Source organism: Vibrio sp. Vb1755 (genome assembly GCF_033338635.1).
In the GTDB taxonomy this organism is placed as follows: Bacteria; Pseudomonadota; Gammaproteobacteria; order Enterobacterales; family Vibrionaceae; genus Vibrio; species Vibrio alginolyticus.
Window position 1 is genome coordinate 1 of the sequence record NZ_JAWOTA010000029.1, and the last position, 55,027, is coordinate 55,027.

Annotated in this window: 47 protein-coding genes; 23 read left to right on the forward strand and 24 right to left on the reverse strand. The window is 45.4% G+C overall.

The window, feature by feature from the left end:
• Both R7E00_RS19120 and R7E00_RS19125 read left to right on the forward strand, forming a co-directional pair.
• A partial coding sequence (locus R7E00_RS19120) for a M9 family metallopeptidase (protein WP_318124460.1) occupies window positions 1–1,959 on the forward strand: 1,959 nt, incomplete at its 5' end.
• 282 nt (window positions 1,960–2,241) lie between these two features.
• Window positions 2,242–2,472, forward strand: coding sequence for a PAS factor family protein (locus R7E00_RS19125; RefSeq protein ID WP_005375384.1), 231 nt, complete (start codon window positions 2,242–2,244; stop codon window positions 2,470–2,472).
• A gap of 77 nt (window positions 2,473–2,549) precedes the next feature.
• Here the strand turns inward: R7E00_RS19125 and R7E00_RS19130 are convergent, their stop codons facing one another.
• Together R7E00_RS19130 and R7E00_RS19135 are read right to left on the reverse strand one after the other, a co-directional pair.
• Window positions 2,550–2,927, reverse strand: a complete 378-nt coding sequence (locus R7E00_RS19130; RefSeq protein WP_206970781.1) for a carboxymuconolactone decarboxylase family protein — start codon at window positions 2,925–2,927, stop codon at window positions 2,550–2,552.
• A gap of 58 nt (window positions 2,928–2,985) precedes the next feature.
• Window positions 2,986–3,342: a MerR family transcriptional regulator gene (locus R7E00_RS19135; protein ID WP_005375386.1), complete on the reverse strand. Its 357-nt coding sequence runs from the start codon at window positions 3,340–3,342 to the stop codon at window positions 2,986–2,988.
• 520 nt (window positions 3,343–3,862) lie between these two features.
• Between R7E00_RS19135 and R7E00_RS19140 the strand changes: the two genes are divergently transcribed.
• Window positions 3,863–5,212: an alpha-amylase family protein gene (locus R7E00_RS19140; protein WP_206970782.1), complete on the forward strand. Its 1,350-nt coding sequence runs from the start codon at window positions 3,863–3,865 to the stop codon at window positions 5,210–5,212.
• A gap of 108 nt (window positions 5,213–5,320) precedes the next feature.
• On the opposite strand, the gene R7E00_RS19145 is transcribed toward R7E00_RS19140, so the two are convergent.
• Window positions 5,321–5,614 (reverse strand): ArsR/SmtB family transcription factor, encoded by a 294-nt coding sequence (locus R7E00_RS19145; RefSeq protein ID WP_005375388.1) that lies wholly within the window; start codon window positions 5,612–5,614, stop codon window positions 5,321–5,323.
• 245 nt (window positions 5,615–5,859) lie between these two features.
• Here R7E00_RS19145 and R7E00_RS19150 point away from each other — a divergent pair, with 245 nt between their 5' ends.
• On the forward strand, window positions 5,860–6,153 hold the full coding sequence (locus R7E00_RS19150; RefSeq protein WP_005375389.1) for a hypothetical protein: 294 nt from the start codon (window positions 5,860–5,862) through the stop codon (window positions 6,151–6,153).
• Between the two features lie 92 nt (window positions 6,154–6,245).
• Here the strand turns inward: R7E00_RS19150 and R7E00_RS19155 are convergent, their stop codons facing one another.
• The 3 genes from R7E00_RS19155 to R7E00_RS19165 all read right to left on the reverse strand — a co-directional run bounded on the left by R7E00_RS19155 (window position 6,246) and on the right by R7E00_RS19165 (window position 9,416).
• The gene (locus R7E00_RS19155) at window positions 6,246–8,210 is read right to left on the reverse strand and encodes a monovalent cation:proton antiporter-2 (CPA2) family protein (protein WP_005375390.1); all 1,965 of its coding nucleotides are present in this window, start codon (window positions 8,208–8,210) and stop codon (window positions 6,246–6,248) included.
• On the reverse strand, window positions 8,207–8,824 hold the full coding sequence (locus R7E00_RS19160) for an NAD(P)H-dependent oxidoreductase (protein WP_005375391.1): 618 nt from the start codon (window positions 8,822–8,824) through the stop codon (window positions 8,207–8,209). Before R7E00_RS19160 ends, R7E00_RS19155 begins: the two co-directional genes overlap by 4 nt.
• Before the next feature lie 166 nt (window positions 8,825–8,990).
• Window positions 8,991–9,416, reverse strand: a complete 426-nt coding sequence (locus R7E00_RS19165) for a universal stress protein (RefSeq protein WP_225491757.1) — start codon at window positions 9,414–9,416, stop codon at window positions 8,991–8,993.
• Window positions 9,417–9,861: 445 nt separating this feature from the next.
• Between R7E00_RS19165 and R7E00_RS19170 the strand changes: the two genes are divergently transcribed.
• The 7 genes from R7E00_RS19170 to R7E00_RS19200 all read left to right on the forward strand — a co-directional run bounded on the left by R7E00_RS19170 (window position 9,862) and on the right by R7E00_RS19200 (window position 21,678).
• Window positions 9,862–11,433: an ATP-binding cassette domain-containing protein gene (locus R7E00_RS19170; protein WP_262605986.1), complete on the forward strand. Its 1,572-nt coding sequence runs from the start codon at window positions 9,862–9,864 to the stop codon at window positions 11,431–11,433.
• A 206-nt stretch (window positions 11,434–11,639) separates the two neighbouring features.
• Window positions 11,640–13,799 (forward strand): prolyl oligopeptidase family serine peptidase, encoded by a 2,160-nt coding sequence (locus tag R7E00_RS19175; protein ID WP_262605987.1) that lies wholly within the window; start codon window positions 11,640–11,642, stop codon window positions 13,797–13,799.
• A 527-nt stretch (window positions 13,800–14,326) separates the two neighbouring features.
• Complete coding sequence (locus R7E00_RS19180; protein ID WP_017821525.1) at window positions 14,327–15,118, forward strand: hypothetical protein; 792 nt, start codon at window positions 14,327–14,329, stop codon at window positions 15,116–15,118.
• A 90-nt stretch (window positions 15,119–15,208) separates the two neighbouring features.
• Window positions 15,209–16,351, forward strand: a complete 1,143-nt coding sequence (vmeP, locus tag R7E00_RS19185) for an efflux RND transporter periplasmic adaptor subunit VmeP (RefSeq protein ID WP_017635246.1) — start codon at window positions 15,209–15,211, stop codon at window positions 16,349–16,351.
• Window positions 16,352–16,361: 10 nt separating this feature from the next.
• A complete protein-coding gene (gene vmeQ, locus R7E00_RS19190; protein ID WP_225477775.1) occupies window positions 16,362–19,502 on the forward strand; it encodes an efflux RND transporter permease subunit VmeQ in 3,141 nt (1,046 codons plus the stop codon).
• A gap of 116 nt (window positions 19,503–19,618) precedes the next feature.
• Entirely contained in the window at window positions 19,619–20,704 is a 1,086-nt protein-coding gene (locus tag R7E00_RS19195) for an OmpP1/FadL family transporter (RefSeq protein ID WP_206970786.1), read from the forward strand.
• Between the two features lie 176 nt (window positions 20,705–20,880).
• A complete protein-coding gene (locus R7E00_RS19200) occupies window positions 20,881–21,678 on the forward strand; it encodes a hypothetical protein (protein ID WP_005385112.1) in 798 nt (265 codons plus the stop codon).
• Window positions 21,679–21,725: 47 nt separating this feature from the next.
• Here the strand turns inward: R7E00_RS19200 and speG are convergent, their stop codons facing one another.
• Complete coding sequence (speG, locus tag R7E00_RS19205; protein WP_005375417.1) at window positions 21,726–22,265, reverse strand: spermidine N1-acetyltransferase; 540 nt, start codon at window positions 22,263–22,265, stop codon at window positions 21,726–21,728.
• Window positions 22,266–22,511: 246 nt separating this feature from the next.
• On the opposite strand from speG, the gene R7E00_RS19210 reads away from it, so the two are divergent.
• Entirely contained in the window at window positions 22,512–22,664 is a 153-nt protein-coding gene (locus R7E00_RS19210; RefSeq protein WP_005375418.1) for a hypothetical protein, read from the forward strand.
• A gap of 111 nt (window positions 22,665–22,775) precedes the next feature.
• Here R7E00_RS19210 and R7E00_RS19215 read toward each other — a convergent pair whose 3' ends face one another.
• From R7E00_RS19215 to R7E00_RS19245, 7 genes are all read right to left on the reverse strand, one after another.
• Window positions 22,776–23,825, reverse strand: coding sequence for a sensor domain-containing diguanylate cyclase (locus R7E00_RS19215; RefSeq protein ID WP_054574440.1), 1,050 nt, complete (start codon window positions 23,823–23,825; stop codon window positions 22,776–22,778).
• Between the two features lie 282 nt (window positions 23,826–24,107).
• Window positions 24,108–24,959 (reverse strand): carbenicillin-hydrolyzing class A beta-lactamase CARB-42, encoded by an 852-nt coding sequence (locus R7E00_RS19220; protein ID WP_005375420.1) that lies wholly within the window; start codon window positions 24,957–24,959, stop codon window positions 24,108–24,110.
• 324 nt (window positions 24,960–25,283) lie between these two features.
• Complete coding sequence (gene copI / locus R7E00_RS19225) at window positions 25,284–25,835, reverse strand: copper-resistant cuproprotein CopI (protein ID WP_054574439.1); 552 nt, start codon at window positions 25,833–25,835, stop codon at window positions 25,284–25,286.
• Between the two features lie 76 nt (window positions 25,836–25,911).
• Window positions 25,912–29,121 carry an efflux RND transporter permease subunit gene (locus R7E00_RS19230; RefSeq protein WP_262605989.1) on the reverse strand — a complete coding sequence of 1,070 codons (3,210 nt, stop codon included), beginning with the start codon at window positions 29,119–29,121 and terminating at the stop codon, window positions 25,912–25,914.
• A gap of 2 nt (window positions 29,122–29,123) precedes the next feature.
• Complete coding sequence (locus tag R7E00_RS19235) at window positions 29,124–30,845, reverse strand: efflux RND transporter periplasmic adaptor subunit (RefSeq protein ID WP_262605990.1); 1,722 nt, start codon at window positions 30,843–30,845, stop codon at window positions 29,124–29,126.
• A 146-nt stretch (window positions 30,846–30,991) separates the two neighbouring features.
• On the reverse strand, window positions 30,992–32,383 hold the full coding sequence (locus tag R7E00_RS19240; RefSeq protein WP_104029242.1) for a TolC family protein: 1,392 nt from the start codon (window positions 32,381–32,383) through the stop codon (window positions 30,992–30,994).
• Window positions 32,384–32,518: 135 nt separating this feature from the next.
• Window positions 32,519–32,941, reverse strand: coding sequence for a hypothetical protein (locus R7E00_RS19245; protein WP_170890022.1), 423 nt, complete (start codon window positions 32,939–32,941; stop codon window positions 32,519–32,521).
• 315 nt (window positions 32,942–33,256) lie between these two features.
• On the opposite strand from R7E00_RS19245, the gene fdhF reads away from it, so the two are divergent.
• Window positions 33,257–37,495: a formate dehydrogenase subunit alpha gene (fdhF, locus tag R7E00_RS19250; RefSeq protein WP_262605991.1), complete on the forward strand. Its 4,239-nt coding sequence runs from the start codon at window positions 33,257–33,259 to the stop codon at window positions 37,493–37,495.
• Window positions 37,496–37,893: 398 nt separating this feature from the next.
• A complete protein-coding gene (locus R7E00_RS19255; protein ID WP_005375433.1) occupies window positions 37,894–38,265 on the forward strand; it encodes a hypothetical protein in 372 nt (123 codons plus the stop codon).
• Window positions 38,266–38,374: 109 nt separating this feature from the next.
• Here the strand turns inward: R7E00_RS19255 and R7E00_RS19260 are convergent, their stop codons facing one another.
• The 4 genes from R7E00_RS19260 to R7E00_RS19275 all read right to left on the reverse strand — a co-directional run bounded on the left by R7E00_RS19260 (window position 38,375) and on the right by R7E00_RS19275 (window position 42,352).
• Entirely contained in the window at window positions 38,375–39,472 is a 1,098-nt protein-coding gene (locus tag R7E00_RS19260) for an ABC transporter permease (RefSeq protein WP_262606058.1), read from the reverse strand.
• The gene (locus R7E00_RS19265) at window positions 39,472–40,398 is read right to left on the reverse strand and encodes an ABC transporter ATP-binding protein (RefSeq protein WP_054574432.1); all 927 of its coding nucleotides are present in this window, start codon (window positions 40,396–40,398) and stop codon (window positions 39,472–39,474) included. The genes R7E00_RS19260 and R7E00_RS19265 overlap by 1 nt, the downstream gene beginning before the upstream one ends.
• 4 nt (window positions 40,399–40,402) lie before the next feature.
• Window positions 40,403–41,353, reverse strand: a complete 951-nt coding sequence (locus R7E00_RS19270) for an HlyD family secretion protein (protein ID WP_262605992.1) — start codon at window positions 41,351–41,353, stop codon at window positions 40,403–40,405.
• A 207-nt stretch (window positions 41,354–41,560) separates the two neighbouring features.
• Complete coding sequence (locus R7E00_RS19275) at window positions 41,561–42,352, reverse strand: PhzF family phenazine biosynthesis protein (RefSeq protein ID WP_262605993.1); 792 nt, start codon at window positions 42,350–42,352, stop codon at window positions 41,561–41,563.
• Window positions 42,353–42,539: 187 nt separating this feature from the next.
• Between R7E00_RS19275 and R7E00_RS19280 the strand changes: the two genes are divergently transcribed.
• Window positions 42,540–43,073, forward strand: a complete 534-nt coding sequence (locus R7E00_RS19280; RefSeq protein WP_017635230.1) for a YbhB/YbcL family Raf kinase inhibitor-like protein — start codon at window positions 42,540–42,542, stop codon at window positions 43,071–43,073.
• A gap of 19 nt (window positions 43,074–43,092) precedes the next feature.
• Window positions 43,093–43,872, forward strand: coding sequence for an AraC family transcriptional regulator (locus R7E00_RS19285; protein WP_047101663.1), 780 nt, complete (start codon window positions 43,093–43,095; stop codon window positions 43,870–43,872).
• Between the two features lie 36 nt (window positions 43,873–43,908).
• Here R7E00_RS19285 and arsB read toward each other — a convergent pair whose 3' ends face one another.
• Both arsB and R7E00_RS19295 read right to left on the reverse strand, forming a co-directional pair.
• A complete protein-coding gene (gene arsB, locus R7E00_RS19290) occupies window positions 43,909–44,964 on the reverse strand; it encodes an ACR3 family arsenite efflux transporter (RefSeq protein ID WP_005385145.1) in 1,056 nt (351 codons plus the stop codon).
• 85 nt (window positions 44,965–45,049) lie between these two features.
• Window positions 45,050–45,391 carry an ArsR/SmtB family transcription factor gene (locus R7E00_RS19295; protein WP_005375451.1) on the reverse strand — a complete coding sequence of 114 codons (342 nt, stop codon included), beginning with the start codon at window positions 45,389–45,391 and terminating at the stop codon, window positions 45,050–45,052.
• Between the two features lie 270 nt (window positions 45,392–45,661).
• On the opposite strand from R7E00_RS19295, the gene R7E00_RS19300 reads away from it, so the two are divergent.
• Entirely contained in the window at window positions 45,662–46,246 is a 585-nt protein-coding gene (locus tag R7E00_RS19300; protein ID WP_017635228.1) for an NAD(P)H-dependent oxidoreductase, read from the forward strand.
• Window positions 46,247–46,413: 167 nt separating this feature from the next.
• Complete coding sequence (locus tag R7E00_RS19305; protein WP_005375456.1) at window positions 46,414–46,779, forward strand: winged helix-turn-helix transcriptional regulator; 366 nt, start codon at window positions 46,414–46,416, stop codon at window positions 46,777–46,779.
• 195 nt (window positions 46,780–46,974) lie between these two features.
• On the opposite strand, the gene R7E00_RS19310 is transcribed toward R7E00_RS19305, so the two are convergent.
• Both R7E00_RS19310 and R7E00_RS19315 read right to left on the reverse strand, forming a co-directional pair.
• Window positions 46,975–47,658, reverse strand: coding sequence for a hypothetical protein (locus R7E00_RS19310; protein WP_017821619.1), 684 nt, complete (start codon window positions 47,656–47,658; stop codon window positions 46,975–46,977).
• A gap of 512 nt (window positions 47,659–48,170) precedes the next feature.
• Complete coding sequence (locus R7E00_RS19315) at window positions 48,171–48,710, reverse strand: redoxin domain-containing protein (protein WP_005385152.1); 540 nt, start codon at window positions 48,708–48,710, stop codon at window positions 48,171–48,173.
• Between the two features lie 565 nt (window positions 48,711–49,275).
• Between R7E00_RS19315 and R7E00_RS19320 the strand changes: the two genes are divergently transcribed.
• Window positions 49,276–51,033 carry an SgrR family transcriptional regulator gene (locus tag R7E00_RS19320; protein ID WP_017635839.1) on the forward strand — a complete coding sequence of 586 codons (1,758 nt, stop codon included), beginning with the start codon at window positions 49,276–49,278 and terminating at the stop codon, window positions 51,031–51,033.
• Between the two features lie 9 nt (window positions 51,034–51,042).
• On the opposite strand, the gene R7E00_RS19325 is transcribed toward R7E00_RS19320, so the two are convergent.
• Window positions 51,043–51,918, reverse strand: a complete 876-nt coding sequence (locus R7E00_RS19325; RefSeq protein ID WP_017635840.1) for a LysR family transcriptional regulator — start codon at window positions 51,916–51,918, stop codon at window positions 51,043–51,045.
• Between the two features lie 154 nt (window positions 51,919–52,072).
• Here R7E00_RS19325 and R7E00_RS19330 point away from each other — a divergent pair, with 154 nt between their 5' ends.
• The 3 genes from R7E00_RS19330 to R7E00_RS19340 all read left to right on the forward strand — a co-directional run bounded on the left by R7E00_RS19330 (window position 52,073) and on the right by R7E00_RS19340 (window position 53,985).
• Window positions 52,073–53,041 (forward strand): aldo/keto reductase, encoded by a 969-nt coding sequence (locus R7E00_RS19330; protein ID WP_158155339.1) that lies wholly within the window; start codon window positions 52,073–52,075, stop codon window positions 53,039–53,041.
• A 9-nt stretch (window positions 53,042–53,050) separates the two neighbouring features.
• Window positions 53,051–53,437, forward strand: a complete 387-nt coding sequence (locus R7E00_RS19335) for a GlcG/HbpS family heme-binding protein (RefSeq protein ID WP_042521512.1) — start codon at window positions 53,051–53,053, stop codon at window positions 53,435–53,437.
• A 167-nt stretch (window positions 53,438–53,604) separates the two neighbouring features.
• Window positions 53,605–53,985 carry a hypothetical protein gene (locus tag R7E00_RS19340; protein WP_005375467.1) on the forward strand — a complete coding sequence of 127 codons (381 nt, stop codon included), beginning with the start codon at window positions 53,605–53,607 and terminating at the stop codon, window positions 53,983–53,985.
• A gap of 109 nt (window positions 53,986–54,094) precedes the next feature.
• On the opposite strand, the gene R7E00_RS19345 is transcribed toward R7E00_RS19340, so the two are convergent.
• Window positions 54,095–54,427 carry a helix-turn-helix transcriptional regulator gene (locus tag R7E00_RS19345; protein ID WP_005375470.1) on the reverse strand — a complete coding sequence of 111 codons (333 nt, stop codon included), beginning with the start codon at window positions 54,425–54,427 and terminating at the stop codon, window positions 54,095–54,097.
• Window positions 54,428–54,568: 141 nt separating this feature from the next.
• On the opposite strand from R7E00_RS19345, the gene R7E00_RS19350 reads away from it, so the two are divergent.
• Window positions 54,569–54,880, forward strand: coding sequence for a hypothetical protein (locus R7E00_RS19350; RefSeq protein WP_005375472.1), 312 nt, complete (start codon window positions 54,569–54,571; stop codon window positions 54,878–54,880).
• The last annotated feature ends 147 nt before the right edge of the window (window positions 54,881–55,027 follow it).

The window sequence follows — 55,027 nt, forward strand, 5'->3', positions numbered from 1 at the left end:
CTGACTTTGATGGTTGATAACGTTAAGCAGTTGCCGCTGACCATGGATAGCATGATGGCCGCGTTGATGCACTTTAATCGTGAAACCGCGCAGGACACGCAATGGGTCGATGGTTTAAACAACTTGTTCCGCTCTATGGCAGGCCATGCGGCGAACGATGCGTTCTACCGATACATGGCAAACAATACACACCATATTGATACGTTGGTGAAATTCGCATCTGATAATGCTTGGGCATTAGATACGGATGCAAGCTTTATCGTTTTCAATGCATTACGTGAAACTGGTCGTTTGCTCGCGAGCCCAGATCAGGAGACCAAACGCAAAGCATTGGCAGTAATGCAACAGGTGATGCAGCGTTATCCACTGGGTAGTGAGCATGACAAACTATGGCTTGCTGCCGTTGAAATGATGAGCTACTACGCACCAGAAGGCCTAAATGGTCTGAATATTGAGCAAGCCAAGCAAGATTTAGCTGCACGTGTAATGCCAAATCGTTTTGAATGTCAGGGACCTGCCATTATTCGCTCTGAGGATCTGACCGATGCTCAAGCAGCGAAAGCGTGTGAAGTGCTAGCGGCAAAAGAAGCCGACTTCCATCGAGTTGCGAATACGGGTAATCAACCTGTCGCTGATGATTTGAATGATCGTGTTGAAGTGGCGGTATTCGCGAGTAACACTAGTTACGTTGATTACTCTTCATTCCTATTTGGTAATACAACGGACAACGGTGGTCAGTACCTAGAAGGTGACCCTTCAAAAGCGGACAATACTGCGCGTTTCGTCGCTTATCGCTACGCGAATGGTGAAGATCTCTCTATCTTGAACCTAGAACATGAATACACGCACTATTTAGATGCACGATTTAACCAATACGGTTCGTTCAGCGATAACTTGGCTCATGGTCATATTGTTTGGTGGCTAGAAGGTTTTGCTGAATACATGCATTACAAGCAAGGTTACCAAGCTGCGATTGAGCTGATTGCAGATGGTAAACTGAGCCTTTCCACTGTGTTTGATACCACGTACTCTCACGATACCAATCGTATCTATCGTTGGGGTTATCTAGCTGTTCGATTCATGTTAGAAAATCATCCACAAGACGTCGAAAGCTTGTTGGCATTGTCGCGCTCTGGCCAGTTCGAACAATGGGCACAGCAGGTGACGTCTTTAGGTCAACAATACGATGCTGAGTTTGAACGTTGGTTGGACACATTAAAAGTGGAACCTGAGCAACCTGATACAGACCCAGAAGAGCCAACAGAACCAACAAGCCCTGAAGCACAAGTGACTGAATTGACGGCGAACCAAAGCCTTCAGCTCAGTGGCGAAGCATACAGCGAAAAACTGTTCTACGTTGATGTTCCAGCCAACACCGTTAACTTCAATGTATCTATTGAGGGGGCGGGTGATGCGGATCTTTACATGAGCTACAACAAAGTCGCGCATTACTATGATTTCGAAATGAGTCAATATGCTGATGGCAGCAATGAAGAGATTGTGTTTGAACCAGAGCAAGATGGTTACGTTAAAGCGGGTCGTTACTACATCAGCTTAACTGGACGTGATAGCTATGACTCAGTGAATCTTGTGGCTGCGTTAGAAGTGGAAGCGCAAACACCGCCAACCCAAGTGCAAGATGATTTAGCACCTGTGGTATTAGAGTCTGGTGAAGCCAAAATGCTTACCGTTCACAAGCAGCGTTATGCGGCAGTTTATGTGCCTGAAGGTGTTGAAGAGGTTCGTGTATGGCTAACGGCTCACTCTCAAACTGGTAATGTCGATCTATACGCGAGTAGGGAGCATTGGCCTACAGTAGAGCAGCACGAGTATGCGTCCAACTATGCAGGCAGCAATGAATACCTTGCGATTCCTGTTACTGAAGCAGGGTACGTGCACTTCGCTCTTCAGGCTCCAGAGCAAGGCGATGACGTTGAAATGCTAGTGCACTTCAACTAAACAGGTTCGATTAACTAAAGTCGAGATAAAACGTCGCTGATACAGCGACGTTTTTGTTTATATCGGACACGATTATAAACAAACAGCGGCGAATGCTAGTTAATCGGCTGATCTATCGAGTTATCAGTTGCCCTTTTTCTAAACGGCTTTAGGTTTGTATTGCAATTTACCGCGCACATAAACTTTTTTAGCGACGCGTTCTGTGACCTAGCTTCTGATTTGTGCTTCCCAAATGGATACAATATATATGCACCCCGTGCAATAAAGTGAAAAGGGAAAGACATGAAAACGCTTATTTATGAAACGTTGATTAGCCTTGCTAACCAAGAACCAGAACAACATGCAAGAATCCGACAAAATCTCTATGAACAGTTGGATCTGCCGTTCGATAAGCAGCTGGCTTTGTATTCTTGTGCCCTTGGTCCTGCAAGTTCAGGCAAGTTGGAGAGCAGTCAAGGCATTAACAACGCGGTAGATTGCGCGGTTAAACTGCTTGAAACTCCTGAGCGCTAATTCACTCGTTGTTTTAATCACGGCCCGAACCCCAAGGGCCGTTTTTAATTGCGGTTAAATTGATTTCAACGTCGTTATTACTCTGCTCTTTCCGCTAGCACTTCTTTGAATGCAAACATGCCGTTTAATGCCGCGGGAAAACCTGCGTAGACGGACATCTGCAAAATGATCTCTTTAATCTCATCCTCGCTACAGCCTACATTCAGCGCTGCATTTAAGTGCACTTTTAGTTGCGGCGCGCAATCCCCCATTGCCGTTAGCGCGGCGACGGTTGCGATTTCTCTCGATTTTAGGTCTAAGCCCGGGCGAGCATAAATATCGCCAAACGGATACTCAATGGTGTACTGAGCTAAATCTGGACAAATATCTTGTAAGGTTTCGATGACATTATGACCAGCGTCGCCATCAATTTGAGAGAGTAGTTCTAATCCTTTGTTAAAGCGTGATTGTTCCATCGGTATGTTCCTAGTGAATAAACGTAAACACACCTTAATCGTTAGAGTTAACTCTAAGTCAACGAACTTTTCCGCTTTTATACAAGGCAATTTTTTCTTCTAGAGCCGATAAGTGCTTTTTCTGTTGCTCAATGTGGCGTTTGAGGTTTTCTTGGTGTTGTTCTAACAGGGCTTGACGTTGTGGTACAGATTGAGAGCCGACTTCCCTTAATTTGGCATACTCTAGAATCTCTTCAAGTGGCATTGCAGTTTCTTTTAAACGCTTAACAAAGCTTATCCAGTTTAGATCTTTCGAACTATACATTCGATGTCCACTCGCGTTTCTATGGACATGTTTAAGTAAACCGATTTTTTCATAGTATCGAAGTGTATGAGCAGATAGCCCGACGAGGTCAGAAAATTCTTTGATATTCATTATTATCCTCCAAGGTAGAGCATACCCCATAGAGATAAGCTAAGTTTCGCATTTTGAAGTCATTTCGGGACAGATACAAACAGAAATCTTTAGTCTTTTAACGCTAGGTATGGTGATTTACTGGATTTTTGAAACGCGCCAAACGTGATCCATCTGCCAGTTTCGTTTTATTAACAATTGATTACTCAACGGGTTGGCTTGGCTATTTTTATCCTTTGGGCCTATTTTAGGGCGTACATAGGTCTTATGTTCTATCTTTTTAAATTTAAGTTTTTGTTAATCAAAACAATGCCTTAGTTTTGTTTTGGTCTGTTCGGGTTGTATGTCGTGTGCCCGTTATTCACTCAGAACGATTTATCGCTGTGCAATGGATGAGTCGCTACGCCTTCGATTTCAGCCTTGAGTTAGTGCTAAAAGGGTGAGTGCCTCTGATGAATAGCTTTTATAATTTCGATTATTGAATTCACTCACAAAAAAATGCAAACAAGTAATCGTGAGTGGAAACGAGCAGGAGAACAACATGAGTGGCTCACAGGAAACACAATCATTCGGTGCAAACGTTATCTTACATGCGTTTGATTGGAAGTATGCTGACATTGCCCAACGAGCAAAAGAAATCCGCGAGCTTGGTTATGGCTCTGTGTTGGTTTCGCCACCAATGAAAAGCGCACACGATGAGCGCTGGTGGCAGCGTTATCAACCACAAGATTATCGTGTTATCGATAATGCTTTGGGTGATACCAAAGATTTTATTCATATGGTTCGTGAACTGGAGCAAGTTGGTGTGTGGGTTTATGCCGACGTAGTGTTTAACCATATGGCAAATGAGGCCCACCTTCGCAGAGACCTTCAGTACCCAAGACAAGAGGTCTTGGAGGAATACCAGAACAACAAACAGAAATATCAGTCGCTAGCGTTGTTTGGCGATCTATCTCAACCACTTTTTGATGAAGAGGACTTTGTTGAAGCATTCGGCATCAAAGACTGGAAAGATAAGTGGCAGGTTCAAAACGGACGTATCACAGGTGGACCAACCGATCCTGGCTTGCCAACTCTTCGTGTTTGTGACCATGTCGTTGAGCAGCAGCGAGCGTACCTAAAGGCGCTGAAAGCTATTGGTGTGAAAGGTTTTCGTATTGACGCTGCGAAACACATGACGTTAGAGCATCTTAAGCGTGTTTGGACAGACGACATCACGCGGGATGTGCATATATTTGGTGAAATTATTACCGATGGCGGTGCGACGGAAGAAGAGTATCAGCTGTTTCTTGAGCCGTATCTACAGGAAACTCGCCTAGGTGCGTACGATTTCCCTTTGTTCTCAACCATGTTTAAGGCGTTTGCTAAAAAGGGCAGCTTCAAGTCTCTGATTGATCCCTATTGTTTTGGTCAGGCTTTGTCCCCCGGTCGTGCGATTACATTTGCTATCACACATGATATTCCTAACAATGATGTCTTTCTTGATCTCATCATGGACGAGGAAAACGAATGGTTAGCTTATGCCTATATTCTAGGCCGAGATGGCGGTGTGCCGTTGATTTATACCGACTTAAACACCAGCGGTATTAAAGGTAAAAATGGTCAGCCAAGGTGGCAAGGTGCATGGAGCGACCCGAGAATGACAAAAATGATCCAGTTCCATAATATGACGCATGGCGAGCCGATGAGTGTTCTTGAAGGTAACGATGACATGCTCGTACTTAAGCGAGGTGACAAAGGTATTGTGGTGCTTAATAAATCACAGCGTCAACAGTCTTTGACATTAAAAACGGATGGCAATTGGGTTGATTTGATGACAGAACAAATCATTCCAACTGACGGTAAGTTAATCGTACCATCTAAGTCGTCGATGTTACTTGTCGCGAACTAGAAGATGTACACACCGAGCTTAGCAACTTCGGTGTGTATGTTTTTCATCGTCATTCACGTTCTGCTGAAGTTCAATAGAAACTCAAACTCTCTCGTTTTTGCTAGAAATTTATGAGCACTCGTTAACGCAACATTCTGCTTTTAAAAAACCAATTACGTCATCTAAGCACTGATACTCTGCAACACAAAAAAGGGTTCTACCCTCGCGGCGCTGGGTGAGAAGACCAGCTGAAGCAAGGCTCGAGATATGATGAGAGAGAGTGGATGCTGGAATGCCAAGCTTTTCTTGTACGCCGCCTACCGCGATACCTTTGTATCCCGCTTTGACGACTTCTTTGTAAATACTTAAACGAGTCGGATGCCCTAACTCTTTTAGTGCTTTAGCAACGGCTTCAAGCTCCATACTGACCTCTAAAGAATGACCACAGTAATTTTGTTTCGATAATAGGGAAAGTCTCGGTAAATGCCAACTATTACGATCTCAGAACAGTTTAAATCAGATGAGATTCATACTGGCTCATGCCTTCATGACAACAATTGTCTGTTCTAATGAGACAGATCAATCTTCATTATTATTTCACGCCACGTTCAAAATCCCTCGTCTACACTCAATGTTGAGTTGTCAGTTGGCAGACCAAGGAGGCGGCCATGATTGCGGTTCATAGAGATTATTGTTTGTCTAACAGTTCGGAGTTACATGCCCACGTTAAAGTCAACCCTGTTGGTAAATTAGAAGTTGAGATTGTTGAACTTCAAGAGCGCCACACCACAGAGTTTGATGATTTGTCTTTTGAGAGTCGTGGGTGTGAAACTCGAATCTGTGGTAAAGAAGACACAACTCCGTGGCAGTTCAATCTTGCAGTTACTGATGCGTTAGAGCTTTCTCATTTAGTGGAAGAAGCAAACGAAGAGTATGAGATTTTAATGAATGATCTTATGTAATATCGAGAAGATCATTTTATTCTGCACGGCGTGTGGCTCTGTACTGAAAAAATAAAAACCTCCCAAGCGGGAGGTTTTTAATATGGAGTGCGTTATCGTTGGATAGGCTCTTCTCTTGGTGGTGTTAGCTCTTGGACGTTATCTTCATTAAAGTCATCGGCGTAACCTTTAGGTGGCGGTGTCCAACCACGTTCTGACCGCGATAGTTTGTCATGACGATCTTTTTGCATCTCTTCCGCCATTTTCTCCTCTAACTGAATAAACAGTTGTCGGAAATTGTTGTCATAGCGTTCACCTTCAGAATCATCTTCCCAAGCTTTGTAAAGTATTTCTGACTTACGTGCTTCAACACGCTTATATGTCGCCTTCTGTTGTTCAACAAAGAAGGGGTGAATGCCAAGGGCTTTCATTGTGTGACCGCCCATCTCCAATGCAGAATGGTAGGTCTCTGATTCAATAATATCAGCCCCCGCTTGACGCAAAAGATAGCCATGTCCACGGTCAAAGGCACGTGCAATCACTGTTACTTTTGGGTACGTGTGCTTAACGTACTTCACCAGTTCTACACTCGATTCTTGGTTATCAATCGCCACAACCAACGCAGCGGCGTGCTCAATGCCGGCTGTATGTAGCATATCTGGTCGAGTCGCGTCGCCAAAATAGGCGCGAGTGCCAATCTGGCGCATGTTATCGACTTGGTCAGATTGATGGTCAAGTACCACGGTAGTCACGCCGTTTGATACCAATAGGCGATTCACTATTTGTCCAAAGCGGCCGATGCCGGCGATGATCACCGTGCCTGTTTCCTCAATCGTATCGCTTTCGCGTTCATTTGACTGGCTTTCAAAGCGCGGCAGAATCACTCTATCAAACAGAATAAACAAACCTGGTGTCAGGAACATCGAAATCGCAACCACTAACGCAAGAGTTTGTGAAAGTTCAAATGGGATGACGTGGTTTTGCACTGAAAAGCTTAGAAGTACAAAGCCGAATTCACCTGCTTGAGCCAAGCTTAGGGTAAACAGCCAGCGGTTGCTGCCTTTCACCCTAAATATCAGTGCAAGAATAAACAGCACCAAGGCTTTCAAAACCATCACGCCAATGGTCAATGCCATGACCAACCAGAAATCACCAAAAAGGACCGAGAAGTTGATCCCTGCGCCAACGGTAATAAAGAACAGACCTAACAATAGGCCTTTAAATGGTTCGATATTGGATTCTAACTCGTGGCGGAATTCACTGTTCGCCAATACAACGCCAGCCAAGAAGGTTCCTAAGGCAGGAGATAAGCCCACTAAACTCATCAGTGCAGCGATACCAATGACAAGCATGAGTGCAGTTGCGGTAAAGATTTCTCGCAAACCAGAGCTAGCCACATAATTGAGCAGCGGTCGACTTAAAAAGTGTCCACCAACGACGACGATTGCTATCGATGCTGTGATTACGATGCCGTATGCCCAGCCTGGCAACCCCGCAACGAGGCTTAATTCTTCATGGTGCGCTGCGGCTGTTTGTGCTGCGGACTGTGCCTGTTCAATTAATTCAGGTAAGGCCAATAGGGGAATGAACGCCAACATTGGTATCACTGCAATATCTTGAAAAAGCAACACGGAGAAAGCGTTTTGTCCACCTTCCGTCTTCGTTAATCCTTTTTCGCTAAAAGTTTGCAAAACAATCGCAGTAGAAGAGAGGGCGAAGATCAAACCTATGGCTAAGGCTATGGTCCAAGGCTGGTCAAAGTATAAGGCAATACCCATAATCGCCGCGACGGTACCGCCGACTTGCAGACCTCCTAAGCCCATTAAGCGATTGCGCATCGCCCACAACATTTTGGGTTCGAGCTCTAAGCCAACGAGAAACAGCATCATCACCACGCCAAACTCGGCAAAGTGCTGGATTGTTGTTGTTTCTTCACCGACTAAACCGATAATTGGGCCAATAACCACACCTGCGATGAGATAGCCTAAAACGGACCCAAGTCCCAAACGCTTAGCAAGTGGGACTGCAATTACAGCAGCAATCAAATATACGAAGGCTTGTAAGAATATCCCTGTCATGAAGCCTCCTTAATGAGCTCTGGCAATGCGCTGTTAAGCTTGATTAATGACGCCGCAGCTTCAACATCCAACCTATCTTCGACTAAAGCTGTTAGCAGGCTCTTGTACCGCTCAACATGACGAGGGATTCGCCCTTCTTCATCTGCTGTACGTGCGCCAAACATCGCGAGAGGGGCAATGTAGTTCATGCCGGTCAGTGCGGACATTTGTTCAATAGGCGCAAGCAGTTGACGAATCGTAAAGTGGTTGTAGCCCTCTGCCTTATAAGCTTCTTCTTTGCCCCCTGCAGACAGCACACAAAGCATGGTCTTGCCTTGCAGTGCTGTGCCATCTGTACCGTAAGCAAAGCCATATTCCAAAACCAGATCTTGCCACTCTTTTAAAATCGCAGGCGTTGAATACCAATATAGTGGGAATTGGAAAATCACCACGTCATGCTCACGTAAGCGTTGCTGCTCACGGTCGATATTAATATCGAAACGAGGGTATTCGCCATAGAGATCAACACATGTCACGCCTTCAATTTTTTGAGCTTCTTTGAAAAGTGGAGTATTCACTTCTGAACGATGCTGGGAAGGATGAGCAAAGAGAATGAGTACTTTTTTATTTGCCATAGGGATCCTTGCTATCTAAATAACCATGCCCAGTAGGAGCGCGGGTTGGTTAGAAAATGTAACTCATAAATGATCACCAAGCTAGTTTGGAAAACTGTTTAAGCTGTTTCAATATCAATAAAAAACCACCAAATAGATTGGTGGTTTTGGGAAGCGTTACGTTTTACTAATCATGAATAGGGACGACTAGAATATCCACCGGTGACTTGTTAATTAAGTGTCTGGAGTAAGAAATAATCTTGCTCCAGAAATCTTGGTGGTGACCACAAATCAACAGATCCACTTCTTGTTCTTTAATGGTGACTTCCAATTTATCAGCTAAATCACCTGTGCCTACAAAGAAGTGTTTAAGTGGGTAGTCCATGTAATCACTGAATGTTCTTAAACACTCCATTGAATGCTCATTCAACGGCCTTTGATCCGGGTTCTCTTTAATGTCTACAAGCTCGCGATAGATTTCTCCGTGCGTACCATCAATATGGATAAAGGAGATATCGGAGTCGAGATAGTTTGCCATTGATACCGCTCTGTCGATAAGCACGGTGCTTTCATCTGACAGTTCGAGTGCAACAAGGATATGTTTGTATTTCATAACCACGCCCTTATGTGGATTATCTTTACCCTAAGCATAGTATGGCTTGGGCAAAAATTGTGTTGATAAGATCTCGAAATTGTTCAAAGTTTTGTTAAAAAGTTAATACGATATAACAACTTGCTGTGAAACTTTCTCTTTGTACTCATTTGGTTAGAAAGCTTGCTTTTTGAACAAAAAAGCCGCTACACTCTGCGCATCATTTCTCTAGGAGATTACGCCAACATGAAGAACTAAACCTGTCATCCATATTTTTACTTATTTTTTGGATCTGCAGGGTTAGTAGGCGTAGCTCACTTTCCGATATTTCTTTGCAACAAGACAAATTTTTTATTTGACGTTTATCGTCGAGCTTTACATAAAGCTTAATGCGTTTGTGCACGCGTTTTGTTGCAATCTCAAATCATAGTTACGGCTGTTGTCCCTGTCATACAGGAGGCAAATTATGCCAGTTTTACAAGCTTTTAATGTTAGCCATCAGTTTGATAATGGCGAGACGCTATTCCAGTCTATTTCTTGTTCCATGACTAAACGACGTGTTGGTTTGGTTGGGCGCAATGGCATCGGTAAGTCGCTTTTGGCTTCCATTTTGGCGGGCGAAACTCAGCCTGCCAGCGGTGTTGTGACTTCTCCCTCTTCTTTCATGATGTATCGCCAGCAGCCGTCTGATCTGCTTTCAGGTCAGCAATCGATCGCCCAGTTTTTGGGAACAGACTCGGTCTTACATGCTTTGAAGCAGATTGAACAAGGTGATGTTTCTGAGCATTGGTTCGAACTGGTTGGCGAACAGTGGGATATTGAACAGAAACTCAAACAGCAGCTTGCTGCGATGGGCTTGCCGCAAGACCCTGATTTCTCTTGTGCTCGGCTCAGTGGTGGTCAGTTGGCGCGTTTGCAGTTATGGCAGTTGTTTGAAAACGAAACGGAACTTTTGATTCTCGATGAGCCATCCAATCACCTCGATACCGAGGCGAAACAATGGCTGATAGAGTCTATGACGTATTTCGGCGGCGCGATTTTACTCATCAGTCACGATCGTGAGCTGCTGCGAGATATGGAGGAAATTTGGGAACTATCGGGCCTAGGTTTACAGGTTTTTGGTGGAAATTACGATGTGTATGCCGAGCAAAAACGCACTGAGCTACAAGCGGTCGAAAGGCAGTTAGCGCAGGTCGATAAACAGAAAAAACGGTTAGCTGAGCAAGCCCAGAAAAATCGCGAAAAAGCAGACCAACGCGCCGCGCAAGGGAACAAACTGCGCAAAGACGGCAGTCAGCCCAAAATTTTGCTTGATGGCAAAAAGGATAGCGCGACCGCCAGCACCTCAAATCGCAATAAGAATGAGCAACTCAGACAAGTGCATTTACAAGCCAAAGAGCGGGCGTTGCAATCGCGACATGAGCAGCTCAAAGCGCAAAAGCTTTATCTTGCAGATAATCCGAACCGTTCGAGAAAAGTGTTGTCGATACAAGAAGGTATATTGCCTTTTGGGGATTCTACCCCTATCACTTTGCAGATTTTTGCGAACGACAAAGTCCATCTCAAAGGGAAAAATGGATGCGGAAAGTCAACCTTGTTAAAGACGTTGCTTGGCGAGTTGTCGTTTCTGAGAGGTGAGCTGCAAGTGAATACTCCCTTGTATTATCTCGACCAACACTTTGGCGCAGTGAATCCAAATCTTTCGTTACTTGAGAACGTAATGGAGACTTGCCAAGAGATGACGGAAAGTGAAGCGAGAACCTTACTGGCGGGGATCGGTTTTCGTCGAGACGCTGTGTTTCGGTTGGGATGCGTACTAAGCGGTGGCGAGAAGATGAAGCTCGCAATGCTGATCGTCAGCCATCAACACTCCCAGCCTTTGCTGCTGCTCGATGAACCAGATAACCATCTCGACCTCGAGTCAAAAATAATGCTTAGTCAGGCGTTAAATGCATACAAAGGTGGATTTGTTCTGATTAGTCACGACCAAGATTTCGCTTCTGAGTCTGGGGTTTTGCGTCAAATCGAACTGAATTAGACGAAAGAGAGTAAACGCCATCGTAGCTCTTAAGTATTGCTCCCAAGCTCTACACCGCCACTTACCGATATGTAGAATTGGCAGGAAATGAGGGAGTTAGGATGGCTTTCACAACTCGTTTAATGAAATTAGATTCATTTTGTCGATATATAGTAGAGTTCTGATGTATTGCACAAAAAGACAACAGAAAAATAAAAAGGAATTTCATGAAAAAGAACACCCTAGCATTCGCAACGGCTCTCGCACTCGGAAGTGTGTTGTCTGTGGCGCATGCAAATGAAGCGGCGCAGTCGTCGGTTGAACAAGTAACCCCGAAAGCCATCACGTATCCAACCACACAAAAAGTGGATGTTGTCGATGACTACTTTGGTACAAAAGTGAGTGATCCTTATCGCTGGTTGGAAGACGATCTCAGCCCAGAAACCGCAGAATGGGTGAAGGCACAAAATGCAGTGACGTTTGATTATCTGTCGAAAATCCCTTACCGCGAGCAGATTGAAGATCGCATCACTAAGCTCATGGACTACGAAAAGCAAAGCCAACCGTTCAAAGAGGGTAAGTTCACTTATTTCTACAAAAATGACGGGTTACAAAACCAAGATGTGCTTTATCGGCAGTTAGGTGATGGTGACGCAGAAATTTTCCTCGATCCAAATACGTTTAGTGAGGATGGCACCACATCGTTAGCGGGAGTGAGCTTTTCACGAGACGGTTCTTTGGTCGCATACAGTATTTCGGAAGGCGGTAGCGATTGGCGCAAAGTCATTGTGTTAGACACAGAAACCAAAAAGCCAGTCGGTGAAACGCTGGTGGATATTAAGTTCAGCGGCATCAGTTGGCTCGGCAATCAAGGTTTCTATTACTCGAGTTATGACAAGCCACAGGGGAGTGAACTCTCCGCGAAGACAGATCAACACAAGCTCTACTTTCATAAGCTTGGGACGAAACAAAGTGAAGACCAGCTGATTTTCGGCGGGTTTGAGGAAGAGAAATACCGTTATGTTGGCGGCTATACGTCAGATGATGAACGCTACTTGTTTATCTCAGCCAGCGTATCGACATCGGGTAACAAACTGTTCTTTAAAGATCTGAGTAAGCCAAACAGCCCGCTTAAAACCATTTTAGATAACACCAGTTCTGATACTTGGGTGATAGACAACCAAGGCACGAAGCTGTACTTGGTTACGAACCTTAACGCGCCGAACAAACGCGTCGTGACGGTGGATGCGAGTCAGCCGCAGCCCAAAAACTGGAAAGATTTGATCCCTGAAACAAAGAACGTGTTACGTGTTTCTACCGCGGGTGGCAACTTGTTTGCGAGCTATATTGTTGATGCGATCTCGATGGTGAAGCAATACGACATGAACGGCAAACTCATCCGAGAAATCAAATTGCCTGATATTGGCAGCGCATACGGTTTCTCGGGTAAAAAAGAAGAAACCGAAGTCTACTATTCTTTCACCAACTACAAGATGCCAAGCACTACGTATCGTCTGAACATCAAAGATGGTGATAGCGAGGTGTACTACAAATCTAAAGCGCCATTTGATCCCGCTTTATATGAATCTCGCCAGGTGTTTTACACCTCAAAAGACGGAACAAAAGTGCCGATGATCATCACCTATAAAAAAGGGACACCGATGGACGGCAGTGCACCAACCATCCTATATGGTTATGGTGGTTTCAACATCAGCCTCACACCATCTTTTAACCCGACACGTGCGGCTTGGTTGGAGCTTGGTGGTGTTTACGCGGTAGCGAACATTCGTGGCGGTGGGGAGTATGGTAAAGAGTGGCACAACGCTGGCATTCAAATGCAAAAGCAAAATGTGTTTGATGACTTTATTGCGGCGGCTGAATTCCTAATTGATGAAAAGGTAACGTCATCAAACAAGTTAGCCATTAACGGTGGATCGAATGGTGGCTTGTTAGTGGGGGCAGTTATGACGCAACGTCCAGATCTGTTTAAAGTGGCGCTGCCAGCAGTCGGCGTACTGGATATGTTGCGTTACCATACTTTTACCGCAGGTGCTGGTTGGGCGTATGACTACGGTACGGCAGAGCAAAGTAAAGAGATGTTCCAATATCTGAAAGGTTATTCGCCAGTGCACAATGTAAAAGTGGGGGTGGAATACCCAGCGACATTGATTACAACGGGTGATCATGATGATCGTGTTGTTCCTGCTCACTCTTACAAATTTGCTGCTGAGTTGCAGTCAAAACAGGCGGGTTCAAATCCGACTTTAATTCGCATCGAAACCAATGCAGGACATGGTGCAGGCACACCAACGCGTAAAATAATTGAGACAAATGCAGATATTTATAGTTTTGCACTGTTCAATATGGGAATAGAGAAACTGCAATAGTGCGAATTGTTTGCGTTTTAGTTATCGAAACGCATCGGCGCTTTATCGCTCGATAATAAAAGGGAATCACAGAGAGTGATTCCTTTTTATTTATTATAGGCCTACTATTCTAATCTGATGCTAGGCTAATCAAACTAAGGTTTTTTACATTATTATAATGTTCTAATTAATCTGAAGAGTGTGGTACGATCGAAATGAAACATTGATCGCGATCACCTAAATCCATTGCACTCTCTATTTATATGGTAAAATTAATTAATCATTTGTTCTAATGATAATTGAATTTTCATAATTTTTAATATTTCCTTCTTCATTAGTATTACCAAATTTCAAGTTATATAAGATATAAGTAGCGGTGATTGAACTTTTACGATGCTTTATTTTATTTTAATTAAAACGTCGAATGTTTCGTCATTATTGAATTTGCTTTGATAATTTATGTTATCCAAAGCGAGTTGTGTTGCTTGCTATTTATGATGACCTCATGACGTGAATAATTTTATAATCATTAAAATGGATACAGTTTTATGAATTTAGTGAAACCGTCTGTTGCCATTGTGGTTGCAGCCCTACAACTCGCGTCTTCTGCCTATGCGCAAACAAACAATAGCGAAGAACTACAAGATATGTCTGACCCACTTGCGGTATACACCCAAGCTGGCTTTGGTATTACTGATAAAGGCGCGAACATCAAAATCGGTCAAACTTACCAATCTAGCCAGCCTGGTACCATGGCGATGAACATCATTGAAATGAAAGGCATTGGTGGTGAGCTATTTGGCATTCGCGACAATGACGATCCAATATATGCCAACGTTGATGACAGCATTGACTCTTTCCGACTACGTAATTTCCAAGTAGAAGTCGCAAAAGGTCTAGGCCGTCAATTAGATGTAAACTACGACGTTGATAACGATAAATTAGATGCATCTTATAGCTTTATTCAAGGTCTACCTAAGTTTGGTATGTTGCAGCTATTTCCTTTAGCTGGTGCGGGTGTCACTATTGCTAATGATTTTAGTGGTGATGACAAAGGTTATGAAATTCCAGGTACTTTCACTGTTGTGGGTATGTACTCAAAAATTGAATTAACCGATAAAATCTGGATTAACTACAACCCAATGTATATGCATACGTTGTCAGGGTCTAGTCAATATAAAGATACTTATTACGCGGGTGAAGATAATATCTTGACTCATGAGTTTGCGTTGTCTTATCAAATTAATCCTCGCGCAAATATTCGTTACTTTGCAAACTGGAATGAGCACGTTAATTTCGGTGATGGTGATCACCGTATCGAATTTAACTACCAATTCTAACTCCCTCGTTTATTTCCAGAATAGAAAGTGTGTTTATCCATATATTTAAATATTTAGGCTAGGGCACTTTCTAAATAAAGTAGGTTTATCATGAAAGCCAAATATAAATTTGCGTTGGTATCTATTGCTATATCTTCTGCATTACTATCAGGATGCAAAACTGGCGATATCGCAACGAAAACAGCCCAAGCACCCTCTGTTGAAACCGTTACCCTAACCGAAACAAAAATCACTCCTTATCATACTTTTATCGGTCGAACTGAAGCGGTAAATGACGTTGATATTATGCCGCGAGTCGGTGGCGAATTAACCGCGATTCATTTTAAAGATGGCGATATGGTCGAAAAAGGCCAATTGTTGTTTGAAATCGACGACCGTCCTTACAAAGCGGCACTGGCGTATGCAAAAGCGTCGTTGCAAAAAGCAAAAGCACAACTCGTTCAAACTACGCGTGATGCAGAACGTGTGAAGAAACTCATCAAAGATAAAAGCATCAGTGAGCAGCAATACGATGACGCCATTGCCGCGCAAGCCGCAGCGATTGCTTCGGTAGAAGAGGCGAAGGCGACGCTGGTTTCAGCAAGGCTCGATCTTGAATTTAGCTCTGTGCGTGCTCCTTTCTCTGGTCGCGTGGGTTTCAGCAACTTCCGAGTGGGTGACCGTATTTCGAAAATTCAACTCGTTCCTCTTGTTTCGATCACTCAAGTAGACCCAATTCGCTTTGGCTTTGATGTGGATGAGAAGCTCTACCGCCGCGTAAGAAGTGCGATTGATGTGGCTCATCGTAACGATGACAAACTGGATGTTGATTTAACACTGACGCTTTCAGACGGTTCATTGTATCCGCTGGATGGCAAGATCTACGCCGTTGGCAACAAGATCGATTTAGAAACAGGCTCAATTCGAGCAGAAGCACAATTCGATAATCCAACTTACGCGCTTATGCCGGGTGAATATGGCAACTTGACCATCAAGCTGCGCAATAAAACCATTGATGGTTTGCTTATCCCATCGGCGGCTGTTCAACAAGACCAAGCGGGTGACTACGTCATGGTGGTTGGTGATGATCACGTGGTGTCTCGTCGTAACGTTGAACTCGGTCAGACCTACGGTGTGAAACGTGCTGTGCTGACTGGTTTGGCGGCTAACGAAAAAGTCATCGTCAATGGTCTACAAAAAGTGCGTCCGGGTGCAACGGTGAAAGACGTTGAGCTACAGAGTGAACAAGGCTGAGTGAGTACTGATGTTAAGTAAATTTTTCATTCACCGGCCGAAGTTTGCTTTGGTGATCTCACTGGCGATGACATTGATGGGTATGCTCGCCCTGAAAGTCTTGCCAATTTCTGAGTATCCTCAAATCTCTCCAACGGTAATTACGGTGAGCACCATGTATCCGGGTGCAAACGCGGACGTGGTTAAAAAGACCGTAGCACAACCGATAGAAGCCAAAGTCAACGGCGTTGAAGACATGATTTACATGTCTTCTGTGATTGGTAACGATGGCTCATACACATTGCGTATTTACTTCCGAGTGGGCGCAGATGGCGATATGGCGCAGGTTCGTGTGAACAACTTGGTGGCACAGGCGACGTCGTCTCTACCACAAGAAGTAAACCAAATCGGTGTGACGGTTAAGAAGAAATCTTCCGACATGCTGGGCGTTATCACACTGCGTTCTCCGAAACAGTCTCACGACAGTATCTACCTTTCTAACTACGCGGATCTCAATATTGTCGAGCGTCTAAAACGTATCGAAGGTATGAGTGACATTACGCTGCTGGGTAAGAAAGACTACTCAATGCGTATTTGGTTGAACCCAAATAAACTGGCTACCTTGAAGCTTTCTGCTAGCGATGTTATTGGCGCAATTAAAACGCAAAACATCCAAGTGGCGGCGGGTAAGATCGGTGGTATGCCAGCTCCAGGTGACCAGCAATATCAATATGTTTTGCAAACCAAAGGCCGCCTCACTTCTGCGGAAGAGTTCGAGAACATCATCATTCGTGCGAGCAAGAAAGGTTCTTTGATTCGCTTGAAAGATGTGGCTCGTGTGGAAGTTGGTGCACAAGGTTACGAAGCTGATGGTCGTATGAATAACGAACCAGCCGCCGTTCTGGCCTTGTACCAGTTGCCGACCGCGAACGCGCTAGACGTGATGGAACGCGTGAAAGAGGCCATGAAAGAGTACGAGAAATCGTTCCCAGATGATTTGGTCTACGACATCGCGTATGACTCTACCGAATACGTAGAGACATCGATTGATGAAGTGTACGAGACGCTGGTGATTGCAGTACTTCTTGTCACCTTCGTTGTGTACGTTTTCTTGCAGAACTGGCGAGCGACCATCATTCCAACCTTAGCGATTCCGGTTTCCATCATTGCGACGTTCGCAATCATAGGCGTGATGGGCATGACCATTAACACGATCTCGTTGTTTGGCTTGATCCTCGCCATCGGTATCGTGGTGGACGATGCGATCATCGTGGTAGAGAACGTGGAGCGGGTTATCCATGAAGAGCATTTAGACCCGATTCCGGCCACGATCCAAGCTATGAAAGAAGTGACAGGGCCAGTATTGGCAACAACGCTTATTTTGTTGGCGGTATTTGTACCGGTTGCGCTATTGCCGGGTATTTCTGGTCGAATGTTCAACCAGTTCGCGGTCACCATCTGTGTATCGGTGCTGCTCTCTGCGATCAACGCATTAACGTTAACGCCAGCGCTTTGTGCGTTGATGTTGAAATCTACTCACTCGCAACCTATTGCGCCTTTGCGTGCGTTTAACCGAGGTTTTGAAGCAATAACGCGCAAATACCAAGGTTTAGTTGGCTTCTTGAGCCGCCGCATTGTGCTGAGTATCGGTGTTTATGGCGCGCTTATTGCGGTGCTGGCATTTGCGTTCATGACCGTACCTTCTTCTTTCGTTCCGAACGAAGATAAAGGCGTGTTCATGGTCGAAATGCGTTTGCCAGACGCAGCAGCATTGCAGCGTACTGCACCATTAATGAAGAAGTACGTTGATGAGCTAAAACAGATGGAAGGTGTGGAGAACGTGGTTTCGGTTGCGGGCTTCTCGGTAATTAACATGGCGTCGATTCCAAACTCGGGCATGTTGATCATCAAACTGGATAACTGGAGCAAACGTAAAGACCCTGAACTACACCAACGTGCGTTGATGAACAAAGTTAACCAAATGCTGAACTCAACGCCAGATGCCGCTTCGTTCGTTTTCGCGACGCCGGCAATCAAAGGCATGGGTGCGGTGGATGGTTTCAACCTTGTGCTGCAGGACAACTTGGGCCGTTCTCCACAAGAGTTGGCAAAAACAACCGCTGATTTTGTTGCCCAAATCAATCAACTGCCTGAAGTGGCGCGTGCGTTCTCGATTTTCCGTGCGAACATTCCGCAACGCTACATCGATATTGATCGCGATAAAGCGATTTCGATGGGCGTACCGTTGAATGAAATCTTCAGCACACTGCAAGCACAGTTGGGCGGTGCCTACATTTCTGACTTCAACTTGTTTGGTCGTTCGTACCAAGTGAAAGTGCAAGCAGAAGAGCAATACCGTGACAACATCGACGACATCGACCATCTGTTTGTTCGCTCAAGCTCTGGAAAAATGGTGTCACTGGCAACGCTAGTGAAAGTGAAGCCGATCTTCGGCCCTGATACCTTATCGAACTACAACATGTTCAGTTCTGCAACCGTGAACGGTGCGCCAGCGCCAGGTTACAGCTCGGGTGATGTTGTAAAAGCCATTGAAAAACTGGCTGCGGAATCTTTGCCAAGTGGTTACTCGTACGAGTGGTCAGGCATGACTTACCAAGAGATGAAAGCAGGCAACATGGCACCAATCGCGTTCGCATTGTCTTTGCTGTTCACCTACTTGTTCTTGGTGGCTCAGTACGAAAGTTGGACCATTCCTGCTGCGGTAATGATGGCGGTTCCAGTCGCGATTCTCGGCGCAATGGGCACGCTACTGCTGGTGGGACAACCGTTCGATTTGTACGTGCAGATTGGTGTCGTCATCTTGATCGGTATGTCCGCCAAAGTGGCGATTCTTATCGTGGAATTTGCCAAAGTTCTGCGAGAAGAAAAGGGCTTATCCATCATTGATGCTGCCAAAGAAGCTGCTCGAATTCGTTTCCGTGCAGTACAGATGACCGCATTCGCCTTCATCTGGGGGGTATTCCCGTTGGTGATTGCATCGGGTGCTGGTGCGGCATCTCGTCACTCACTGGGCTTTGCGGTATTCGGCGGCATGATTCTCTCTACGTTTGTAGGCACGTTGCTGACGCCGGTGTTCTTCGTGATGATGCAATCTCTGCGCGAGAAGTTTAAGCGAAAGAAACCCACTGAACTTGAGGTGAGCGAGCAATAACGCTGATTTCAACTGACTCCACAACACCCCCACGCTGTGTGCGATTGGCCAATGCCTTTCATTGATATACAACCACCGTCGCAGCGTGGGTTCCCCAAAAAATAATAGGTTTTAGCATGAAAAATCTTTCAAAAATCGTCGTAGCGAGCTCTCTACTGACGTGTGCTGCTGCGCAAGCGGGTGGGTTATACCTTTACGAAACAACAGCATCGGATATTGGTTTGGCATCCGCTGGTATGGCGGCTCGTGCGCAAGATGCCTCAGTAATGGCAGCAAACCCGGCTGGTCTGGCGAATGTTTCTGGTAAATCTTTCTCTGGTAACCTGATTGGCCTTTACGGTGACGCGCAACTAGACACGATGACTGGCGATGCGGGCAACGTGATTGGTTTTGTTCCTATGGCGTCGGCATTTTACAGCCAACAAGTAAACGACAAATGGACGCTGGGTATTGGTCTGTATGGCAACTACGGTCTTGGCCTCGAGTACGAAGGTCTTTTGAATAATCATTTAGATATTCCTACAGCAACGACGCAAGCCTTAACCATTCAACCTTCCGCTTCTTACCGCATCAATGATCACTGGTCTGTGGGTGCGGCGCTTGGCATTCAGTACGGTATGTATGAAGTGGAAACGAAGGGAGCCCTGAACTTCAATGACGAAGACCAAGATACTCAGCTCAACGGCCGAGTAGGTGTGCTTTATGAGGCAACACCAGGCACGCGTCTTGGGTTGTCTTACTCTTCTGAAACCGAATTTGAATTCGACAATAGTAACTCCATTGCTCCACAACAACTGATCTTCAGTGCTTACCATGAAGTGAATGATGACCTAGCGGTGATGTGGAACGTGAACTGGCAAGACTGGAGCGAATACACAACCACGCTGGGCGTAGAGACACAAGACACTTACCAAATCGCATTGGGTACTCAGTACAAACTGAATGAAAAAATGATGTGGAATGCAGGTTTTGCATTCGATACCAGCATGTATGAAAGCCAATCAAACGGTGACATTACCGTTCCTACTGGCAAGGCGTACCGCATTGGTACAGGCATTGATTACAAATTGGATTCAGAAAACTCAATTGGTTTCGCGTTGGAAGCGATCTTGATGGAATCGTCGGAAACGCCACGCTTACAAGCTGGCTTTGATGAGCCTGCTCTCTACTTCATGAGCATGAGCTACAACTGGAAAAACTAATCATTCCTAATCGCTAAAACGCCTTCCTTACAGGCCATTCCACCCTAACTACCTGCACTGGATGCTGTCACGCCATCTAAGGTAGTTAGGGCGCTTCTGTCACATCTAGTGAGTGATGATTCAAAAAATATCTGCGCAGCTAAGTGCGGGTATTCAACATCTCAAAGGACTAAAAAATGAAAAACAAACTAGCGTTAGTGTGTACGACTTTGTTGGTCAGTACGCTGGCTCATGGTGCCGAGCATCGAGTAAAAGACAATAAAAACAAGTTGGCGGATGACCCAACAAAAGTCATCACGAAATTTGGCGCGTCGTACGCAAACAACTACGATTTTGATGATCAAAACATCTCATTCTCGGGCTCACTTGCGCTTGACCAAGCGCGCAAAATTAACCTGCGTATCAATGATGATGCGAGCGAGTGGCGTATTGGTGGCTCGTGGTTGTTTCCGGTCGGTATCGTGAACTTCAACTTCGGTAAAAATGAATATGTAAACGGCGCGGATCAAACCAACTACAGCGTTGGTACCTTTATGCCGCTAAGTTATTTCGGGATTGAGCCAGCAGGCTTCCAAATTTTCCCAATGGCAGGCTATACGTACAACACTGGTGATGTTCCTGTTTGTGACGGTGCAGAAAGTAGTCTCTGTAGCGAGCCTAACTTTACGGGGACGCCAAGTGCAGAGAATGGCTTCAACATGATGAGCTCTTCAGGCAGTAGCGGTTACGTTGGTGCATTTGCGCTGAAATCGTTTACCAAAGAGCTGACGTTAATCAGCTTCGCAGCAGGCACTTACGGCTCAGAAAACAGTGAAGGAGAGAACTACAAAGGCTTCTTTGGTGGTATTGGTCTTGGTTACCTCGTGAGCAAACGCCACTCTTTTAACGTAATGACGTTTGTCATGGACAACAACACCTATTTGGATGAAGCAGACAAGCGCATCGTGCTATCATATCAATATCAATTTGAATAAATAAAAACGCAGCCCAAATAGCTGCGTTTTTACTTTGATAGAATGAACTAGTGAATTGAGTTGTTTTCTTCGATCTTTTTCTGGTACTGGTGTTTTAATATATACATGCGCTTAACATCGCTGTAAGCGCCGTTAATAAAGTATTCTTCTACAAGGTGACCTTCTTCGATAAAGCCGCACTTTTTGTATAAGTGAATAGCGACTTCGTTATCCACTGCGACTAATAAGTAGATTTTACGTAGATTAAGAATTGAGAATGAGTAATCTAACGCACGATTAATCATCTCTGTCGCATAACCTCGGCCTTGATGCTCTGGGGCGATGATTATCTGAAATTCCGCGCTGCGGTGAATGTAGTTAATCTCGATCAGCTCAACTAAGCCAATTACGATGCCGTCTTCATCTTCGACGACAAAACGCCTTTCAGCGTCATCATGTATATGTTTTCGATAAAGTTCTTCGAGCTCGTCATAAGACTCGTAAGGTTCTTCGAACCAGTAGGCCATGATATTTCGGTTGTTATTCAGTTCATGAATAAAGCGCAAATCAGAACGCTCTAATGCACGCATTTTTAGGCCTTTCTTCATCATTTTTCTCCAATGAGGGCGGAGAATACCTCCGCACTTGATGCTAGAAAATATTACCGTATTTCACAAGAATCGCGCATCTTTTTTTGGAAAATATCCTGTGATTTTCAATGTGGAAACTTAGAGTTCACGACAAATATAAATTAATCTTTACGATAAAAAACTCGATTAGGTGCTTTGCCTAATATCGTATTAAATACCGCGCAACGACTTAGTGTCTTAATCTAAACAAACAAGGTATTCAATATGTTTTCAATCGGTGACGTAGTAGTAGCGACTAAAGGTATCGATCTTGGCGAAATGGTTGTTACAGGTTTAAGCAGTGGCGGTTTTTACACACATGTAAAAGCAGGCGAAAAAACACTAACTTACCCAGCTAAAGATCTTAAGAAAGCATAATTAAATTTGCTCATTCTTATTTTTAACTGGCTTAAAGTTCGTACTAGTTATTTTAAGCGGGTTAGAATCGATAAAAGGTAGCGCAATGAGTCGCTACCTTTTTTATTTTTTCTACCTTTCTTCACCAATATGAAACTCAACGCGATTTCTTCCGGTTTCCTTTGCCTTGTAAAGTGCTAAGTCTGCGCGTTTAACAAGTGGTTCAAATGAGTCGTCGAGACGACAGACTTGAGTTACCCCAATACTCGCGGTGAAGCTCATATCACAACCTGAATGTTGAACGGTCGTCGTTTCTAGTGCATTACGAATTGTTTCTAATGTGTCTAGAGCTTGCTGTGATGAGCGACTTCTTAATACCATGGCAAACTCTTCACCACCAACTCTGGCAAGTAAGTCACAATCAAGTAGATGACTTTTAATAGTATTAACTGCATGGATCAGTGATTTATCGCCTGCGTCATGACCAAATCGGTCATTGAGGCTTTTAAAATTGTCGAGATCTAAAATAGCAACATGGAAGTCAATGCCCTGGGTTCGGTATTCATTTAGGCGGCTTTCGATTTGTCGCATGAACTCTCTGCGGTTTGGAATACCTGTTAGATCATCCGTCGTGGCGAGGTGCTCCATTTTCATGATCTGTATATGAAGGGCAATGTTTAAAGCAATCCAATTAGCGATGCACTGAAGCTGTGCCGCTTGTTCGTTTGTGTAAATGTGCGTTTGATGATGCGCAACATTAAGCGTTCCTAGGCAGACTTTACCGTGCATTAAAGGCGCGTCCATACACGTACCCATACCATTGGATGCGAGCATCACACAATCGATCTCATCAGATTGAGTAACATCGTCGCAGATCATCAGTTGTTGCTTTTTGAACACTCGGCCAACAAACGCTTGATGAATGGGCACTAAAAATTCAGCGGGAATCGCTTTACTACCAGAGAAAGAGTAGACCTTTAAATTATCATTGTTTTCATAAAGTGTGATACTCGCACGGTCAGAATTAAATATGCGATTTATCCATTCTGCCACCGTATCAAGTACTTGCTGTAGTGTTTCCGATTGAGCTAAAAAGTGAACAAACCCTATCGGCATACATATCGGACTTTCCATGTTTTGCATCGATAAGTCATCAGGGTTAAAAGTTCTTTCAAGTCTCAATAGACATCTCCTTGGCAATGTTGCAAATACCAACAATAAATTACGTGAAGCTATTTTGTAGAAAATGTGCTTCTTGGTAAGAGTATGGTTCAATTATCGCCGTTTGTGTGCATTTGGTTGCTTAATGTGGGCGTTAACTCACCCTAAATAAGTAAATCTTATACCTATTTATAAGTAAGTCATTACTCAATAAGTGGTGTTTTTAAGATGGAAGTACAGAATGAGCCCTTCTGGAAGAGAAGGGCTAGAAAAGGATACAAATAGGGTCAGGTGAGTGGTGACTTAATTGTCTTTGTACTTTTGTAAAATCAACTGACTTATCTGCGCAACGAGTTGGTCCCTAGCTTGAAGTGAGAGCTCAGTTTCTGTGACATAAATACTAATGTAAACAGGTCGATGATTTTCCTTCCATATAATCGCGTTAATGCCACGCGAACCATGACCTCCCGCACCAGAACGGTCTGCAATAGACCAACCTGTTGGTAATACAGAACGCATTAACGAGTCTGAAACTTTGTTGTCCTGCATCCAGATTTTTAATTGTACACGAGACTCATAAGACAACGTTTCGCCTTCGACCAAAGTTCGAAGAGTGTTTAGTATGGCGTTAGGTGTAGTTGTGTCGCGGCTGTCGCCTGGTGTGGCTTCGTTCAAGCGAGGTTCTATTCTGTCTAGGCGCGTTGCTTTATCTCCAATTGTTCGCAGAAACATTGTTACGGCCTTAGGGCCGCCAATTTCATTTAATACTAAGTTGGCTGCGGTATTATCACTCATTAACATAGCGGCTTCACACGCGTGCTCTATGCGTGTGTTTTGGCCTGCGAGCTTATCCATCACTGGAGACCATACAACGATACTGCGCTCATCGACTTTTGCGGTCGCATTTTTACTTAGCTTACCGCTGTCCATATCACTTAACATTTTGGCACAAGCTAGGGTTTTGAATGTGCTCATGAGTGGGAAGCGTTCATCGCCACGGTAATCCCAACGCTCGTCTGCTTGGGTATCCCAAACTGACACCCCAATTCTGCTTGAGGTTTGTTGCTCGAGGAGAGAAATGTCCTCATTCAGTTGGGACGCGTAACTTAGGGTTGAGCAAACCATTAGCCCAGCCAACAAAAATAACTTTTTCATGGATCGTGTTCTTCAATTTTAGTTTTAGTTCGCACGGTAGCGATGTCACGTAAACTATAACGAGCCAATACTCTAAACACTGTTAAATCTATGTCTATTTTATGTAGGATTCTTTGCAATACGCTTAAACGGTCTCAATATGGGGAGAAGAGTGTTGCTATCAAGGCCTGTAGTTTGGCTTATATATTACGTCGGTGATTCGGTCACAAAAATATCTTAGCGTGAGACACTGGCTCAGAATTTCTTATCATGAGCTAACGAATAGTTTGATCCAGAAATAAAAGGAGCTGAATCATCAGCTCCTTTGTCTAGTTGGATAATTACTTACAGTTCAATCTTTTTAACCATGCCCGATTCTGCATGGCCTGGAATGTTGCACGCGAACTCAACCTTGTTGTCACCGTGGAAGTGCCACAGTAATTGCTTCGCTTTACCCGGTTCTACCGTCACAGAGTTGCCCGAGTCGTGCATGTGATCACCGCTCATTGTCTTCATCATTTCGCGATGTTCTAGCTGCTCTTTAGCCGAACCAATCGTAAACTCGTGGTTGATCTTGCCGGTGTTCATGACTACAAACTGCACCACATCGTTTGGCTCAATCTTGACGTCTTTCTTGAACTTGATGGTCATGTCATCACCCAAGATTACGTGTACCACCTTGTCTGGCTTTGCCCCTTTCGCTGGCATACCTACTGCCGACATGCCCGGCATATCCATCATGTTTGAATGGTCCATTTTACTGTGGTCCATCTTCATGCTGCCGTGGTCCATGTTTTCATGCTTCATGTTGCCATGGTCCATGTTTGAATGATCCATTTGGGCAAACGCAGTCGTTGTTGTTAGGGCTAGAGCAAGAGTGATTAGTGTCTTTTTCATTTTTATATCCTTGTTTTAATTCATTAATAACTTGGTTGCTTCCCCTCAAACTGCATGTTTGAGAGGAAGGTAAGGATTAAGCCTTGTTATCAGTGCGATCTGTGCTGTCGGCGTTTTCGATTTGGTTGCCAGTTTGCGTGCTTGTTTGGCTCGGAGTTGAGTTGTTTGGGCGCAACTCACGTTGTTTCCACAGCTTGAAGATGGCTGGAAGCACTAACAGCGTCAGCAGCAGTGCTGAGGCCATACCGCCAATCATTGGTGCAGCGATACGTTGCATCACTTCTGACCCTGTACCTTCGCCGTACATGATCGGAATCAGACCAATAATGACCGTCAGTACCGTCATCATTACTGGGCGAACACGCAGGCCTGCACCTTCACGAATGGCATCGGTTAGGTCTTTCGCCTCAAGCTTCTGTTGGCTCTCTTCCGCATCCAGCTTTTTGTAGTGCCATGCTTGGTTGAGGTAGACGAGCATGATGACCCCAATCTCAACCGCGACGCCTGCTAGGGCAATAAAGCCGACCCCAACGGCAATCGAGAAGTTGTAGTTGAGGATATGCATGAGCCACAAACCACCAACCATAGCGAGTGGTAGGGTAAGCATGATGATCATTACTTCGCCGACACGACGGAAACTGAAGTAAAGCAGCAGCATAATGATGGCGATGGTAATTGGTACCACGACACTCAAGCGGTCTTTCGCACGTTCCATGTATTCGTATTGACCAGACCAAGCCAACGAGTAACCCGCAGGAAGCTCCAACTGATCGGCCACGACTTGCTGTGCTTCCACGACGTAAGAGCCAAGGTCACGACCATCGATGTCGACAAACACCCAGCCGTTCGGGCGTGCGTTCTCTGTCTTGATCATTGGAGGACCGTCTTCGTAACGAATGTCCGCTACGTCAGCCAGTGCAATACGAGCGCCATTTGGTGTCACTAACGGTAAGTTTTGCAATTTTACCACTGAGTCACGGTAGTCTTGTGGGTAACGAACGTTGATTGGGTAACGCTCCAAGCCTTCGATGGTTTCACCCACATTCATACCGCCCACCGCAGTGGAGATCACTTGCTGAACGTCTTTGATGCTCAAGCCGTAACGCGCTGCGGCACGACGTTTAATGTCGATCGTGACATAACGACCACCTGCTACACGTTCTGCGTAAACCGATGCCGTGCCTTGTACGCCATTAAGAATTGGCTCCAACTGAGAACCGATCTTCTCAATCACTTTCAGGTCAGGGCCCGCGATTTTAATGCCGATAGGGGTTTTGATGCCCGTTGCCAGCATATCGATACGCGTTTTGATCGGCATTACCCAAGCGTTAGTAAGACCAGGGAACTGAACCAGCTTGTCGAACTCTTTGCGCAGTGACTCGGTTGTTACCCCTTCACGCCATTGATCGCGTGGCTTCAACTGAATCACGGTTTCAATCATGGTGAGTGGCGCTGGATCGGTTGCGGTCTCAGCTCGGCCAATTTTGCCCCATACGGTTTTCACTTCTGGAACGGTTTTGATCAGCTTGTTGGTTTGTTGTAGAAGCTCGCGCGCTTTACCAATTGAGATACCCGGATAGGTCGTTGGCATGTACATCAAGTCGCCTTCATCCAGCGGCGGGATGAACTCGCTACCCAGTTTACTGGTTGGGTAGTAAGCCGATGCCATTAGACCTAATGCGATAACAATCATGGTCTTAGGGTATTTTAAGCTGGTGTTCAACAGCGGGCGGTACAGCGCGACCAAGCCGCGGTTAACCGGGTTTTTGTGTTCCGGTAACACCTTACCGCGAATGAAGTAGCCCATAAGAACAGGGACGAGTGTGATCGCCAAACCTGCTGCCGCTGCCATTGCGTAAGTCTTAGTGAACGCAAGCGGCGAGAACATCTTGCCTTCCTGACCTTCTAAGGCGAACACTGGTACGAAGCTAAGAGTGATGATCAGCAACGAGAAGAACAGCGGTGCGCCAACCTCTTCTGCGGCTTTACCAATCACTTGCCAGCGGTTTTTATCGGTCAGTGGCGTTCGTTCAATGTGCTTGTGAACGTTTTCAATCATCACGATTGCACCATCCACCATGGCACCGATGGCAATCGCGATACCACCAAGGGACATGATGTTGGCGTTGATACCTTGCCAATGCATTACGATAAACGCAGTGAGAATGCCAACCGGTAGACTCAGAGCGATAACCAATGAAGAACGAATGTGGAACAAGAACAGCGCACACACAATCGCGACGACGATGAACTCTTCTGCGAGCTTCTTCCATAGGTTTTCTACCGCTGAATCGATAAGGGTAGAGCGGTCGTAGGTTGCAACAATTTCCACGCCTTCTGGCAGGCTGCGTTGTAGGTCTGCGAGTTTGTCTTTGACTTTCGCAATCACCTCACTGGCGTTCTCACCAAAGCGCATCACGATTACGCCACCGACCGCTTCACCTTCGCCATTCAGCTCTGAGATACCACGGCGCATTTGTGGACCAAGGTTAATGTCTGCGATGTCTCCTAAGAGCAACGGCGTGCCTTTCTCGGTTACTTTTAGCGGCAGTGATTTAATGTCTTCAATGCTGGTTAGGTAACCCGTGGTACGAACCATGTGTTCGGCTTCCGCAACTTCGATAACGGACGCGCCGGTTTCTTGGTTGCCGTTTTGGATTGCCATGTTCACTTGTTGCAAAGTGAGGTTGTACGCACGCAGCTTGGCAGGATCAATCTGCACTTGATACTGCTTCACCATACCGCCCACGGTAGCGACTTCAGAAACGCCATCAACGGTTTGCAATTCGTACTTCAAGAACCAGTCTTGCAGGCTGCGGAGATCCGCCAAATCATGCTTGCCGGTTTTGTCTTGTAATACGTAGCTGTAAACCCAGCCCACGCCCGTTGCATCAGGACCTAGAGTTGGTTTTGCGTTCGGTGGCAGCTTTGGTGCTACTTGGCTTAAGTACTCCAACACGCGCGAACGTGCCCAGTACATGTCGGTATCATCGTTGAAAATAATATAAACGTAAGAGTCACCAAAGAAGGAGTAACCACGAACTGTCTCAGCACCCGGCACGGCAAGCATGGCGGTGGTGAGTGGGTAAGTCACTTGATCCTCGACGACTTGAGGAGCCTGACCCGGATAGCTTGTTTTGATGATCACTTGCACATCAGAAAGATCCGGAATCGCATCAACAGGCGTATTCTTTACACTGTAAAGTCCGCTTAATACAAGGGCTAAGGTCGCGACCAACACTAGGAATCGGTTGCTCAGTGACCAACGAATAATAGCATTGATCATAATTAACCCTCGACGGCTGTTGTTGCAGGAACTAGCTGTTTAAGAACGTAGTCAGATCCTTGTTTTTCAACTAGAAACCGAACTTTCTGTCCTTCTTCAAAACCCGATAGATCAACGTCTTCACCGACAGAGAAGTTCATCTCACCTGCATCCCAGTTCCATTCTGCAACCGGTAGGTGGTTTAAGGTGATCATGCCAAAGTCGGCCATCAACATAGTGATGTCACCAGTTAGCCAAACTTCTGCCGCAATGACACTGTTGTCTGCCTTATAGTCAACGATTTGGTACTGACCGGACTCCGTCTTTTGCATTTCAAATTCGATAGCCTGACCTTTTTTCAAGTCACCCATTTCAACGCCATCTGCGAAAGTGAAGTTCATTACCATGCCCGGCCAATCCCATTCTGGTACAGGTTGGTGGTTGATGGTCAGCATGCGGTGATCTTTCATCACATCCGTGATCTCACCTTTGGCCCATGCTGTTTCTGCCGCTGCTTCTACACCATTGATGCGAGACAGATCCGCCGACTGGCTTGATTCAGAGTCGAGCATGAAGTGAGATGAAGTAACGATCTTATCGCCTTGTTTAAGTCCTTGTAATACTTCGATTTGTTCGCCAGCTTCACGGCCAACTTCAATTCGAGCAGAACGGTATTTGCCATCACCTTCCGCCAGAACAACGCGAGTCATACCGCCAGAGCGGATAACAGATGATTTAGGAATCGTTAACACTGCGTCGTCAGTGACAGGTTGCAGGGCAATGTTTGCGAACATGTTTGGCTTCAATGCGCCATCTGGATTAGGGAATTTAAGACGCACACGCAACGTACGTGTTTTCGGATCGAGGATTGGGTACACGTAATCGACAACACCTTGCCATTCATTGCCCGGAATCGCGTCAAGGGTCATCGTGGCTTGAGAACCCGCTTTCATCCAGTGCGCTTGACGCTCAAAGACTTCAGCATCAACCCAAACATTGTCCAAAGGACCTGCACTGATCACCGCTTGAGCAGGGGACAAATAGCCACCTTCACGCACGTTTAAGCTCGCGATAACACCATCAGCAGGCGCTTTGACTTCAATGGTGTGCGATGCTTTACCACTACGAGTAATGGATTGGATTTGAGCGCGGTCAACACCAAGCGTTACCAAGCGTTCGGTCGCGCCTTTTACCAGACCTTTGCGGCCAGTGCGGTACGCATTCAGCAATTCTTCTTGTGCTTTAACCAGTTCTGGAGAGTAGAGCGTGAAAAGCACATCGCCTTTCTTCACTTTCTCACCCACAGCATTGATGTAGAGTTTTTCTACCCAACCCGCCACGCGAACGTTGGTTTGCCATAACAGACTTTCATCAAAGGCAATATAGCCAACCGTTTCGATGCGTGGTGATAGCTGTTGTAGTGTCGCGTTTGCGGTTTTAACCCCGAGGTTGTTTTCTACTGAAGGGTCAATAGTCACTGTACCCGGTGCATCTTGTTCACCGGATAGGTCTTCTGCGTAAACCGGAATCAAATCCATGCCCATTGGGGACTTACCCGGCTTGTCGCGTTTGTAGTTCGGATCCATTGGGGCAACCCAGTAAAGCGGATCATTAGAGCTTGCAGCAGATTCGCCACCCATCGCACTCATGTCGTGAGTCGACGAGCCCGCAAGAAAATGATTAGCACCAAACCCTAAAGCACCACCAACAATCAGCGCGATGGTTGCAATCTTAAATGTTTTCATTGTTTTACCTTATTTTCCCCTTCACATTTGACGCTACAGCGTTGTTGCCTGCTCTCGTTCACCCAAATCACATAGCAGATCTATGCTCATGGGGTTCTCTCGTTTGCTGCCTAGCTGTAGCCCCAACTGTCTTGGGGAATCACAAATTAATATGTCGAAATAGAGCGAGCTTCCGGTGAAGCCACTTGGTAGTCGAAACCACCGAGTAGGGTGGCTAAATTGCTGTTTGCGATGTTGAGATCGGTCAGTAGACGTTGTTGCTCCAATTGCAGAGCCAACTCGTCAGTCGTGGCGGAAATCACATCGTTAAACTGCGCTGTGTTGTTTTGATAACCCCGCTCAACGGCTTGAATGCGCGCTTTCGCTTGAGGCAATAAGGTGGATTGATAACGTTCTAAGCGTTGGGTTAAGTTGCCGCGATCAACCAACAGAGTGTTCACCTTGGCATTCATCTGCGTTAGTAAGGTGTCTTTTTGTGATTGTGCCGCGCCAACTTGGTATTGAGCGGCCGCGAGATTGCGATCTTGGCGGTCACCCGTAAACAACGGAATGTCCATGGTGAGGTAAGCGCTGACCAAATCGGAGGCGGGTTCACCCATCATGTTGTCGGCTTGGCGGTAGGCGTACATTACTTCGACGCCAAATTGTGGGTTGTAGGCTTGCTCAGCAATTTCCACCTGCGTTTTATTGGCAGAAATACTGACGTCGGCCATCTTAACCATCGGGTGTTGGCTGAGTTGCTGATAATGCTTGGTGGAACCCTGACTGGCAGCAAGTTTGCTGTTCAGTGTGTCCCAATTAAGTTGATTGCTCGCGTGCAGAGCCTCTTCGTTTGCCAACCAATCTGACCCCAACCATTCGGAGAGTTGAGAGATAAGACGACGTTGCATTTGTGCGTTGGCTTGCAGTTTCTCATCCAACTTGCTGACTTGAAGCTGGGCATTGAGCAGATCTTGCGCTTCACTCTTACCAATCGAATAGTTGGTTTGAATAAAGCTTTCCATCTCCTTCATCAACTTGCGATTCTCAAGCATGATTTGTTCAGCGCGTTGCTGGTAACCAAGTTCTAACCAAAGTTGAGTCATGCTGTTGGCTACTTCAAGCTCACGAGCATGGACTTGAAGCCCAAGGCCGTCGGCTTGTTGATTGGCTTTCTTCTGCTGTAAATCAAGCGTCGAGCCACGCTCAAACTGTTGCATTAAACCAACGGAGATGTTGGTCATTGGGTCTTCATCGAATTTGAAGCTGTCGACAGGCAAGCCACCAAAACCCACTTTCAGTTTTGGGTCCATCAAGGTCGCACTCGCGACGCCCGTTTCACGCATGGCAGCAGATTGCGCTGAGTATTGCTTACGATTGCCATCGTTACTCAAAGCGACGTTGATCAGTTGGGCAAGCTTGGTCGTTGAAGCTCGCTCACTTGATGCGGAATTTTGCGCTGCGTGCGTCTCTTTTCCTGCGGCGTTAACCAAGGTAGGCGCAGCGACCAGAGCCACCATAAAAATAGGTGCAGCTAAGCGGTATGGTTTGATATCCATAATCTAAATCCAGTGTTCGCCGGATCGATGGAGGTGCGGATTTTATTGCGGGAACAGTAAAGCCTTGTTACCTCATCGTTCAGGCGCATTAAAACAACCTGCGATACACGCGCAGGGTCGAATGCTAGGACGGATTTAGGCTATTGGAGGTCGGTATAGGTCGCGGCTGACGTGTACGACTGGGGAAGCAACTTCAGGAGTAATAGTTGCGCGATAGATGACGGGCATTGGGCTATTGGTAGGATTCGGTAGGGGGACGAAAACTATCGTACACGCGGCAGTACAGCAGGTATGAACCATGCCGGAGCCTCCACCACAGTTCATGCTGGTTTCTCTTGCATCGCCATCTTCGGACATAGAAGCGTCAGTCATGGAGACGTCCATCATACCAGGCATACCGCAGTGTTCGCTGTCACTCATCATAGAAGGATGGTGAGCCATGCCAGTAGACATCATTTGAATATTCATCAACGGCTCACTGTTCGCCACACTAGATACCAATAGCACTAGCGTCGTGAAGAGAGTTAACCAGATTGTATGCAGCGATTTTAAGTGCATACCCTTTCCCATGTGTTTGATGAAAATGATGAAAACCCTTCGATTCTAAAGGTTAACCTAAGGGTAAGGTCAATCATTTATTGCTCTTATTATCAAAATAGTCCAACCCTTCAGTTTTCGCACTTTCGAGGGAGTAAAACGTTTGTTAAACACCGAGTGTTGAAAGTTAGCGAAAGAAGCCCTCGCTTTTTATGACACGTGAAAAATGTGGTTTATAAGTTTTACATCACACTAACTTGTCTTACAAATGATTATCCTTATAGAATGCATGGTTTTACTTGTGCAGATTTGGATTTGCTTTGCTGCGGGGGTTGCATGATAGAAATTGTCATCGATGGAAAATATAGAATTGTAGAAGAGGGTCTAACCCTTTTAGAAGCAGCAAAAGTGTGTGGGGTCGAGATCCCATCGCTGTGCGGAATGAACAAAAGTAATGAAAAAGTACCGTGTGACTTGTGTGTGGTTGAAGTCGAAAGCGGCGGTACTAAGCGTGCGTGTGAACTTGAAGTTTACCGCGGCCTTAATGTGGTCACGCAATCAGAGCAACTAAGCGAGCACCGCAGAAAAGCACTTAACCGCATCATGACGGATCATTACGCCGATTGTGAAGCGCCATGTAAAACCGCATGTCCTGCGGGCGTGGATATCCAATCGTACCTTTATCACATTGCACAGAACGATCATCAAAAAGCGATTGAAGTGATTAAGCGTACGCTTCCTATGCCGTTATCGATTGGCCGTGTATGCCCAGCATTTTGTGAGAGCGAATGTCGCCGCTCGTTAGTCGATGAGCCTATTGCAATTCGTCAGCTAAAACGTCATGCCGCGGATGCAGATTTGTCTGCGCATGAAGCCTATGTACCAGAAAAGAAACCAAGCAAAGGTTTGAACATTGCCGTCGTCGGCAGTGGTCCTGGTGGTCTAACGGCTGGCTACTACCTATCGAACGAAGGCTACGACGTTACGGTCTTTGAATCCATGCCAAAAGCGGGCGGTTGGTTGCGTTATGGCATTCCAGAATACCGTTTACCAAAAGACATTCTCGATAAAGAAATCGAACTGATGTGCCGCAATGGCATGCAAGTTCACACCAATCAAAAGCTGGGTGTGGATTTCACGCTTTCTCAATTGAGCGAAGAATACGACGCAGTGTGTTTGGCGGTCGGCGCGTCTCAAGCGGTCGAAATGCATTACACAGGCAGCGATCTGGAGGGTTGCTACTTAGGCGTTGATTACCTAAAAGATTACGTTACCGAGCAAAACTATGTAACGGGTCAGAAAGTCGCGGTGATCGGTGGTGGTAACACGGCAATTGACTGTGCTCGTACTGCGCGTCGCGCTGGTGCAGACACCACGTTGATTTACCGTCGTACTCGTGACGAAATGCCAGCAGAAGGCTACGAGATTGTCGAAGCTGAACACGAAGGGGTGAAATTCCACTTCTTGACCAACCCTGCAGAAAACCTTGCCGATGAAACCGGACGCGTGAATGCGATTCGTCTAGAGCGCATGGCGTTGGGTGAGCCGGATGCATCTGGTCGTCGAAGCCCTAAACCAACTGGCGAGTTCTTTACCGAAGAGTTCGACACCGTGATTGCGGCAGTATCGCAAAAGCCAGATCTGAGCTTCCTCGAAGGTGAAGATTTGTCGATTCCGCTTACACGCTGGAACACCTCTGATGCAGATGAAAAGACCATGCACACCGGCACGGGCAATATCTTCAGTATTGGTGATTTCCGCCGTGGTCCTGCAACGGCAGTTGAAGCCGTGGGTGATGGTCGCGTTGCGGCAAAAGCGATTGACCTGTTTTTGAATGGTGATATGGCGGATATGCCAAAGGCAGCGTTCAACTCGCGTAAAGAGAAGAAGCTCTCTCAAGTCGATCCGCTTCACTTCGAGAACATCCAGAAAGTCGCTCGATCTATCATGCCTGAGCTGACTCCAGCACAACGCGAGCAAAGCTTCGCTGAAGTGGAGTTGGGCTTTGATAACGAAGAAGCGATGAAGGAAGCTGCACGCTGCCTTGAATGTGGCTGTCAGGCAAATACCGATTGTGCGCTGCGTGATTACTCCACCGAATATGAAGCTGAGCAAAGCTTTGATTTCTCTTTGCAGATTAAATCGCATCAAGATTGGTTAGATCTTCGTGCGAAAGACTTGCGTCATAAGTACGAAGTTGACCGCAGTTCTGAGTTTATTGAGTTTGATGCTAACCGCTGTATTAGCTGCGGTCAGTGCATCCAAGCGTGTCGCGACAAAGCCGTGCACGGTGTACTGAACTTTGTGTGCGATAAACAAGGTCGCCCCGCGTTACGTCCAGACGATCGTCCACACTTTGGAAGTAACAAGAATGGTTTAACTCTGATGGGCGATTCGAACTGCGTGCAATGTGGCGCGTGTGTTCAAGTGTGTCCAACGGGCGCGATGGTCGATAGTCGTGACCGTTCGCAAGGTCGTACTGAAGATCTGAAAGCGGTCGACACGATTTGTACATACTGTGGTGTGGGCTGCAAGTTGACCATGTTCGTGGAGGAGACAACCAACACGATTCGCTACGTGAAAGGCGGTGACTCGCCGGTGAACCAAGGCATGCTGTGTGTGAAAGGGCGCTTTGGTTTTGATTTCATTGGCAGTGAAGAGCGTCTTACCACGCCATTGATCCGTAAAGATGGTTGGTTGCAGCCTGCAAGCTGGGAAGAGGCGATTCAACTGATTGCGAACAAGTTCTCTGGCATCAAGCAAGATTTTGGCAGCAACGCATTAGCGGGTTTCTCTTCAGCAAAAACCACCAACGAAGACAACTACGCGTTCCAAAAATTTGTCCGTCGTGAACTGGGCACCAATAACGTCGATCACTGTGCGCGCTTGTGTCACGCATCGAGTGTGACTGGCCTTGAGGCATCACTCGGTAGTGGTGCAATGACCAACGACATTCCAAGCATTAAGCACTCTGATGTGATCTTTATTATCGGTTCGGATACTACATCGGCGCACCCGATTATCGCTTCACATATCAAACAAGCAATTCGTCACCACGGCGCTCGTTTGATTGTGGCTGACCCGAAACGTGTCGATATGGCAGAGCATGCTGAGCTGTATATGGCGCACCGTCCGGGTACAGATGTGATGCTCCTAAATGGCGTCATGCAGCAGATCATCAAGAACGGTTGGTACGATCAAGAGTACATCGAAGAACGTGTCGACGGCTTTGATACCTTACTGCAAGAAGTGATGTCGCCAGCTTACAACCTGGATAAAGTGGAGTTGGTTACGGGCGTTAAAGCTGAAGACATTCAAGCAATGGCGCGCATGATCGGTACGGCAGATCGTACGGCTGTTTACTACTCGATGGGTATTACTCAGCACACGACAGGTCATGACAACGTGCGTTCTATCGCTAATTTGCAATTGCTGTGTGGCAACATCGGTATTGAAGGTGGTGGTATTAACCCATTGCGTGGTCAATCAAACGTGCAAGGCGCGTGTGATATGGGTGCTTTGCCAAACAGCTTCCCGGGCTACCAAAAGGTATATAACCCAATTGTGCGTCAAAAGTTTGCGATTGAATGGAACGCACCAAATCTGCCTTCTGAGCAAGGTCTAACCCTGACAGAAATCATTGATGCGGCTTGCCATCGTGACGTTCGTGGTATGTACGTCATGGGTGAGAACCCAGTATTGAGCGACCCGAACCAAGCGCATGTAATTGAAGGTTTAGAAGCACTCGACTTCTTGGTGGTTCAAGACATCTTCCTAACAGAAACCGCGCAATACGCGGATGTGGTTCTACCTTCTTGCTCATTTGCAGAGAAAGCGGGTCACTTCACTAATACGGAGCGTCGTGTTCAGCGTGTGAATCCGGTTGTCACGGCACCGGGTGAGGCAAAAGAAGATTGGTGGATTATCCAAGAGATCGCCAATGCTATGGGCAGTGATTGGGATTACCACTGCGTGTCTGATATCACCAATGAAATTGCACGAGTGACACCTCAATACGCGGGTCTTCGTTGGGATGCCATTACGCCAAACGGTGTGCAATGGCCGAGCAACAAGAACAACCCGGCAGGTACTCGCATTATGCACCAAACCCAGTTTACTCGTGGTAAAGGGCAGATGGTGGGTGTACCGTTCCGTTATGCGGCTGAGTTGCCAGATGAAGAGTATCCACTGGTGCTTACTACAGGTCGTGTACTTGAGCAATTCCACACTGGCACCATGACGCGTAAGACCAAAGGATTGGATAACCTTGCAGGCCCTCGCGCGATGGTGAGCGTGGAAGACGCAGAAGCGCTAGGCATCAGTAATGGTCAGCGTCTGACGGTGTCTACACGTCGCGGCAGCATTGAGATTGATGCTTTTGTGACTAAGCGTATTCAAAAAGGAGTGGTGTTCATTCCTTTCCACTTTGTTGAATCGCCAGTCAACCGCCTAACGACAACGGCAACTGACCCGCATGCGAAGATCCCTGAGTTCAAGGTCGCTGCGGTTAAAGTGGAAGTGAGCGAAAAGACAACGCAGACAGAGTCTCTCGAAGATAGTTACCAACACGTTTAAATTCGGCGAGTCACGTTGTTGTGGGCACTGACAATTTGAGCCTAGTTGATGGGCGGATAATCTACTCTTGATTTCCGCTCTCACTACATTCACTCGGATTGTCTTTTTCTTCAAACTCCTTTTACTTTTCTGTTATCACCGCGCTCCGGTTAGTTTTCCTTTCTTACTTCTTACTTCTTACTTCTTACTTCTTACTTCTTACTTCTTGCTGTCTCTGTGGCGTATTTTTGTTCAAGCCCATGATGAGAGTGCAATAAAGTTTGTTGTTGAGCTTGTCATAGAATTGACTGTCTCTGACTGTCCCCTGTTATTTGGGCAAGTTCTATAACCTAAACTTTGCTCGCTTCCTATACTGAATTAACGAAGCAAGATTTTTATAACAACAAGAGGAAGCTTGTATGACAAGAACAACCTCATTTGCACTCGTTTTATTACTTATGTGCGCATACTTTGGTTACAACCGTTATTATGTATACCCCCAGCAGTTGGAAACACAGGCGAAGTCGATGCTAATACAAATGGCAAATCGCGAAGAGTGGGTAGATGTGTTTGAGATGATGAATCGCGTAGACGCGCATAAGGGCCATTTGGAACTTGTTGCTGACGTGACATCCTCTGATGGTCAGCGAGCGTACAGTGAAGGTATTATCACGTACACGGATCGCGAAGGCGTTGTCTGTAAACAGGTAGTGTTCAACTTTAAAATAAACTCTTTGAAAAACTACAATATTTCCGATTTACGAGATTGTTCCTACGGTGAGTACTATTAATATTGTCTGAGAGTTGAGCTTGATAGCACAGTGTATGAACACAGAAACAAAAAATAGCCCTTCGTTGGGGCTATTTTTGTTTTTAAGGAATGAACGCAATATCGTGGGATTAGTCGAGTGATTTTTTGAAGCGAAATGAAGCGACAATAAGGCCGATAACGGTGAATCCAAGTAACCAAACTGTATCTCGCCATAGTTCCATTAGGTCTGCACCACGCAGCACCACACCACGAATAATTCGCATAAAGTGGGTGGCAGGCAGCGCTTCGGATATCCATTGTGCCGCGATGGGCATTCCTTCATAAGGGAACATAAATCCGGATAGAAGAATCGACGGCAAAAGAATAAACACCGTCATCTGCATTGCCTGAAGCTGTGTCGTCGCAATGGTGGATATCACCAAACCTAAGGTTAAACTCGCGGCGATAAACAACAGCGTGCCAAATAGTATCTGACTAATGGCGCCGTTTATCGGCACACCAAATATCCAGTGACCCAAGCCTAAAATGATAAACACCTGTATCAGACCAACAAAGATGTAGGGGATGATCTTCGCTACCATGAGTTCTATGGAATGGATTGGCGTAGTAATCAGTAACTCTAAATTGCCACGTTCTCGTTCTTGAACAATGGCTGCACTGGTGAACAAGATCATCGTCATGGTCAGAATCACGCCCAATAAACCAGGGACAATGTTCACCGCCGAGCGCCGACTCGGGTTGTAATACAGCGCAACTTCAAAGGTTTTGGTTGGAGTAGGGCGTATTTCAAAATCAAAATCTGTTAACGGCATGGTTTGTAGTGAGAGAATCGCAGAGCTGATCATGGTGTCTGAACCATCCACAATCCATTGGCCAAGCTCTCGCCCTTGCACCATACGTTGGGTTAAATCGCTAGGCAGAATTAAAGCCGCTCGTACCAAGCCGTCTTGAATGGCTTGCTCGGCTTCTGTTGCGGTAGCGAAGGTTTCGACCACATCGACCACTTGCGTGACTTTGACGGACTCGGTGATCACACGCCCAGCAGTACTGCCACTTTGATCGACGACGCCTACGGGAATGTTGCGAATATCGGTATTTATGGCAAAGCCGAACAGCAGGAGCTGAATCAACGGGATCATCACGACCATGCCAAAGGTAATGCGGTCACGTGAAAGCTGACGGATCTCTTTGATCATTACCGCTTTCATACGGGCAATAGATTTCATCATTGGCGACCTTCTCCCGTCACGCTGACAAACACATCTTCCAAGCTCGGGCGAGCAATGTTCATCTCGCAGCCATCAAGCTCAGGAAAGGTTTGGGTTAACCATTCGATCGGTTCTTCGATGTGCTGGTGGATCAAAATGCGTAAACGAATGCCGAGCTGTGCGGCCGAGCGCACCTCTTCACGCTGAATGACTTTCTCTTTTAGCTCGCGTAAGTTATCCGCTTTGACTTCGACGATGTTAACGCCCATTTGCGCCATGAGTTCTTCTGGCTCACCATCGGCGCGGATTTTCCCCGCTTCCATAATAGCCAGACGATGGCAACGCTCTGCTTCATCCATGTAATGCGTAGTGACCAAAATCGTCGTGCCTTGGTCAGAGAGATCAAACAACTGCTCCCAGAAATCGCGTCGGTTTTCTGGGTCAACCGCAGATGTGGGTTCATCAAGAAACAACAGTTCTGGTTTGTGCATGGTCGCTGCGGCGAGAGACAAGCGTTGTTTCTGGCCACCACTCATTCCGCCGACGCGCTGTTTACGTAGTTGGTCGAGACCGTAGGTGGATAGTTGTTCTTCGATGCGAGCTTTCAGAGCCTTGGTTTCCATACCAAAGATTTGTCCAATAAACTCAAGATTCTCTTGAACCGTCAGATCATCATAAAGCGAGAACTTTTGCGTCATGTAGCCAATCTTGAGGCGCAGAAGCTCAGATTGTTTTGGGATCTCTAGCCCGAGTACATCGACATTGCCCTCACTTGGGCTAAGCAAGCCAGTCAGCACACGAATGGTTGTTGATTTACCGCAGCCGTTGGGGCCAAGAAAACCATAAATACTGCCTTTGGGCACATTAAGCGTGATGTTGTTGATGGCGGTGAAGTCACCAAACTTTTTCACTACATTTTCAGCTTGAATCGCGTATTCGGTCATTGGCTTACTCCACCAAATCCACTTGCGCTGGTATACCTGAAGGCAAGGATTGTGCGGAGTCTTGTAGGTCGACTTCTGCTAGGTACATCAAACGCGAGCGTTCTTCCTCGGTAAGCGCGAAATAAGGCGTAAATGAAGGCTCAGTCGCTACCCAACGAACGGTGCCGCTATATGGTTGCTCAACGCCATCTACATGCACGTTAACCGTTTTGCCCGGCACAAAGTCGACTCGATAGTTAGCAGGAACATAAACGCGAGCGTATGGGACCCGGCTGGCTTGTATTACAGCAACCACGCCATTCACAGGGACGCGTTCGCCAAGGTTAAACGGTAGGTTATCTAGCAAGCCATCTCGCGTGGCCGTGATGGTGAGTTCTGCCAGTTTCTGTTCTTGTAGTGCTACATCGGCTTTTGCAGCCATGAGTGCGGCTTTCGCTTGTTCAATATCTTCAGGACGAGAGCCAGCGGTCAGTTTGCTGAACTCTTCTTGTGAGGAGTCTAGCTCTGCACGGGCAGAATCTCTGGCTGCTAAAGCGGTGTCTTTTTCTGATTGGCTGATGAGTTTCTTACGAACTAACTCTGCTTTACGTTGGTAGTTCTTTTGCGCTTCAACCAATTGAGCTTCCGCTCTGGCAACGTGAGCTTGCGCTGCGGCAATGTCTTCTGGTCGCTCACCATTGGTCAATTTCAAAAGATAGGCGTCAGCCTTGGCTTGTTCGGCTACGGCGTGAGCTAAAACGGCTTCTTGGTTCTTTGTATCGAGCTGAACCAGCACTTCTCCTTCGGTGACTTGGCTGCCTTCCTTGATGGGAAGGGCGCGAATTATCTCGCTAGAGGTTGCAGTAAAGGTTACGCGGTCACGTTCTAGTATGCCAAGGGCTTGCTGTCCGTCATCTTTGGAACAGGCAGTTAAAAGAGTCAGGGCTAGGGTGCCATGAATGATTCGCTTCATCATGCGACGCTTCCTCTAAGAAGGTGAACTCGAATTCGTATCAAGCTATAGAAGAGTGTGGAACTGCATTCAGTGTAACGTGAGTCAGTTTTGTCCGGCTAGGAAGTTAATTCCTTCAATATTCATCAATTGATTAATTATTGAAGCTGGCTTTATCCTGCGGAAGCCGTGCTTTACTTGGCTCTTTTAAGTTGATTACATGAATATCATTTAAACAAAAATCTTGCCTTTCATGTAGAGCACGCCGTCGCCAGATACTCTTACTTGTTCGCCAGTAACTTCACAGTGCAAAATGCCTCCGCGCTGAGAAGCTTGGTAAGCGACCAGTGATGTTTTGCCTAACGCTTCTGCCCAGAACGGTGCTAACCCAGCGTGAATCGAGCCAGTTACAGGGTCTTCGTCACCACCATTTGCAGGCCAAAAGTAACGCGATACAAAGTCTTGTTGATCACCTTTCGCGGTAACGACCACATCGTAAGGAGCGAGTGTCTTGAGGTGCTCTGAACGGTATTGAACCTCAAGTACCTCCTGCTGGTTGCCGACCACCACGAAATACGCTTGAGGGCTAAGCAGTACGCGTTCCACATCGCAACTTAGGCCATCAATCAATGCCGAGGGAATATCAGAAACGGCTTTTGGAGGACGAGCAGGGAACGTCATCTCGATCTTACCTTGCGCAGTCTTCTCTACGGTGAGGGTCCCTACTTCCAGAGTATGAAATTCAATCGTGCCATTAATGCCAAACTCATCAAACAGAACTAACGAAGAGGCCAGTGTTGCGTGTCCACAGAAATCGATTTCAGTAATCGGAGAGAACCAACGAATCTCATATTGGTTTGCGCCAATGGACTTTAGGAAAGCCGTCTCTGATAAGTTGTTTTTTGTCGCGATATTTTGCATCAATTCTGGGGCTAGCCATTCCTCTAACGGTATCACCGCTGCTGAGTTGCCTTTGAATTGCGTATCGGTGAAGGCGTCCACCACGTAGATATCCAATTCCATTTTCCTTCCTTATTCCGTGAGCGATTAATTAGCATAAACCAAGTGCAATTAAGAGAGTAAGAAATTTGTGTTAGAATCTTAAAGTGTCAAAATTATAGATTATTTTGTGTTTTTTGATACTTACTGACAAGGATTCGGACTGCTGGGTATTTAGACTAGTGTTGAATTCATTGAAAGGAAGAAAAACATGAAAGCGATCTACAAGTCAGTTTTGGTATTGAGTGTTTTTGCGGTCGGTTCTGCCCATGCATTTGAACTCGTGAGTAGAGATATTCAAGAAGGCCACCCGATGGCGAAGACATTTGAATACTCTGGTTGGGGATGTGATGGCGGGAATCAATCACCACAATTGATGTGGAAAGAAGCTCCAAAGGGCACAAAAAGTTTTGCGATCACCGTGTATGACCCCGATGCACCAACAGGCAGTGGTTTTTGGCATTGGATAGCGTTTAATATTCCATCCACCGTTAGCGAGCTGCCTCGAGGCATTGATATGAACAAGTTAGGAGGCAAAGAATCTCGTATTGACTACGGCACAACGGGGTTCGGCGGCGCGTGTCCTCCAAAGAATGATGGGATGCATCGTTACCAGTTTACGGTGTGGGCATTGCCAACTGAAGAACTGAATTTGGATGAAAACACGCCACCAGCCATTGTAGGGTTTACTTTGAATAGTGTTGCTTTGGGTAAAGCGACATTAACCACGACTTACACGCGATAATTGAATATAAGGGGAGAGAATGGGTCACCAATATCAGGTTACGCTGTTTCGTGCGGAGCAGCAGCAGAAGCTTCGTAATGTCAGGATTCACTCCCCAAGCATTATTCAGATTGTTAAGGGGAGTAAACATCTTTTCTGGAAAGACGAAGTACTCGACATCCATCATCCAAATATCATGCTTTGTGAAGCAAATGCATCCCTAAATTTTGAAAATCTTCCTCTACAAGGGCGATTTCTTTCTCGAATGTTCAGTTTTCACTGTGTGCCTAGCGATGAAATGTTGGAGCTAAGCATGAGCAACGCATTAGGAAACTATGTACCCGTTGTTGAGACAGATAAAGCATTGCAAGCGACGTTAAATGCTTTGTTTTCGTTTGAGCGGGAAAGCTTAAGTGAAGCGACACAACGCTATTGGATTATGGGCCTATATCAGCAGCTAGCTGAGAGAGGGTTATTGCATCGGTTGTTCTCGAGTTCACATATCTCTTTTAGTCAGAAACTTAGTCGTTACTTATCGCGCTCTCCAGGGGAGGAGCATCCATTAGATATGGTCGCGGGGCACTTTGCTATGAGCCGAGCAACATTGATACGAAAACTGAAACAAGAAGGTACCCAGTATCGTGAAGTATTGGCAGAAGTGCGCTTAAATCACGCACTTTACTTGATGCAAAATGGCTCGTATAACGTTGCTATGCTCGCACAGTTGTGTGGTTATCAGTCAGAGGGGCGTTTTAGCCAACGCTTTAAAAGTAAGTTCGGCCTAACGCCCAGCGAGTATATTAAAACGGTAGTGAGTTAATGTTTTACCGCTTTTTTATTTTTTGTGCTTTTTAGGTTAGCCATAATATTTGGCTTTCATTCGCAATGCTACGTTCACCAAAGCAATCAATACAGGCACTTCGATCAGTGGACCAATGACACCAGCAAAAGCTTGGTCTGAGTTTAGGCCAAACACCGCGATAGAAACCGCTATTGCCAATTCAAAGTTGTTGCCTGTTGCCGTGAAAGCAATCGATGCGTTTTTGTCGTAGTCGATGCCCATTTTCTTACCAACGAAGAAGCTGACAAAGAACATCAACACAAAGTAGATAGCCAGTGGAATTGCTACACGGAATACATCCATTGGCAGTTCAAGAATCATTTCACCTTTCAAGCTGAACATCAGTACGATGGTTGCAAGCAGGGCGATAAGCGTAATCGGTGAAATGCGTGGGATGAACACGTCGTTGTACCATTGTTCACCTTTCGCAGCGACCAGCCATTTACGGCTTAGGAAGCCCGCTAGGAATGGGATACCAAGGTAAATCAGAACGCTTTCCGCGATGTCCATCATCGAGATATCAACCACGAAACCTTCGTAACCAAAGACTGGTGGCAACACAGTGATGAACAACCATGCCATCACACTGTAAGTCACGATTTGGAAAGCGCTGTTTAGTGCAACTAGGGCTGCGCCGTATTCTTTGTTACCGCCACCGATATCGTTCCAGACAAGCACCATCGCAATACAACGAGCAAGACCGATCAGAATGATACCAACCATGTAACCCGGATGATCACCTAGGAAAGTCAATGCAAGGATGAACATCAAAATAGGGCCGACAATCCAGTTCATGACCAAAGACAGCGTGATCGCTTTTTTATCTTTCGTCACTGTGCCTAGCAAGTTGTAGTTCACCTTTGCGAGTGGCGGGTACATCATCAAAATCAAACCAATCGCTAGCGGTACGTTTGTGCTACCAACTGACATTGACTCGTTCCACTCAGCAACTTGAGGGAATGCTGCGCCAATACCTACACCGATTGCCATTGCCACAAAAATCCACACCGTTAGGTAACGGTCCAAGAAGCTCATTTTGTCGCTGGCACTATTTAAAACTTGAGTAGTCATAGTGTTCTCTTATTCGTTTATCGTCGAAAGGCGATAGTTAAAGGTATAGTTTATCTCTGCACGCCTGAACAGCGTGCAAAGGGCATTAATCAAATAACTTGGAAAATCCTAGATTGAACTGATCAAACGCGTCGCGTTGAATGCGGTAACACACCTTAGGTGGGTTTGGCTCGGCGCTGATAAAGCCTGCTTGCTTTAGAATACGCAAGTGCTCGGAAACAGTAGATTGCGCAAGACCCAGTTCAGAAACCAAATCACTGTTCAAACAACCGCCCATGGTATCGAGCGTGTGCAGGATATGCAGAATGCGCAAACGTGCTGGATGCGACAAAGCTTTTGCTTGCGCTGCTAGAGTTTGTTCTTTCTCGAGCTGTTGTTGCGTTGTCTGAAAAACGACTTCGCACGTGTCCTTGCACTTATCACTCATTCGCTGGCCTTAATAGTTAATCGTCGAATTGCGATAAAGTGTACGCCTGCTCTGTGGAAGATGCAACAAGTCGATGAAAAAATTAATCGTGAAATAACGATGGATAAAAAGTTGAAAAAATATATCTTTTAAAAACAGTGATATAATTAAAAATTAAGTAGGTTACTAAAAGTTAACTAATTGCACTATATTTCTAGGTTACCATAATAAACCACATCCGACGCACAATGGTTACTGCGTCATCTTGTGAACTTATTTAAAGGTAATCCCATGAGCAACGTACTGATCATCAATGCACACGAACCATCACCATATTCAGAAGGTCGTCTAAATGCTTCTCTTGTCGACAAAGCACAGACGCTTCTGCAAGCAAAAGGCCATGAGGTTCGCGTTGTGACAATGCAAGATGAGATCAACGTAGATGAGCAACTCGCACACTTTGAATGGGCTGATCGCGTGATCATCCAAAGCCCAATCAACTGGATGTCTGTGCCTTGGTCATTCAAAAAATACATGGACGACGTGTTTACTGCGGGTATGGGCGGCGCACTGTGTGCATTCGATGGCCGTAGCGCAGAAGAACCAAAGAAAAACTATGGTACAGGCGGTACTCAAACCAACAGCAAATACATGCTTTCACTGACATTCAACGCGCCAGAAGAATCGTTTGATGATGAGAGCGAATACCTATTCCAAGGTAAAGGCGTGGATGATTTGATGTTCCACATGCACGCTAACTTCCGCTTCTTTGGTATGTCAGCATTACCTACATTCGCTTGTTATGATGTGATGAAGAACGCAGATATCGAAAACGATTTTGTTCGTTTCGAAGCTCACATTAACGAAAACTTCTAATCCTTTTAGAAAGATAGTGCGAACTGAATGATGAATTGAGATGGACTGCTGTACGCGGTCCATTTTTATTTGTTTGCGGCGAGGTGACGTTTTTATTACTCTAAAGCACTAAATGTATCTAGCTTACTTTTCGTTACCTAGATTAGGTGCGTATCTTGAGGTGTATTGTGGAAAGCAGAATCAGTGTAGATAGCAAAGGTCGTAAGTCAGTGGCGAACGTATGTGCGGAGCCATGTGCTATCGAGAAAGGGATGCGTTTAATTGGTGGTAAATGGAAAGGTTCTCTGATTTATCATTTGAAAGACGGCCCAGTTCGTTTCAATGACTTAGCACGCATGCTAGGCGGTGCAAGTAAAAAGATGATCGACCAACGTCTTAAAGAGCTAGAAGCGGAAGGTATGGTGGTGCGTAAAGTGATCAGCGACCGCCCAATTGCAGTCAGCTATGAACTAACAGAGTTCGGCCGTACCGCACTTAAGATTCTTGATGATTTGCGAATTTGGTCTGAAAAGCATCAAATTGAGCTTCGTTAAGACCAAAGTAGTTAATCGCAAACGTCACTCTCTTTTGAAAGCTGATTAACAATACATCGCCGTTTATACCCAAGTAACTTAGATGTGCTTCATTCAAATCGTAATTTGTTTCGTAAAACAACGTACTCTTTCGAGTCAGGCATATCGAGGCTACTTGAGCATAATCGTACTTTTTAAGTTTTTGATTTTTAGTTATTATTTTATCATACTTAGTAAGTTGTAGAATAAATCACTCACTTCAGTTGAATTTAAAAAAGCACTATTTAATTCCAGTTTCTTTTCAAAATCGGAATATTTATCGAATTCCTCTTTCTCAACTAAACCTATTGGTGAGTTGTCGTTAACGTGGCTTTCATATTTTTTGATGGTATATAATTTAGACTTTTCGTCAAAATATTGAATTATCTTAATGTTAACGTCAGGTCTCTCCGTATTATACGTGATCGTAATTTTTTCATAATCTTTATTAATCGGAGTCGTAAGCCCTGTAGGGTAGATGATTTTAAACCTATTAATGTCATTCTTCTTCGTGCTTTTATAATGTTTTGAGTATGAAAAGTTTTCAATTGCACTTTTAGTGACGATAATTGACTCACCTTTCTTTAAACCGTATTCGGTACATTCATAATCGTCGACAACCGTAGAATTTCTTTTCTTTTCAATCAGGTAGGACATAGTTGCAGATGTCCCTCCGTGTTCCAGTTTTTGTTGGTTTACAGAACAATAGAAATGACCTTTGTCCACCGTCATTGCGTTGACTTGTTCCGGATTTGAAATGGTGGGATGTATATCTTTTGCTGGATCGTTGTCGCTTCCTCCTGAACCGCATCCAACTAATCCGATACAAACGGCCATATAAAGCAAAGAGATTTTATTCATACTGTATTTCTCAATTAAGATGTGTGATTGCAAATAACGATTAATTACATTTTTATAAAGTGAAATGTTTTTTATTTTAATTGAACGGTGTTTTATTGGTAATTTAATCGTTTGCTTTTATTTTGTCTCTTACGGTATCTATGTTTTCATTTATGGTATGAATTATTAGATTTGCACAATTGTGAGTTGCAATAGGATAATAATCGCTAGCCAACTACTTGTGTAGGTACCGTTATGATTTATATATCCGTTAAGTCTAAGTTTTTAGTCTTAATTTCATGTATTTATCGTGAAAGTGACTTAGAAGTAAATAACTAACGTTGTTTGAGGGGAGCCTGGGCTTCACTGATCTTGTTTTTCATCAAGGCGTTGTATAATGAACAAGGACTCTATTTCCAACTTGTTGATACATATCAGATCTCACGGATCTGATATGCATTCCAAGTTATTCTCACTAAGGCAAGAATCTTAGCTTATTTAAGGATAGAAAGTTTACTTGGGTGTAGAAGATATTAGTAATCCAATGTGCCACGGATAGGGTAGTTATTGTTTGGATCGCGAATCCATGCCAATCCGCGTGATAGCGCGCCAAGCTCAGGGCGAACAAACGGGTTGTTTGAAATATCCACCACGTGTAAGTCGCCGTGTTCATTCACCACAAACAGACCTGGTTCTGCGAAATTATGATCGGTTTCCTGTTCAGATCGAGGAATAGATACATACAAGCCTAGCGTTTTCATTTGTTCTTCGGTCAGGCCGTAAGCGATAGGGAAGCTGATTTCGAGTTTCTCTAGATGCCCCTCTAGCTGTGCTTTTGAATCGCCAGAAACGGCAAGAATATCGACGCCAGCATCAGCGAAAGCCTGTTTGTAACTCTCAAGCTCGTTGAGGTACTTAGTACAAAGAGGGCAGTGTTTACCACGATAAACGAATACTGCTTGCCAAGTCGCATCACCTTGCGGCTGACCCAACGTTACGCTTGAACCATCTAGCAAAGTGGCTTGAAGATGAGGGAAGCTGTCGCCCGCTTTAAGTTTCACTGAAGTTGCCATATTGACTCCCGAATTGGTGGTGTATATCCATGAATGCCCCTTTCTCAACAAAGCGATTGGGGGATGAGACTTCAATGTAGACTCTGTTTTGCGGTGTTTCAACTAGTTAACTTTTAGTAACCTGCAATAAGGTAGTAGAGTGCAAAAGATGAAAAAGCAGAACTTAAGATACAACGAAGTGGGGGTGTAGTATCAGGAGCTAAGTTCTGCTTGAGGTTAGGCTATGACCACTGGAACATATCGTTAAGATAAACCAGAGTCATCACTTCTATTTTATTACTCGATTGAGCTAGGCGTTGCTGAAAAAAGTACGCCATCATTGGCTTCTTCATTTCTTCCTCCTTTACGCTGACGAGTAAATTATGCGTATAAAAGGGGATATAAAAAAGAGAGTGCTTTTGTTGGCTTTTTTCCTAATAACGTAAATATATGGGGCTTTAAAGCCGAATTTGGAGGTTAATTGTGGAAAAGGGGAACAGATAATTAGGAAGTTTTCTTATTTTATTACCGCCAACTTAAGTAAACTATTCCTATCCACAAACTTCACAGATCTAAGGTTGATTCAGTGTCTGATCTCAATTTGTTTCGCTATTACCAACGATTACTCTCGTTTAGCGTTGGTGATGAAACAAAAACCACGTTACAGGACATTGCCGACATCATGTTCACTTCTTCTCGGCATGCTCGTAGCCTGCTAACGCAAATGCAGCAGAAGGCGTGGTTGAGCTGGCATCCGAAAGCTGGGCGGAACCAACGATCGACTCTCATTCTGAATATGGAGTTAGACGTTTTAAAAGAGAGCTTGGCTCTTGAACGTATCAAGTTAGGCAAGTATGAAAAAGCGCTGGCGATATTAGATGAAGACGAACTGGCATTTGGCCGTTTGTTAAAAACAACGTCTGGTGCTTCTGTGCAAGAAGGACAGCTCAATATTCAATTAACCTATAAGCGAATGTTTGAGCGCGTCGTTCCACATCAACTTCAGCGTAGCAGCGAACGTTTCTTATTAAGGCAAATCTATTGTTGCTTAGTTTCGAGTGATAACAATGGGAAAGTGCAACCAGAACTCGCACATCACTGGCGTTATGACGAAGACACCTACGAATGGACTTTCTACCTTCGTCCAGGTCTGACTTTTCATAATGGTAATTCCATTGATGCAGAAACAGTGGTTAGCTTGTTTGCAAAGTTGAGTTCACTACAGTACTACGAAAAAGAGTTGGCACATGTTGCTAACATTACTGCGCCAACGCCACTGAAAGTTGTTTTTAAGCTTAATCGAGCTGACTTGGGCTTTGCTGGACTTATTTCTGGGGTGAAATACGGCATTCAACCAGTAAGCCAAGTTAACGTAGCGAATAACAAGCTGGTGGTCGGAAGTGGCCCATTCTCTGTTGTCGAGCACAATGAAAGTCGTTTAAAACTGCAAGCATTTAATGGTTACTACGCATGTAGAGTTCTAACGGATTTGGTGACTATCTGGATTGTTAATGACGAGCAGATGGAGAACCCGTCATTGGCAGCAAATACGTTGCAAAGGGATGCTTCGCCCGAGGAGGATTTGTGTGGACACTATATGTCGACGCAAAACCGAGAAAACTCATCGGCGAGCAAGCGTAGTCGAATAGAAGATGGTTGCTTATTCGCCTTATTTAATCAGCACGCTAAGCACAAACTCTCTTTAGCGCAGCGCCGTTATATTAGTGAGCTAATTCAACCTGAGCACTTGGCCGAAGTGATGCGCCGCGAGAATATTGTATTTGGGAGTATACCCGCTTATAACCTGCTACCAGGTTGGAAACCAGTGCTCCGTCCGTTCAGTGAGCCGCTTAAGTTACCTAAACACATTACGATAGCCGGATATAACTATACCGCGTTGCGTCGCTGTGCGCGGGCTATTTCTAATCGTTTGGTGAGTGTTGGCAGTAAAGTAGAAATTGTTATGTATTCCTATCGTGAGCTGAACGAGAAAGCTAAGAATGGTGAGCTAAATGAGACGATGGTCGTGACGAACATAAACCTAGATGATAATCGTCATGCCTCAGCGTTCACGAACTTCTTCAGCAACGCTGTGCTATTCCACACTTTGGGAGAGAAGAACGCACAATGGTTAGATGAACAACTACAGAGAGTCAGATCTTTCGTTCCACTTGAGGACTACCTTAATGCATTGGAGCCAATTGCATCGACGTTGATCAGCGAATACTGGATTGCACCTATGTTCCACCATACACAAACTTTGCGCTTCCAAGGTGTGTTAGAAGACGTCGCTCTTACTAACTGGGGTTGGCCAGATATTCGCTCGGTGTGGTCTGCGGATTAACTGCCTTAGTTATATAGCAAAGTGCTGCTTCACGAATTCAATGAAGGCTCTGGTTTTCGCTGATTGATAGATAAGTTGTGGGTACACCAAGTAAACCGCGTTGTGCTGGTGGTCAGTTTCTTCCGATAGAACCTGCACTAGACGGCCGTGCTCAACGTCTTGTTCGACAAAGTAACTTGCTAACCGAGCAATGCCATTGCCAGACAGGGCTGATTCTTTGAGTAAGCGGTTTTCATTGCTTGAAAGCCAACCTTGGGTTTGAACTGTTCCCGTTTTTAACGGCCACTCTTTTTGATGCAATGTGGTTAAGCATTGATGCTCTTGTAAATCATCTAATGTCTCCGGCGTACCTTCTTCTTGCAGATACTGAGGAGAGGCAACCAGCCAGTGGTGGTAGTCCAAAAGGTGATGAGCAATCATATTCTCTGGCGGCGTTCTTGTCGCTCGAAACGCAAAATCAACGCTGGTTTCTGTCAGATTAAACGCTTGATAGCTAGAAAGGATCTCGAACTCTACGTTTGGATGTAAAGCGCGAAACGCTACGCACAAATCATGCAGCACCGCTTCAGCAAACATCTTGGGAGCGGTAAGACGAATCAGACCGTCTATTTGTTCAGATCGCTGACTTAAACTCTTTTCCATTTCCATTACGCGGCGTTTGAGATCTTCCGCTTGTGCAAAGATCGATTCACCTTCTGCCGTCAATCTCACGCTGCGTGTAGTTCGAACAATCAAAGGCGTGGCGAGTTCCGATTCCAATCGCTTGATTTGTTCTGACAGGTAACTTTTAGAAATGCCAAGTTGCTCCGCTGCCCTAGAAAAGTTAAGTGTTTGAGCCACTTCGGCAAACAGCATCAGTTTTTCGATTCTCTTATAATCTGCCATCTTGATTGCTCGTCTTTATTGTTCGCTTTAATTGTTCGGTAACGAGGATAATGAATTCGATTTTACGGTATTAAACTAATTTTTACGAACGGTAAGATGGTTAGAGTTAACTTAAGAAATTGAAGATGCAGAAATCGGAAAAGTGAGAATAACGATGAACAATCCAACACTACCGCTCGCCAAAACCTTACCTAACGTTAGCCGCTTGGTCTTCGGCTGCATGGGGCTTGGAGGGGAGTGGAATCGCAACCCATTAACCGCCCAAGATGAAAACCAAGCTTATGCCGCTGTAGAGGTAGCATTAGAGGTGGGCATCAATCTCTTTGATCATGCGGATATCTACAAATTCGGTAAGGCAGAAGAAGTGTTTGGGCGCATCTTAGCCAATGACTCAACCTTACGAGAACGAATTTATTTGCAATCCAAGTGCGGCATCCGTCTAGGAGATGAGCAAGGTGTTAAGCAGTATGACTTCTCTGCTAAATGGGTGACGGCTTCTGTTGAGGGCATTCTTGAACGCCTTGGCGTGGAAAACCTTGATGTTTTGATGCTGCATCGTCCTGATCCTTTGGTTGAATTTGAAGAACTGGGCACAGCGCTAAAAGCTCTGAAACAAGCTGGCAAAGTTAACCACTTCGGTGTTTCTAACATGAACAGTGCTCAAATTGATCTTCTTCAACAAGCTACGGGCGAAGTTGTTGTGGCGAAACAGTTGGAAATGAGTCTGGCTAAGTCTGACTTCATCAAGCAAGGCATGGGGCTTCCTTCGTCTGCATCTGACTACGTTGCAGGAATACTGGAACATGCCCGTAAGCACAATATCCAACTGCAAGCGTGGGGCAGTATGGCGCAGGGAAGATTCTCAGAGCGTGGTTTACATTCTGATGATCACAACACCAGACAGATTGCGGAGATGGTGATGGCGCTAGCAGCTGAATATGGCGTGCCGTCAGAGGCGATTGTTTTAGCCTTCCTAACGCGTCACCCAAGCCAAATTCAACCTGTTATTGGTACTGCAAACCCACAACGTATTCGCGCTTGTGCTCAAGTAGAGAACGTCACGCTATCACGTAGCCATTGGTATGGCTTGTTCGAGAAAACCCTTGGTCATGAGATCCCGTAGGAGAGAAAAATGAAATACGTACAAGTTCAAACTCTAATTCAAACGGCATTGGAAATTGCGACTGCTCGCAAGCAAAACATTGCGGTTGCCGTGGTTGATACACATGGAGAATTGCTCGGTTTTGCCCGAATGGATGATGTGAGTGTGCAAGCAGGTTTGTTGGCACAGAACAAAGCTTACACCTCGGCTAGAGACCGTCAGCCTAGCGGCAATCTGGGTGCTTGGGCTCGTGAGACGGGTAAGCAGTTGAGTTATTGGACTGACCCGAAGATCACAGGCTTTATGGGTGGTGTGCCTATAGAACAAGAGGGGAAAATCGTCGGTGCAATTGGCATTAGCGGTTTGGCTGAGCAAGATGATGAAGCACTTGCGATGGAAGTATTAAACGCGCGTTGAGTATAATGTTTATCAGTAGGTGTGATGCTTTGTCCAGCTTTGTACTCACTGTAGGGACTCAAGTTCACAGGCTTCGTCGAGTCACAATGCTATCTAATAGCCTGAAGTAAGCAGAAGTTGAAATCGCGAACTATGATTAATTTATTTGAAAGCTTTGAGGCCTAAATATGTTTCATAAGGTATTCGTTTCGCTATTTTTTGTTCTCCTCTCAGGCTGTGGTACGAGTGACAGCGCGTTAAAAGAGAGCGGTTATGATGAAGCTTATATCCAAGGCTTTCATGACGGTCGGCATAGTGGTATGCAAGAGGCAGGGAATGATTTTGAACACTATATTAAGGACGAAACAAGGTATCAAACCGACTCAGATTATCGACAAGGCTGGGATGCTGGTGAGGTAGAGGGTAACAAGTTACAAAAGCAGGCGACCGCGATAGGACAAGGCATGATTGATAATTCATATGAAGAACGTGATGTCTTTGATCCTGATAAAGTGGCGAAAGATGCAATAAAAGGCGTTGATACATCGGAATTGAAAAGCCTAGAGTAACGGACTGATATAAAGAATAAAACTCGTCATTTGACGAGTTTTTTTTGTCTAAACGGTTCATGTTTCAACGCTCAACAGGGCATTCATCGTTTGAGTATGAGTAATGTGGTTAATCACCTTTCTTGTTCTTTTGTTCAAGGATTAACGATAACAGGCGAACGAGCAGGGACTGAGCTTCCGGTGAGAGCAATCGCGCCACGGCCGTTAAGTCATTTGCTGTGACATGCTGAACATCACGTACATCTAAGGCAATATCTAGGTCAGTCAAATGAAGCGAACGCAATATGGCACGATATTGTGAGAGTTTAAGATCGGACTCTCCGCGCTCGATCCTTTGATATGTTTTTACGCTCATTCCAGCGATGTTTGCCATTTGCTCACGGGAGAGGCCATTCGATTTTCGTCTTGCGATCAGTGCTTGAATTATAGGGTCTACCTGCATGTGCTCTCCTGAAAGGACAGTTTTGACCTAAACGGAGCAAGAAGTGGACCAGTTTAACCACCACATATTTACCTGCTTTGCAATCAGTATAAAAATAACTGTCTTATAAAAACGTAAATATTTTAGTCAGTTATTAACTCAATGGAAAAGTATCAATCATACAAATCAATAGAAACGAAAGCTTCTATTCGCAAAATGCAACGCATTTTAGATCATTTATTTAGTGAAATTGATCAGCAACATCGTGAGACTAAAGAGAATGTTGTGACACTGATTCAACAGTCACAACAGCGATTGATGAACTACAAAGAGCTTTACCTTCACAAAGAATCGATAAGTGAAGTAGAGCTGCGGATGGCGCATGAAAATATGAGTGAGACTGAGAAGCAGGTCGCCGATATGGGTATTCCAGTGTTAACTTATATCATTGGCGCGCTAGATAAAGCGTATTAACACAATCGTAACGTCGGGCGATACAAGATTTATGCAATTTCGATCAATTGATGACATCTAAAAGAAAGGGTGCAAATGCTGGGGAACCACACCCAGCATTCGGACACTCATTTACCTATATTTTCGAACCGTAAATCAGTGTTTAGA

Coding starts and splice junctions, on each gene's coding strand:
- R7E00_RS19125 (WP_005375384.1), top strand. CDS start 2,242: ATGAAAACGCTTATTTATGAAACGTTGATTAGCCTTGCTAACCAAGAA.
- R7E00_RS19130 (WP_206970781.1), bottom strand. CDS start 2,927: ATGGAACAATCACGCTTTAACAAAGGATTAGAACTACTCTCTCAAATT.
- R7E00_RS19135 (WP_005375386.1), bottom strand. CDS start 3,342: ATGAATATCAAAGAATTTTCTGACCTCGTCGGGCTATCTGCTCATACA.
- R7E00_RS19140 (WP_206970782.1), top strand. CDS start 3,863: ATGAGTGGCTCACAGGAAACACAATCATTCGGTGCAAACGTTATCTTA.
- R7E00_RS19145 (WP_005375388.1), bottom strand. CDS start 5,614: ATGGAGCTTGAAGCCGTTGCTAAAGCACTAAAAGAGTTAGGGCATCCG.
- R7E00_RS19150 (WP_005375389.1), top strand. CDS start 5,860: ATGATTGCGGTTCATAGAGATTATTGTTTGTCTAACAGTTCGGAGTTA.
- R7E00_RS19155 (WP_005375390.1), bottom strand. CDS start 8,210: ATGACAGGGATATTCTTACAAGCCTTCGTATATTTGATTGCTGCTGTA.
- R7E00_RS19160 (WP_005375391.1), bottom strand. CDS start 8,824: ATGGCAAATAAAAAAGTACTCATTCTCTTTGCTCATCCTTCCCAGCAT.
- R7E00_RS19165 (WP_225491757.1), bottom strand. CDS start 9,416: ATGAAATACAAACATATCCTTGTTGCACTCGAACTGTCAGATGAAAGC.
- R7E00_RS19170 (WP_262605986.1), top strand. CDS start 9,862: ATGCCAGTTTTACAAGCTTTTAATGTTAGCCATCAGTTTGATAATGGC.
- R7E00_RS19175 (WP_262605987.1), top strand. CDS start 11,640: ATGAAAAAGAACACCCTAGCATTCGCAACGGCTCTCGCACTCGGAAGT.
- R7E00_RS19180 (WP_017821525.1), top strand. CDS start 14,327: ATGAATTTAGTGAAACCGTCTGTTGCCATTGTGGTTGCAGCCCTACAA.
- vmeP (WP_017635246.1), top strand. CDS start 15,209: ATGAAAGCCAAATATAAATTTGCGTTGGTATCTATTGCTATATCTTCT.
- vmeQ (WP_225477775.1), top strand. CDS start 16,362: ATGTTAAGTAAATTTTTCATTCACCGGCCGAAGTTTGCTTTGGTGATC.
- R7E00_RS19195 (WP_206970786.1), top strand. CDS start 19,619: ATGAAAAATCTTTCAAAAATCGTCGTAGCGAGCTCTCTACTGACGTGT.
- R7E00_RS19200 (WP_005385112.1), top strand. CDS start 20,881: ATGAAAAACAAACTAGCGTTAGTGTGTACGACTTTGTTGGTCAGTACG.
- speG (WP_005375417.1), bottom strand. CDS start 22,265: ATGAAGAAAGGCCTAAAAATGCGTGCATTAGAGCGTTCTGATTTGCGC.
- R7E00_RS19210 (WP_005375418.1), top strand. CDS start 22,512: ATGTTTTCAATCGGTGACGTAGTAGTAGCGACTAAAGGTATCGATCTT.
- R7E00_RS19220 (WP_005375420.1), bottom strand. CDS start 24,959: ATGAAAAAGTTATTTTTGTTGGCTGGGCTAATGGTTTGCTCAACCCTA.
- copI (WP_054574439.1), bottom strand. CDS start 25,835: ATGAAAAAGACACTAATCACTCTTGCTCTAGCCCTAACAACAACGACT.
- R7E00_RS19230 (WP_262605989.1), bottom strand. CDS start 29,121: ATGATCAATGCTATTATTCGTTGGTCACTGAGCAACCGATTCCTAGTG.
- R7E00_RS19235 (WP_262605990.1), bottom strand. CDS start 30,845: ATGAAAACATTTAAGATTGCAACCATCGCGCTGATTGTTGGTGGTGCT.
- R7E00_RS19240 (WP_104029242.1), bottom strand. CDS start 32,383: ATGGATATCAAACCATACCGCTTAGCTGCACCTATTTTTATGGTGGCT.
- R7E00_RS19245 (WP_170890022.1), bottom strand. CDS start 32,941: ATGCACTTAAAATCGCTGCATACAATCTGGTTAACTCTCTTCACGACG.
- fdhF (WP_262605991.1), top strand. CDS start 33,257: ATGATAGAAATTGTCATCGATGGAAAATATAGAATTGTAGAAGAGGGT.
- R7E00_RS19255 (WP_005375433.1), top strand. CDS start 37,894: ATGACAAGAACAACCTCATTTGCACTCGTTTTATTACTTATGTGCGCA.
- R7E00_RS19260 (WP_262606058.1), bottom strand. CDS start 39,472: ATGAAATCTATTGCCCGTATGAAAGCGGTAATGATCAAAGAGATCCGT.
- R7E00_RS19265 (WP_054574432.1), bottom strand. CDS start 40,398: ATGACCGAATACGCGATTCAAGCTGAAAATGTAGTGAAAAAGTTTGGT.
- R7E00_RS19270 (WP_262605992.1), bottom strand. CDS start 41,353: ATGATGAAGCGAATCATTCATGGCACCCTAGCCCTGACTCTTTTAACT.
- R7E00_RS19275 (WP_262605993.1), bottom strand. CDS start 42,352: ATGGAATTGGATATCTACGTGGTGGACGCCTTCACCGATACGCAATTC.
- R7E00_RS19280 (WP_017635230.1), top strand. CDS start 42,540: ATGAAAGCGATCTACAAGTCAGTTTTGGTATTGAGTGTTTTTGCGGTC.
- R7E00_RS19285 (WP_047101663.1), top strand. CDS start 43,093: ATGGGTCACCAATATCAGGTTACGCTGTTTCGTGCGGAGCAGCAGCAG.
- arsB (WP_005385145.1), bottom strand. CDS start 44,964: ATGACTACTCAAGTTTTAAATAGTGCCAGCGACAAAATGAGCTTCTTG.
- R7E00_RS19295 (WP_005375451.1), bottom strand. CDS start 45,391: ATGAGTGATAAGTGCAAGGACACGTGCGAAGTCGTTTTTCAGACAACG.
- R7E00_RS19300 (WP_017635228.1), top strand. CDS start 45,662: ATGAGCAACGTACTGATCATCAATGCACACGAACCATCACCATATTCA.
- R7E00_RS19310 (WP_017821619.1), bottom strand. CDS start 47,658: ATGAATAAAATCTCTTTGCTTTATATGGCCGTTTGTATCGGATTAGTT.
- R7E00_RS19315 (WP_005385152.1), bottom strand. CDS start 48,710: ATGGCAACTTCAGTGAAACTTAAAGCGGGCGACAGCTTCCCTCATCTT.
- R7E00_RS19325 (WP_017635840.1), bottom strand. CDS start 51,918: ATGGCAGATTATAAGAGAATCGAAAAACTGATGCTGTTTGCCGAAGTG.
- R7E00_RS19330 (WP_158155339.1), top strand. CDS start 52,073: ATGAACAATCCAACACTACCGCTCGCCAAAACCTTACCTAACGTTAGC.
- R7E00_RS19335 (WP_042521512.1), top strand. CDS start 53,051: ATGAAATACGTACAAGTTCAAACTCTAATTCAAACGGCATTGGAAATT.
- R7E00_RS19340 (WP_005375467.1), top strand. CDS start 53,605: ATGTTTCATAAGGTATTCGTTTCGCTATTTTTTGTTCTCCTCTCAGGC.
- R7E00_RS19345 (WP_005375470.1), bottom strand. CDS start 54,427: ATGCAGGTAGACCCTATAATTCAAGCACTGATCGCAAGACGAAAATCG.
- R7E00_RS19350 (WP_005375472.1), top strand. CDS start 54,569: ATGGAAAAGTATCAATCATACAAATCAATAGAAACGAAAGCTTCTATT.